The organism is Spirosoma knui, assembly GCF_054780635.1.
In genome coordinates, this window is sequence record NZ_BAAGVY010000001.1 from 519,045 (window position 1) to 576,715 (window position 57,671).

At 52.4% G+C, this 57,671-nt stretch carries 45 protein-coding genes, 1 tRNA gene and 1 pseudogene (2 of these 47 cut by a window edge); 19 read left to right on the forward strand and 28 right to left on the reverse strand.

Annotated elements, in window-relative coordinates; translation table 11 throughout:
• From ACYVIY_RS02110 to ACYVIY_RS02125, 4 genes are all read right to left on the reverse strand, one after another.
• A protein-coding gene (locus tag ACYVIY_RS02110; RefSeq protein ID WP_460974599.1) for a LytR/AlgR family response regulator transcription factor crosses the window boundary here: on the reverse strand, nt 1-178 show its beginning. 614 nt of this gene lie to the left of the window's left edge; only the first 178 of its 792 coding nucleotides appear in the window; its start codon is at nt 176-178; its stop codon lies beyond the left edge, outside the window.
• Nucleotides 175-1,200 carry a sensor histidine kinase gene (locus ACYVIY_RS02115; RefSeq protein ID WP_460974600.1) on the reverse strand — a complete coding sequence of 342 codons (1,026 nt, stop codon included), beginning with the start codon at nt 1,198-1,200 and terminating at the stop codon, nt 175-177. The genes ACYVIY_RS02110 and ACYVIY_RS02115 overlap by 4 nt, the downstream gene beginning before the upstream one ends.
• Before the next feature lie 66 nt (nt 1,201-1,266).
• A complete protein-coding gene (locus ACYVIY_RS02120) occupies nt 1,267-1,389 on the reverse strand; it encodes a hypothetical protein (protein WP_460974602.1) in 123 nt (40 codons plus the stop codon).
• 173 nt (nt 1,390-1,562) lie between these two features.
• A complete protein-coding gene (locus ACYVIY_RS02125) occupies nt 1,563-4,025 on the reverse strand; it encodes a TonB-dependent receptor domain-containing protein (protein ID WP_460974603.1) in 2,463 nt (820 codons plus the stop codon).
• Between the two features lie 178 nt (nt 4,026-4,203).
• Between ACYVIY_RS02125 and ACYVIY_RS02130 the strand changes: the two genes are divergently transcribed.
• Nucleotides 4,204-4,641 carry a MarR family winged helix-turn-helix transcriptional regulator gene (locus ACYVIY_RS02130; RefSeq protein WP_460974604.1) on the forward strand — a complete coding sequence of 146 codons (438 nt, stop codon included), beginning with the start codon at nt 4,204-4,206 and terminating at the stop codon, nt 4,639-4,641.
• Nucleotides 4,642-5,063: 422 nt separating this feature from the next.
• On the opposite strand, the gene ACYVIY_RS02135 is transcribed toward ACYVIY_RS02130, so the two are convergent.
• Nucleotides 5,064-5,210: a hypothetical protein gene (locus tag ACYVIY_RS02135; RefSeq protein ID WP_460974605.1), complete on the reverse strand. Its 147-nt coding sequence runs from the start codon at nt 5,208-5,210 to the stop codon at nt 5,064-5,066.
• Between the two features lie 302 nt (nt 5,211-5,512).
• On the opposite strand from ACYVIY_RS02135, the gene ACYVIY_RS02140 reads away from it, so the two are divergent.
• The 4 genes from ACYVIY_RS02140 to ACYVIY_RS02155 all read left to right on the forward strand — a co-directional run bounded on the left by ACYVIY_RS02140 (nt 5,513) and on the right by ACYVIY_RS02155 (nt 11,248).
• On the forward strand, nt 5,513-5,971 hold the full coding sequence (locus tag ACYVIY_RS02140) for a YybH family protein (RefSeq protein ID WP_460974606.1): 459 nt from the start codon (nt 5,513-5,515) through the stop codon (nt 5,969-5,971).
• 124 nt (nt 5,972-6,095) lie between these two features.
• A complete protein-coding gene (locus ACYVIY_RS02145; protein WP_460974607.1) occupies nt 6,096-7,202 on the forward strand; it encodes a sensor histidine kinase in 1,107 nt (368 codons plus the stop codon).
• 150 nt (nt 7,203-7,352) lie between these two features.
• Complete coding sequence (locus tag ACYVIY_RS02150) at nt 7,353-10,130, forward strand: DUF7133 domain-containing protein (RefSeq protein ID WP_460974608.1); 2,778 nt, start codon at nt 7,353-7,355, stop codon at nt 10,128-10,130.
• A gap of 80 nt (nt 10,131-10,210) precedes the next feature.
• Nucleotides 10,211-11,248 carry a sugar phosphate isomerase/epimerase family protein gene (locus tag ACYVIY_RS02155; protein ID WP_460974609.1) on the forward strand — a complete coding sequence of 346 codons (1,038 nt, stop codon included), beginning with the start codon at nt 10,211-10,213 and terminating at the stop codon, nt 11,246-11,248.
• An 82-nt stretch (nt 11,249-11,330) separates the two neighbouring features.
• On the opposite strand, the gene ACYVIY_RS02160 is transcribed toward ACYVIY_RS02155, so the two are convergent.
• Together ACYVIY_RS02160 and ACYVIY_RS02165 are read right to left on the reverse strand one after the other, a co-directional pair.
• Nucleotides 11,331-11,594, reverse strand: coding sequence for a hypothetical protein (locus tag ACYVIY_RS02160; protein ID WP_460974610.1), 264 nt, complete (start codon nt 11,592-11,594; stop codon nt 11,331-11,333).
• A 147-nt stretch (nt 11,595-11,741) separates the two neighbouring features.
• Nucleotides 11,742-12,116 carry a hypothetical protein gene (locus tag ACYVIY_RS02165; RefSeq protein ID WP_460974611.1) on the reverse strand — a complete coding sequence of 125 codons (375 nt, stop codon included), beginning with the start codon at nt 12,114-12,116 and terminating at the stop codon, nt 11,742-11,744.
• Between the two features lie 222 nt (nt 12,117-12,338).
• Between ACYVIY_RS02165 and ACYVIY_RS02170 the strand changes: the two genes are divergently transcribed.
• From ACYVIY_RS02170 to ACYVIY_RS02185, 4 genes are all read left to right on the forward strand, one after another.
• On the forward strand, nt 12,339-12,887 hold the full coding sequence (locus tag ACYVIY_RS02170) for a hypothetical protein (protein WP_460974612.1): 549 nt from the start codon (nt 12,339-12,341) through the stop codon (nt 12,885-12,887).
• 232 nt (nt 12,888-13,119) lie between these two features.
• The gene (locus tag ACYVIY_RS02175) at nt 13,120-14,439 is read left to right on the forward strand and encodes a Gfo/Idh/MocA family protein (protein WP_460974613.1); all 1,320 of its coding nucleotides are present in this window, start codon (nt 13,120-13,122) and stop codon (nt 14,437-14,439) included.
• Nucleotides 14,440-14,470: 31 nt separating this feature from the next.
• Nucleotides 14,471-15,073: a glutathione-regulated potassium-efflux system oxidoreductase KefF gene (gene kefF / locus ACYVIY_RS02180; RefSeq protein ID WP_460974614.1), complete on the forward strand. Its 603-nt coding sequence runs from the start codon at nt 14,471-14,473 to the stop codon at nt 15,071-15,073.
• Nucleotides 15,070-16,956 (forward strand): monovalent cation:proton antiporter-2 (CPA2) family protein, encoded by a 1,887-nt coding sequence (locus ACYVIY_RS02185; protein WP_460974615.1) that lies wholly within the window; start codon nt 15,070-15,072, stop codon nt 16,954-16,956. Before kefF ends, ACYVIY_RS02185 begins: the two co-directional genes overlap by 4 nt.
• A gap of 195 nt (nt 16,957-17,151) precedes the next feature.
• On the opposite strand, the gene ACYVIY_RS02190 is transcribed toward ACYVIY_RS02185, so the two are convergent.
• The 10 genes from ACYVIY_RS02190 to ACYVIY_RS02235 all read right to left on the reverse strand — a co-directional run bounded on the left by ACYVIY_RS02190 (nt 17,152) and on the right by ACYVIY_RS02235 (nt 38,653).
• A complete protein-coding gene (locus tag ACYVIY_RS02190) occupies nt 17,152-18,069 on the reverse strand; it encodes a T9SS type A sorting domain-containing protein (protein ID WP_460974616.1) in 918 nt (305 codons plus the stop codon).
• A 12-nt stretch (nt 18,070-18,081) separates the two neighbouring features.
• The gene (locus ACYVIY_RS02195) at nt 18,082-20,499 is read right to left on the reverse strand and encodes an Ig-like domain-containing protein (RefSeq protein ID WP_460974617.1); all 2,418 of its coding nucleotides are present in this window, start codon (nt 20,497-20,499) and stop codon (nt 18,082-18,084) included.
• A 72-nt stretch (nt 20,500-20,571) separates the two neighbouring features.
• Nucleotides 20,572-24,165, reverse strand: a complete 3,594-nt coding sequence (locus tag ACYVIY_RS02200; protein ID WP_460974618.1) for an Ig-like domain-containing protein — start codon at nt 24,163-24,165, stop codon at nt 20,572-20,574.
• A 77-nt stretch (nt 24,166-24,242) separates the two neighbouring features.
• Nucleotides 24,243-33,200: an Ig-like domain-containing protein gene (locus ACYVIY_RS02205; RefSeq protein WP_460974619.1), complete on the reverse strand. Its 8,958-nt coding sequence runs from the start codon at nt 33,198-33,200 to the stop codon at nt 24,243-24,245.
• Between the two features lie 18 nt (nt 33,201-33,218).
• A complete protein-coding gene (locus ACYVIY_RS02210) occupies nt 33,219-33,413 on the reverse strand; it encodes a hypothetical protein (RefSeq protein ID WP_460974620.1) in 195 nt (64 codons plus the stop codon).
• A 1,052-nt stretch (nt 33,414-34,465) separates the two neighbouring features.
• Nucleotides 34,466-35,314, reverse strand: a complete 849-nt coding sequence (locus tag ACYVIY_RS02215; protein WP_460974621.1) for a helix-turn-helix domain-containing protein — start codon at nt 35,312-35,314, stop codon at nt 34,466-34,468.
• 98 nt (nt 35,315-35,412) lie between these two features.
• The gene (locus ACYVIY_RS02220) at nt 35,413-36,318 is read right to left on the reverse strand and encodes an alpha/beta fold hydrolase (RefSeq protein WP_460974622.1); all 906 of its coding nucleotides are present in this window, start codon (nt 36,316-36,318) and stop codon (nt 35,413-35,415) included.
• 147 nt (nt 36,319-36,465) lie between these two features.
• Nucleotides 36,466-37,395 (reverse strand): hypothetical protein, encoded by a 930-nt coding sequence (locus ACYVIY_RS02225; protein ID WP_460974623.1) that lies wholly within the window; start codon nt 37,393-37,395, stop codon nt 36,466-36,468.
• Between the two features lie 84 nt (nt 37,396-37,479).
• Entirely contained in the window at nt 37,480-37,803 is a 324-nt protein-coding gene (locus tag ACYVIY_RS02230) for a nuclear transport factor 2 family protein (protein ID WP_460974624.1), read from the reverse strand.
• Nucleotides 37,804-37,864: 61 nt separating this feature from the next.
• Nucleotides 37,865-38,653, reverse strand: coding sequence for an SDR family oxidoreductase (locus tag ACYVIY_RS02235; RefSeq protein ID WP_460974625.1), 789 nt, complete (start codon nt 38,651-38,653; stop codon nt 37,865-37,867).
• Between the two features lie 128 nt (nt 38,654-38,781).
• Between ACYVIY_RS02235 and ACYVIY_RS02240 the strand changes: the two genes are divergently transcribed.
• The 5 genes and pseudogenes from ACYVIY_RS02240 (at nt 38,782) to ACYVIY_RS02260 (ending at nt 42,070) form a co-directional block, all read left to right on the forward strand.
• A complete protein-coding gene (locus ACYVIY_RS02240; RefSeq protein ID WP_460974626.1) occupies nt 38,782-39,141 on the forward strand; it encodes a winged helix-turn-helix transcriptional regulator in 360 nt (119 codons plus the stop codon).
• 142 nt (nt 39,142-39,283) lie between these two features.
• A complete protein-coding gene (locus ACYVIY_RS02245; protein ID WP_460974628.1) occupies nt 39,284-39,559 on the forward strand; it encodes an NAD(P)H-dependent oxidoreductase in 276 nt (91 codons plus the stop codon).
• 254 nt (nt 39,560-39,813) lie between these two features.
• Nucleotides 39,814-40,323, forward strand: coding sequence for a hypothetical protein (locus ACYVIY_RS02250; RefSeq protein ID WP_460974629.1), 510 nt, complete (start codon nt 39,814-39,816; stop codon nt 40,321-40,323).
• A gap of 159 nt (nt 40,324-40,482) precedes the next feature.
• On the forward strand, nt 40,483-41,016 hold the full coding sequence (locus ACYVIY_RS02255; protein ID WP_460974630.1) for an AAA family ATPase: 534 nt from the start codon (nt 40,483-40,485) through the stop codon (nt 41,014-41,016).
• Nucleotides 41,017-41,163: 147 nt separating this feature from the next.
• Nucleotides 41,164-42,070: pseudogene (locus tag ACYVIY_RS02260) on the forward strand (IS481 family transposase).
• A gap of 121 nt (nt 42,071-42,191) precedes the next feature.
• Here ACYVIY_RS02260 and ACYVIY_RS02265 read toward each other — a convergent pair.
• The 3 genes from ACYVIY_RS02265 to ACYVIY_RS02275 all read right to left on the reverse strand — a co-directional run bounded on the left by ACYVIY_RS02265 (nt 42,192) and on the right by ACYVIY_RS02275 (nt 44,145).
• Nucleotides 42,192-43,025 (reverse strand): SPFH domain-containing protein, encoded by an 834-nt coding sequence (locus tag ACYVIY_RS02265; protein ID WP_460974631.1) that lies wholly within the window; start codon nt 43,023-43,025, stop codon nt 42,192-42,194.
• Complete coding sequence (locus tag ACYVIY_RS02270; RefSeq protein ID WP_460974632.1) at nt 43,022-43,210, reverse strand: hypothetical protein; 189 nt, start codon at nt 43,208-43,210, stop codon at nt 43,022-43,024. The genes ACYVIY_RS02265 and ACYVIY_RS02270 overlap by 4 nt, the downstream gene beginning before the upstream one ends.
• Before the next feature lie 862 nt (nt 43,211-44,072).
• Nucleotides 44,073-44,145: transfer RNA gene (locus ACYVIY_RS02275), tRNA-Thr, on the reverse strand.
• 117 nt (nt 44,146-44,262) lie between these two features.
• Between ACYVIY_RS02275 and abc-f the strand changes: the two genes are divergently transcribed.
• Nucleotides 44,263-46,248: a ribosomal protection-like ABC-F family protein gene (gene abc-f / locus ACYVIY_RS02280; protein WP_460974633.1), complete on the forward strand. Its 1,986-nt coding sequence runs from the start codon at nt 44,263-44,265 to the stop codon at nt 46,246-46,248.
• Nucleotides 46,249-46,353: 105 nt separating this feature from the next.
• Here the strand turns inward: abc-f and ACYVIY_RS02285 are convergent, their stop codons facing one another.
• Nucleotides 46,354-47,154, reverse strand: coding sequence for a DUF3667 domain-containing protein (locus tag ACYVIY_RS02285; protein WP_460974634.1), 801 nt, complete (start codon nt 47,152-47,154; stop codon nt 46,354-46,356).
• Between the two features lie 84 nt (nt 47,155-47,238).
• Nucleotides 47,239-48,141, reverse strand: a complete 903-nt coding sequence (locus ACYVIY_RS02290; RefSeq protein WP_460974635.1) for a bestrophin family protein — start codon at nt 48,139-48,141, stop codon at nt 47,239-47,241.
• A 101-nt stretch (nt 48,142-48,242) separates the two neighbouring features.
• Here ACYVIY_RS02290 and ACYVIY_RS02295 point away from each other — a divergent pair, with 101 nt between their 5' ends.
• A complete protein-coding gene (locus ACYVIY_RS02295; protein ID WP_460974636.1) occupies nt 48,243-49,544 on the forward strand; it encodes a type IX secretion system plug protein in 1,302 nt (433 codons plus the stop codon).
• Between the two features lie 161 nt (nt 49,545-49,705).
• Here the strand turns inward: ACYVIY_RS02295 and ychF are convergent, their stop codons facing one another.
• Nucleotides 49,706-50,806: a redox-regulated ATPase YchF gene (ychF, locus tag ACYVIY_RS02300; protein ID WP_460974637.1), complete on the reverse strand. Its 1,101-nt coding sequence runs from the start codon at nt 50,804-50,806 to the stop codon at nt 49,706-49,708.
• 270 nt (nt 50,807-51,076) lie between these two features.
• A complete protein-coding gene (locus ACYVIY_RS02305) occupies nt 51,077-51,397 on the reverse strand; it encodes a DUF3276 family protein (protein WP_460974638.1) in 321 nt (106 codons plus the stop codon).
• 272 nt (nt 51,398-51,669) lie between these two features.
• Between ACYVIY_RS02305 and ACYVIY_RS02310 the strand changes: the two genes are divergently transcribed.
• Entirely contained in the window at nt 51,670-52,110 is a 441-nt protein-coding gene (locus ACYVIY_RS02310; RefSeq protein ID WP_460974639.1) for a septal ring lytic transglycosylase RlpA family protein, read from the forward strand.
• A gap of 141 nt (nt 52,111-52,251) precedes the next feature.
• A complete protein-coding gene (locus ACYVIY_RS02315) occupies nt 52,252-53,163 on the forward strand; it encodes a DUF58 domain-containing protein (RefSeq protein WP_460974640.1) in 912 nt (303 codons plus the stop codon).
• A 14-nt stretch (nt 53,164-53,177) separates the two neighbouring features.
• Here the strand turns inward: ACYVIY_RS02315 and ACYVIY_RS02320 are convergent, their stop codons facing one another.
• Together ACYVIY_RS02320 and ACYVIY_RS02325 are read right to left on the reverse strand one after the other, a co-directional pair.
• Nucleotides 53,178-53,723, reverse strand: a complete 546-nt coding sequence (locus tag ACYVIY_RS02320) for a hypothetical protein (protein ID WP_460974641.1) — start codon at nt 53,721-53,723, stop codon at nt 53,178-53,180.
• Nucleotides 53,724-53,840: 117 nt separating this feature from the next.
• The gene (locus ACYVIY_RS02325) at nt 53,841-55,340 is read right to left on the reverse strand and encodes a DUF4369 domain-containing protein (protein WP_460974642.1); all 1,500 of its coding nucleotides are present in this window, start codon (nt 55,338-55,340) and stop codon (nt 53,841-53,843) included.
• 98 nt (nt 55,341-55,438) lie between these two features.
• On the opposite strand from ACYVIY_RS02325, the gene ACYVIY_RS02330 reads away from it, so the two are divergent.
• Nucleotides 55,439-56,233 (forward strand): YdcF family protein, encoded by a 795-nt coding sequence (locus ACYVIY_RS02330; protein WP_460974643.1) that lies wholly within the window; start codon nt 55,439-55,441, stop codon nt 56,231-56,233.
• 67 nt (nt 56,234-56,300) lie between these two features.
• Here the strand turns inward: ACYVIY_RS02330 and pfkA are convergent, their stop codons facing one another.
• Together pfkA and ACYVIY_RS02340 are read right to left on the reverse strand one after the other, a co-directional pair.
• Entirely contained in the window at nt 56,301-57,275 is a 975-nt protein-coding gene (gene pfkA / locus ACYVIY_RS02335; protein WP_460974644.1) for a 6-phosphofructokinase, read from the reverse strand.
• Between the two features lie 243 nt (nt 57,276-57,518).
• Nucleotides 57,519-57,671: the 3' end of a glycosyltransferase family 2 protein gene (locus ACYVIY_RS02340; RefSeq protein WP_460974645.1), read on the reverse strand. It continues 603 nt past the right edge of the window; the window shows 153 of its 756 coding nt (coding positions 604-756); its start codon lies off the right edge, out of view; its stop codon occupies nt 57,519-57,521.

The following is a 57,671-nucleotide window of genomic DNA, read 5'->3' on the forward strand; positions in this document are numbered from 1 at the left end:
TGTCCATCAGGATCAGGTCCGGCTGATCGGGGCTTGCCGTGGTGTTTCGAAGGAACTGCACGCTGGTTTCGATGCTGTCGGCCCAGCCGACAATGCGGGCGTCGGGCACCGTTTGCTGCACCAGTTCTTTAATCCGGTCGGCGGCAACAATTTCGTCTTCAATGATGAATAGATTCATTCGGCGGAAGGGTGAATTAGTGGAACTTTCACGGTGAAATGCGCGGGGTCGGACAATATCTGCACCTCAGGCTGATTTAAAAGTTTGTATTTCGCGGCAATATTGGTCAGCCCCATCCCGGTTGTGGGGACGCTGACCCGCTTCTGCTGAACGTTGTTGGTGACCGAGAGCCACTGACCGGCCTCTACCGTGATGCACACGTTCAGAGGTTTATTTACCGACACCTGGTTGTGCTTGACCGCATTTTCCAGCAGTATCTGCAACGTCAGGGGCGGAATGAGGTAGTTCTCGAACGGTGCTACGTTGTTGACCGTCATCGAAATGCCCTGCCCGAACCGGGTTTGAAGCAGAAAGAAATACGCCTGGGTGAATTGCAGTTCGCCCGCCAGTGAAATCAGTTTGTGCTCGTTGCTTTGCAGCAGGTACCGGTATACCTTCGAGAGCTCGGCGATAAACTTTACGGCCTGCGCCTGATCTTTCTCGACCAGGGCCGTGAGTGTGTTCAGGCTGTTGAACAGAAAATGCGGCTTTACCTGGTTTTTCAACGAATCGAGCTGGCTGAGCAGGTTAGCCTTTTTAAATTGCTCAGCCTCCTGGTTGGCTTTTTGCCAGGCTTCCATATACATCAACAGTTCATAGAAAGCTGCCGTAAGCGCCCCGTACAGATACGTATAGAACAAGCCGAATACGTGCATGAAAACTGACGTCGGTTCCGTACTGAAGTAAAGTTCGTAGATGATCGCCCGTATACCGTACACAACGCCAATGACTAGCAGCAGCACCAGCGCTTCCCGACCGAACCGCCAGCCTGACAACGCACTGAGCGGGTACCGCCGATGCGTGTAGATGACCACCGCCCGGCTCGACTCCCAGATGAGCAGCGCAGCCACCAGCGTGTTGTCGATCACCAGCACGAGTGGCATGACCCCCTGCCAGATCTCGGCACTCATTAGCCCGAAGCGGAGCGTGGCAATCACGGCCACGCCAACAAGGCGAATGCGAAGGCTGTTTACGAGTTTCATCGGTGAGGTGTGAAAATAGGTTATTAGTCAGGTTGATACGTACTGTGTTGTTTGCTGCTCAGGCAGTTAATCGATGACCTTGTCGATACAAAACAAGCTGACGGCGGCCGCGTCGCCAATAATGGGCTGCTCGACTCGTCGGATGAACAGGCTGACTTGACAACTATATAGACTGAGTCGTTGGGGCACCGATGATGGGTTAAAGTAAGCGGAATTAATCGCTTTGCGAAAAGCAGTTGTAAGTACCCTTGAATACGTTGAGGGGTTTCAGAAAGTGAGTTGTCAGTTAGCAACTCACTTTCTGAAACCCCTCGTAATAAAGCCGTCCGTTCCGGTCTATACGTATCAGGTAAGTTGGGTGCTTAAGCTCCGCCAGCCCGGCGTTTCTCGTCTTCAGCGCCCCCGTTGCGTCGGCGGGTTGGCGCTACTTTATCGTTACCAAACCGGTACGAGAACGATAGGGTGGCTACGCGTGAGTCGCGCCGTTGGTAGAACCGCTCCACGTAATTGTCGTAGGCCGACACGGCCCGCACTGTCTGGGTGTAGAACACGTCTGCTACGTTCAGGCGCAGGGTACCTTTCCGTTCCCAGAGGTTTTTTTGTACGCCCGCCGTTAGCTGGCCATTCGGCTGGACGCGCAGGAAACCGTATTGCTCACCCGACTGGAAGCTGCCGTTCAGTTCGGCCGACCAGCCATTGCCAAGCGTGAATGTATGGTTACTGCTCAAATTGAAGGCCGGGCGCCCTTTATTCAGGGCCGTTCCGGCCAGATTGCCTACAAAATGGCTGTAATAAAACACGGCGTTGTTGTACATCTGCCACCATTTGGCGGGTTGAACGGGGGCCGTAATGGTCAAAGCGAAATAATCCTGCCGGTCGAGGTTTACGCTGGTCGACAGCACGGTCGAATCCGTTTCGGGCTGCACAACCCCAATCATGGGTAAGCTGGTGCGGCTATAACTCAGGCCCGTGCTGAAGGTGCCTTTAAATGTATGCGTTAACTCCAGATTGTAACTCGTTTCCGGGCGAAGGTTGGGATTGCCTGAACCAGACGTAGTTGGGTCGATAATAATGCGGAACGGGTTCAACTGTCCGTAGGAAGGCCGGTTGATTCGGCGGCTGAGGGTAAGGCTGAGGTCATGGTTTTTGCTCAGCGTCCGCTTAATGGCCGCACTCGGGAACAACTGCGCATACTGGCGGGTAAAACTGCTGTCGCCGACCGCCTGTCGTCCTTCGGCCATAGTTTGCTCGGCGCGGAGCCCAAGTTGGAGCGTTGTTTTGGCGAACGACCGGCTCCAGTTTCCATAGGCCGCCAGAATCGTTTCGTTGTAGCGGAACCGATTCGTGCGGGTAGGGTCAATGGTCGTAAGCGAACCTTCCGTTAACCGAAACACGACGTCATTATCCGAAGCGATGTGGCTGGCTTTAACCCCGGCTTCTAACCGGCTTCGGTTGGCGAGCGGACGGGTGTAATCGGCTTTGGCCGACATAATACTCAGGTCACCCTGCTGATCACCATTGAGCAGATTAGTCCGCTCCGACAGGCTGAAGGCCGTGCGAAGCTCCTGCAGGCGGCTGGTACGGTAGCGAGCATAGTCAATGTCGGCCGTTAATTCGGGACTGTTCGTCGAGTCCGCGAAATTGTGTTTGAAGTTCAGATTAACGGAGCCATTCGGAGAAACAAACGTGCGGTTGGTCTGGGCGTTGTATACGTCGGTTATCCGACCACTGGCGTCATACAGGGTCGTTTGATTCTGGCCGATCTGGCTGGGCGAGCGGTTCTCCAGGATGCTGCCAACGGCTCCCAGCACGGTTCGCTTCGAGAGAGTGTAATCAAAACCGGCCCGGGCCGAGTGCGACTGAAAGCTCATGACGCCCCGGTTAACCTGATCGCTGCTGCCGGTCAGCGTTTGTTGCCGATTCGGACCGACCGCGTAGAAGTCCCGGTGAATGTCGAGCAGGGCGAGGCCGTCGCGGTTGGCGTAGTTATACGAGCCGAACAGGTTGAGCCCCTTCTTCCGATTATTCAGCGTAATGCCGGCGGTGTATTTATCATACTGACTACGTCCGTAACTGGCCTGTAGAGTGCCGTTGGTGCCGAGCCGCTGGTCTTTGCGGAGGTTAATGGCGATGATACCGGCAGTGCCCTGGGCGTCATATTTCGCGGGTGGGTTCGTAATTAGCTCAATGCTTTTCAACTGGTCGGCGGGTAAGGCCCGGAGATAATCGGCCAGTTCGCTGCCCGTCATGGGCTGCCGTTTGCCGTCGATCAGGACCAGTACGTTTTGCCGACCCCGCAGCGCCAGGTTGTCGTTGTTGTCGACGGTAACGCCCGGCGAACGGGCCAGTACGTCGAGGGAGGTATTGCCCGCGGCCAGTGCACTGCCTTCTACGTTCACCACCGTGCGATCGGTCATCCGTTCGTACAAGGGTTTCTGAGCCACCACCTTCACTTCGTTGAGGGTTGTGTTCTGGTTCGGGCGGAGTACCAGGGCGGGCAGACGCTGCCCTTCGGTTGTGACCGTAACAGGAGCCGTTTTCGCCCGGGCAAACCCAACCTGCGAAGCGGCCACAAAGTAGCGTCCGGCAGGCGGAAGGGCGAACGAATACGTACCTTCCGCATCGGTAAATTCGGCCTTGACAACAACGGAATCACTCGCCCGGTTGAGCGTAACGGTGGCGAACTCAACGGCCAATCCGGACTCGGTCTGTACGCTGCCTTTTAACTGAGCGGGTGATTGAGCCCGGCTATCGGGGCTGACCGACAGCACATTGAGTGAGATAAAAAATGCCGAAAAGCCGTTCAGATAAAGCGCTGATTTCATAGGTAAATGGATAACTAAGCGGTTGATGAGACAAACGTATGATATATCATTTAACCAAAGACGGGGCTTCTGACTGAATTGCGCAAAAAGGAGGGTGAACGAACTATTTTGGGGATGAACGGTAGGATTCGGGGAGGTTTGGATATACTTGCAATCCTAAATTCGTTCTGTGCGGCCTATGCTGGATACCGTCATCTTTTACGTACTCGAAAAAACGATCAAACGCTACCGCCAGTTTGCCCAAAGCCATCTTGACCAGGCAGCTCTGGGAATCACCGTTGATCAGTGGCTCGTTCTGAACGTAATCCGGGAGTCGCCTGCGCTGGGTCAGACCGAAATCGCCGAGCGGGTATTCAAAGATCAGGCATCGGTGGCCCGTATTATCGATCTGTTGGTCAAAAAAGAATTACTTACGCAACGCGTTAGCCCCCACGACCGTCGGCGGATCGACCGAACCATCACCGATCAGGGACAGGCGTTGCTCGATTCAGCGGCCCCTATTGTCGCCGGGTACCGCAGCGCAGCCCTACAGGGATTATCGGAGCCCGCCATTGAACAACTGCGACAAACATTAGAGACGATCTACGCTAATTGTCAGGTTAGGGGCGACGAATAGGCAAAGGTACACTGCCTTAGTGGTTGAAACAGACTTGCTATCTATATACGTACTATTTTTAACCTCCTGAGGGACATGCATGAACAGTAAAAAATATCCTGATATTCTCATGAATAGTGTTACGTTGTATGCCCGACTCAGGACCATAGTCGTTAAATGGACCGAAGTAGCCATCTGGCTGTTGGCTGTTCAAGGCCTACTCAACCCGGGATTTGTTTCTGGCAATCGGCTCCTGTTTGTTCAACATATAGGCAAGTGGTAAGAGGCCATTAATCAGTAAGGGCCACGTTCCCACTGATCGCCACCGAGCCATCCATTCCGCTGATTCATGACTATTGTATAGCGCTTATTCAGCTTACCCGTAGCACCGTTCTTTTGCCAGATCCGCATTTCGGCCAACCAGCCTTGCGGTTCAATAGCACTTAAGGTAACTGGATGTATGGATTCGGACGTAGCGGAGCCCGATTTGCCAAGTAGCGGACAGCCGAAGTCGGGCGTTTGGACGGCTGCGCTTTACCGGGTAGGGGTACGCTGAAAACAAAGGGCAACAGGAGAACTTTGAAAGACATAGCAGTCAGCCTAGCGCTGCTTAGTTGACAGATAGTGACTACGTAGCGTACGCGCTGAAAAGTGCCCCTTCTATTTCTTTTCTCGGTATGAATGTACTCGGTACGAATATACTCGGTACCTACGGGGGCAGAAATACACTTCGTAGCGGTAAATGCTCGACTCAGCCAATAGAAGTGTGCGTTGAACCTTAAACAGTAGTTTGGTTGACCCGTAATGGGCAGGTTTGACCCTTAAATTCCACCGCTAACCGCAGTTTTTGAGCTTCACGTTAGCGGGTCATTACACACAAAACCTTTTTTATATGAAGACAAACTTACTCGTTGGGGTGCTATTCGGTCTGTTTCTAATGCTTGCCGGGCAAACCAGTGCGCAAAGTCTATCGCAGTCCGATTTAAAACGGCAAGTTGCCGATACCGAGCGGGCGTTTGCGAAAACCATGGCCGACCGGAATCACGCGGCATTCAGTACGTTCCTGTCCGAAGAGGCCGTTTTCTTTTCCGGCCCCAAACCCCTCCACGGAAAAAATGAGGTCGCGCAGTCATGGAAACCGTTTTACGAGTCGGCTGAAGCGCCGTTTTCGTGGGAGCCCGAGCAGGTAGAAGTGCTGGAATCGGGTAAACTCGCTCTGAGCACTGGCCCGGTCCGCGATGCAAAGGGTAAAATCGTCGGCACCTTTTCGTCTATCTGGCGGCTGGAAGCCCCCAATATTTGGCGGATTGTATTTGATAAAGGAAATCCTGTATGCGACCCGGCTAAATAGAACTGCCAATGTTCGTTACGTTTCAGTTTGTTGGGCGGATCGTCTACGAAGGGCAAACGGAAATCAGCTCAGATTCAGCTGGATACACAGGTTTGGCCGTTGCTGGCTATATTTACTGATAGATATGAACCGGCTCACCTTGGCAACGCTGAACGATCGTTGGATACGTATTATTGGTATTGGTGGACTGTGGCTGCTCAGCCTGCTCACCAGCGGTCTGCTGGACCCGCCATGGTCATCTGGCCAACTGATCCGAATGGCTATCCTGCTGGGGTCAATCACCATCACCTGGCACTTCATCCGATTCTTGATTCTGTTTTTTCGGCAGAAGTATTTCAATAGGCAGGATACGGTCAAGCGGTTGCTGCTCACGTTTCTGACGGGTAGTCTGGTCTCTTCGCTGATTATGCAGGGGACGCAGGTGCTTTGGTATTTTCTTCGCTACGGTTCGCTGGCCAATTTTCGGTCCGCCACCGCCAGTATTACCATCAACAACTATACGTTTTCGCTCAATCTGTACGGGTTCGATCTGTTGCAGTCGGCACTGGTCTTTATTTTCTTTCAGAGTATTTACGAAGTGCTGTTCTTTATTCAGCGCACACGGAAGTACCAGAAACGGCTGAAAGAAGCCGAACATGAGCAGGAAAAGCTGCGAACGGTTAGTCTGCAAAGTCAGCTCGATGCCCTTAAGCAGCAGGTTAATCCGCATTTTCTGTTCAACAGCCTGAACGTACTCGACTCGCTGATTGAAGACGACCCGGCGCAGGCCCGCGTATTTCTGGATGAGTTAAGCACCGTATACCGCTATCTGCTACGTTCCAACGATCAGCATCTGACCGATCTGGGTACCGAACTCGATTTTATTCACTCGTATTTTCACCTGCTCAAAACCCGACACGGCGACGGGTTGAGGCTGGCGATTGCGGTAGACGACCGGCTTCAGACGTATCAACTGCCTCCGCTGACGCTGCAACTGCTGGTCGAGAATGCGGTGAAGCACAACATCGTTCTACCTGAGCAGCCCCTGTGCATTGCCATCTCTACTAACGGACAGTCTCAGTTACAGGTCCGCAATAACCTGCAGCGCAAGACCGTACGGGTTGCGTCCAACGGCATTGGCCTGACCAATATTTTTGCTAAATACCGGATGCTGAACCAGCCTGCCCCCATCATTCGGGAAAGCGACGGGCAATTTGTGGTTACGTTGCCGCTCATTGTCGAGCGTCCCTGAGCCGCTGCGTACTGACCCGTTAAACTTTCAAAACGATACGTCCGTGGCCAGCGTCGGAGGCAGCCGGGTCAGAGTAAATATTTATTGTGCTTTACGGCGAATCAATATGATTTAGATCAGTATAAATCGGCTTTTTCAGGTTTTGATAGTATGCTGAAATCTTTACGTACCACCGGTCTGGCAGTCGCTCTTGGCGCAGGAGCGCTGTCGTCGTTTATTGGCTCGAACCCAATCCAACAAATTCGGCTGCAACAGCATTTTTTTGCGGCTGATACTCTTCCTAGGGTTAAACTACCCGAAAATGCCAATCCCGACGATCCCGATTGGAAAGGCATTGATCTGGAGCCTAAAGCGCCTGTGCAGCCCCTGTCGCCAGCGGAGGAAGCCAAGCAATTTCTGCTGCCGCCAGGCTACAAAATCGAGCCCATTCTGACCGAGCCCGCGATCCAGCAGCCAGCCGCTATCTCCTTCGATGGAAACGGCCGGATGTACGTGCTGGAACTGAGGACCTACATGCTGGACGCCGATTCGAAAAACGAGTTGATGCCAACCAGCCGGATTTCACGCTGGGAGGATAAAAACAACGACGGCGTCTACGAAACCGGAACGACCTTTGTCGATAACCTGGTTTTTCCGCGCTTTGTGCTGCCTTACGGTAAAGATTGCATCCTGACGATGGAGTCGGATGCCGACAACGTCTATAAATACACCGACACCAATGGCGACGGTAAGGCCGATAAAAAAGAGTTTTTTACCAATAAATACGGTCGGTCGGGCAATGTAGAGCACCAGCAGGCATTCATGTACTGGGGTATGGACAACTGGCTGTACAGCACCGTCAATGCGTTCCGGGTTCGGGAAACGCCCAATGGGGTCATTCGGGAAAAAACCGGCTTTAACCGGGCGCAGTGGGGCGTTACTCACGACGATAACGGGAAATTATGGTTCCAGGGTGGAGCCAGCGGCTTGCCATCGTATTTCCAGTTTCCGATTCACTACGGCAATTTTGACGTACCGAACGAGTTTGCGCAGGGCTTCGACGTACCGTGGGGTGCTGCCGTCAAACTCGCCGATATGCAAGGCGGGATGGATGAAGTTCGCCAACCCGATGGGTCCCTCAAACGCGTAACCGGTTCCGCTGGGAACGACGTGTACCGGGGAGATCGCTTACCCGCCGAACTGAAAGGTCAGTATTTTTACGGTGAGCCCGTAGCTCGCATTGTTCGTCAGATCAACCCCGTTGTAACCGAAGGACTCACGACACTGCATAACGTCTACCAGGATAAGCAGTCGGAGTTTCTGCGCTCGACCGATCCGCTGTTCCGACCCGTCGACATGACGACGGCTCCTGATGGTACCCTGTACATCACCGATATGTACCACGGCATCATTCAGGAAGGACAGTGGACACAAAAAGGAACGTACCTGCGGACCAAAATCGAACAGTATCAGTTAGATAAGGTCGTGGGGTTGGGCCGCATCTGGCGCATTACCTACGAAGGTAAGGAACGGAATAAAGTTCGGCCAACGATGTACAGCGATAAAGCAGCCGCTTTGGTAAAGCAGCTGGAACATCCCAACGGCTGGTGGCGCGATGCGGCTCAGCAAGTGCTGGTGCAGCGTAAAGATCTATCGGTAGTACCGCAACTGACCGCTATGGCGCTCACCAATCAAAATCCACTAGCCCGCACGCACGCCCTGTGGACGCTCGAAGGGCTGGGCGCTTTGAAAGCGGATGTCGTACAGAAGCTGTTGAAGGATGGCAATCCCCGTATCCGCATACAGGCTCTTCGGGCGGGCGAAACGCTCTACAAAACCGGCGACAAAACGCTGGAGGCAGACTTCAGTCGTGCATTAGCTGATTCGGATACGGACGTACAGATTCAGGCTATGCTTTCGGCTAAATTTTTGAAACTGCCCGATATGGAAACGGGTATCAAATCGGCGATGGCCAGCAACAAGGCTGCGGGCGTTAAGCTGGTTGGCGAACAGATTCTGACCCCTCCTAAGCCCCGTAACATGGGACCATTCGGCGCTCCTGAACTGGCGGCTAATCAGAAAGCGATGATTGAGCGTGGCGCGTTAATTTATAATGAGTTATGCTCACAGTGTCACGGTAATAACGGTATGGGTACGCCGGCGGGCGATGGTCGGCTGCTGGCGCCTGCCCTGGCAGGGTCGCAGCACATCCAGTCGCACCCCGAGTATGCCATTCGTGTCATTCTGCACGGGCTGGAAGGCTCAATCGAAGGAAAGACGTACGCCGGTGGCCTGATGGCCAGCATGAAAGAACAGTCCGATGAGTGGGTAGCCGATGTGCTGTCTTACATCCGGAATGGATTGTCGAACGACGCATCGCTGGTTTCGGCGCAGCAGGTGGCAAAAATCCGCGAGAAAACGGCTAGCCAGAAAGGACCGTATCAATACGCCCAACTGGCTAAGTTAACGCCGTTTGAGTTACAGCCGCAAACCCTGAAGGTAACGGCCAGCCACACCAGCTCCACCCGTATCGGTGGCAACGCGTCTCCGGCGAGCGCCTTTACCTACGAAGGCTGGTCAACCGGTGGCCGACAGGAAAAAGGCATGTGGTACCAGATTGAGTTTCCGCAGGAGGTGAAAGTGGCCGAGCTGCATTTTACCGCTCCGCAAACGATCAGGCCCGGCTGGCGACGTGATCCGAACGCGCCCAATGTACTCCCACCTTATATTCAGGCCTATCCGCGTGCCTACACCATTGAAGTGTCGCCGGATGGACAGCACTGGCAGGAGGTGATGGCCGACGTAAAAGGGAGCGAGGGTGACAACGTCGTCTCGGTCAATGCGCCTAAATCGCGGTTTATGAAGATACGGCTGAACGAAAGCTTAGCCGGCGGCAACGACGCTATACCCTGGTCGATGCGGCAGTTGAAAGTGTTCGCTCAGAATTAATCGCGTCATTGGTACGTAGCTAGTCACTTGAAGGCTAGCTACATACCAACGCCAATACTTACTCCCTAACAACTATAAACATGAAAGACCAACAAACCCGCCGTCAATTTCTGGGCGCATCGGCCGTGATGGCAGCCACTGCGATAGCCGGTACGAACAAGCTGTTTGGCGCCCCCGCCATTATCCGGAACCTGAACAAACCTAACTCGCTGATCAACGGTGTGCAGATTGGCGTTATTACGTATTCGTTCCGCGATATGCCCGACCAGAGTGCCGAAGCGACTTTGCAATACGTCCTGGATAGCGGCATTAGTGCCATTGAGTTGATGGGCGGCCCCGCCGAATCGTTCGCGGGGGCACCGAAAAACACCGTCGATATGCGGTCGCTGTTCCCGCTGATGCGGAAGCGACGCGAGAACCAGACGCTTACTGAAGACGAACAGAAAACGCTGGCCGAAGCCGATGCACAGATGAAAGCCTACCGGGCTGAGGTGGCCAAATGGCGGCTCTCGGCACCCATGGCCAAGTTTGAGCAGGTGCGCAAGATGTATAACCAGGCGGGCGTAACGATCTACGGATTTAAGCCCGATGCGTTTGGTATGCAGAACACCGACGCTGATATTGATTACGGAATGCGGGCTGCCAAAATCTTAGGAGCCAATCAAGTTACGCTCGAACACCCCGCCAACGATGCACATACGCTCAAGCTCGGGCAAATGGCACAGAAACATGGGTTGCGTGTGGGCTATCACGGCCATGAGCAGCAGACACCTACCTTCTGGGATACGGCGCTGGCACAGTCACCGGGTAACGCGATGAATTTCGATTTAGGACACTATGTAGCCGCTGGCCAGCCCGATCCGCTGGGCTTGATTCGGCAAAAACACACGCGCATTGCCAGTATGCACATCAAAGACCGCCAGACACCGGCTCACGGCAAGGGTAACCTCCCATGGGGGCAGGGCGATACGCCGTTAACCGACGTCCTTAATCTGATGCGGGAGCAGAAATATACCTTCCCGGCCACGGTTGAACTGGAGTATCAGATTCCGCAGGGTTCAAACGCCGTTGCCGAAGTCAAGAAGTGCGTAGACATGTGCCGTAAGGTATTGGCCTAGCGTCAGCAAAAGTCAGTAAAAAGAGCCCGGATGGACACATACATTCCATCCGGGCTCTTTTTTGCGTTGTATCGACTTTCGATCAGGCCAGGTTCCGTTTCTGCAGTTGGCTGTTGATCGCTTTACGCTTTTTGCTATACTCTTCCAGAGCCGGAATCATGGCCCAGCTGGTAATGGCTACTAAATAGGATTCAAGCACAAAAGCCATACTCACAACCAGCACCAGCAGTGATAGCATAAAGACTCCTAGTTGCCGGTTTTTGGTCCGCTTAACCAGGAGTTGATCATCGGACAGTTGTTCTAAAGTAAGTTGATCGTAGGAGCAGGAAGCGAGTAGTGACGTCATAGCTTAGTTGGTTTATCATCAAAGCTAGCGATCCCCCGAACATCTCAGGGAATAAACGGATAAAAGGGGTATACAGCGGTTAACTGGCGAGGTTCTGCGCCTGAGTTCTATTGCCTGAATTGAAACTATTTTGCAAATCGAACTCGTCTACTGGGGAGCAGAAACAAATTTAACATCAAATTTTCCAGAAGCACGACGACCTTTTAGAGAGACGGCGTACTCCGTTCCTTTCTGATTCAGTAAATGGGTAGAGCCAGCCTTAGCGGTTTTAATGGGTTTATCGAACAATAGCTCAGAAGAAGATTTTAGCGTCGCTTCTAAGTGGCCACTGGGTTCGCTAAATTGATAGGCCAGGTAGATGTTGTTACTCGGTACGTGGAGCGTAAATACCTGTTTACCCGTCAGCTCGTTAAAATCCGCTTGCGTACGTTGCGGTGTAGAAGTGCCCTGCCAATTTTTGGTATAAGAACACGAGCTAAAAAGAACGGTAATAAGTAGGTAAGGAATAAACCGGTTCATCATAGTGGCATTTAGCGTTGATCAAACAGTACGTCTGTTTTTAGACAGTAGATGAATATCTGCTTGTAATGGTTGCATGGTGATCAGATGAACTACTTTTTGGTGCCGCTTCATGGGCGGCTTTTCCCGTTTCAACGAATCCGTTATTGAGCAGGGGCAGGTGACCCGACAACTTTGTGCCGTAAACAACAAAAACGCGACGACGTATCGTCCTTGTTTAGACGCATGAAAAAGTTCTGGTTGGGCACGCCTGTATTCGCGCTGCTGTTTGTTGCTACGTTCAGTGTAAGCTGCAAAAAAGAAGCAGACGTAGTGCCTGGTGGCTATATCATATCCGAAGCAGTAGGAAAATGGATGTATGGCTCCTTTGCCATGGCCGACTTCTGGTCGTATAATGGTACGTATCAGGGAAAACCGTTCGAGTTGGCCGTTGTCTTTAATTTTAAGGCGAACGGTACGTATGAAAAGTACTTCGTAGCCTCTACCCGCGATTATTCGAACTGTAAAACAGAGACCTTCTCCTACGAAAAAGGTCGGGTAGATTTCAACGAAGCCGAAGGTTCGTTCACCACCACACCCACCGAAGGAAGCTACCGGGGCTTCTATTCGTGCTTTCCGCGCAATAATATCGATCGGAAGATGAACCGGTCGGAGCTTACCGCGCAGACGTATTACTACGAAGTCACGACCGGCAGCAATGGCAAGCCGAACCTGATTGTGCGGTTCCAGAAGGGCGATACCAATGTTAGTACGTTCCTGCCAACGGCCTGGTAAGCGTAACATCAACAGTTCACAAACGCGAAAGATTTCGAACTCTGTCCTGGTTAAACCGACCAGGCTAGCGAACGAAGTTTTTCGCGTTTAGCTCTAGTATGAGACTGACTGCATGAGGGGTGTTTTTCTGAGCGAAACATGTTGGGGTAGTAACTGCATACGCGTAACTTACTGCCTACTAGGGAGATACGTACTGAATTGTCACCCGAGCCAACTTCCTAAGCGCTGAACTATGTCTACCTCAAGACGCCAATTCCTGACCCAATCGACCCGCCTGGCTGCGGGCGTTGGCCTGACCCACGCCGTTCCGGTGGTGCGGGCGGAAACCTCTACAAGCGCGGCCGATACCGTCAATGTCGCGTTGATTGGCTGCAACAGCATGGGCTGGGCCGACTTAACCTCCATGCTCAAAACCCCCGGCGTTCGCTGCCTGGCCTTATGCGACGTAGATAGCAACGTTTTGAACCGACGAGCCGCTGAACTGGAGAAGTCGACCGGACAAAAGCCGCTGCTGTACGCCGACTTCCGCAAACTGCTCGAAAACAAAGATATCAACGCGGTGATCGTCGGTACGCCCGACCACTGGCATTGCCTGCCCGCGGTGATGGCGTGTCAGGCTGGTAAAGACGTGTACGTCGAAAAGCCCCTGGCCAACAGCATCGAAGAGTGTAACCTGATCGTAGAGGCCGCCCGGAGATACAAGCGGGTGGTGCAGGTCGGGCAGTGGCAACGGAGCGGCAAACACTGGACCGAAGCGCTTGACTACGTCCGGTCAGGAAAGTTGGGGACTATTCGGTCGGCGAAAGCGTGGGCGTTTATGCCCTACGGCAAAACGTTTCCCGTGGTGGCCGATGAGCCGGTACCCGCCGGTGTCGACTACGAGATGTGGCTGGGACCGGCACCCCACCGGCCGTTTAACCGCAATCGCTTCCACGGCAGTTTTCGGTACTTCTGGGACTATGCCGGTGGACTGATGACCGACTGGGGGGCTCACATGATCGACATGGTGCTGGCGGGTATGCAGGTCAATGCCCCTAAATCCGTTCTGGTGATGGGCGGTAAATTTGGCTTCCCCGATCATGCCAGCGAAACTCCGGATACCATGCAGGCGGTGTATGATTTCGGTAATTTTAGCTTACTTTGGGAGCAATCGCTGGGAACATGCCGTGGACCTTACGACCGTGAACATGGTGTGGCGTTCATCGGGAACCTGGGTACGATGGTTATTGACCGGAGCAAGTGGGAGGTGCTGCCCGAAGTAGAAGGAGGGAAGTACATGACACCCGCTATGCCCGTTCAACGTAACGACGGCCGTGATCTGGATAACCACACGCGCAACTTTATCGAGTGTATACGCAGTCGCCAGCAACCCAATTGCCCGACCGAAATTGGTCGCGACGTGGCCGTTTGTGCCCAGTTGGGGAACATGGCCTATCGGCTGGGCCGTAAGCTGCACTGGAATACGGCAACCAGCACCGTAACCGATGATGCGCAGGCCAACGCGCTGGTTAAGGCGCATTACCACAACCCCTGGCGTTTACCGACCGTCTAGCCAGGTTTACACAAATTGCCGAATCTATAATATGGCCAAGGTATTGATACAATTTGCCCATCCGGCACTAGAAAAATCACGCGTTAACCGACTATTGCTCGAAGCTGTCAGTGATCTGCCGTTCGTTACAGTCAATGACCTCTACGAACAGTATCCCGATTTTGACATTGACATTGATCGGGAACAGGCGCTGCTGCTTGAGCACGAATACGTTCTGCTACACCATCCGTTTTACTGGTATAGCGCCCCCGCTATCATTAAGCAGTGGGAAGACTTAACGCTGGAACACGGCTGGGCCTATGGGCGACAGGGTAATGCGTTGGCGGGTAAGAAATTGATGAATGTTATTTCGGCGGGCGGACGGCAGGAGGCTTACACGAAATCGGGCTACAATGGCTTGACGATTCGGCAGTTTCTGGTCCCGTTTGAGCAGACGGCTACTCTGTGCAAGATGACATACCTGCCGCCTTTTGCTGTGCATGGTACACACCGAATTACCGAAGAAGGTATCAAAACGGCTACTCGGCAGTATCGGACGTTGCTCCAACGCCTGACGGCCAGCGAGATTGACCCTGAATACGCCCGTCAGTTTGATTACATCAATGATCTGTTAACCGAAACGCCAACGTTATGAGTGAATCTGTATTGATACAAGCCCTGGTATATCTGGCCGCTGGTGTCGTTTTTGTGCCTATTGCCAAACGATTAGGCTTAGGCTCCGTACTGGGTTATCTGATTGCGGGTATGGTGATTGGGCCAGCCGCCCTGGGGTTAGTCGGTGAAGAAGGGCAGGATGTGATGCACGTAGCGGAGTTTGGCGTTGTGATCATGCTCTTCCTGATCGGACTTGAACTGGAGCCCGATCTGCTCTGGAAACTGCGGGTGCCCATCGTCGGTCTGGGTGGTTTACAGGTGCTGCTGACCATGCTGGTACTGGGTGGCCTGGCCATGCTGGCCGGTTTACCGTGGCAGGCCGCTTTAGCCGTTGGGATGATCCTCACCATGTCGTCGACGGCCATTGTGCTGCAAACCATGGAGGAGAAGGGGTTGATGCAAACCGCTTCCGGGCAGAGTACATTTTCGGTGCTATTATTTCAGGATGTTGCTGTCATTCCCATCCTGGCCGTTTTGCCCCTGCTGGCTACGTATCCGGTAGCTGCCACGGGGGAAGCCAGTGGACATCAGACCTGGCTGGCCGATTTGCCGGGCTGGCTGCATACGCTGGCTGTGCTGGGAGCGGTGGAGGTAGTTGTCCTGCTGGGTCGATTCATCATGCGGCCGGTATTCCATGCTATTGCCCGTACGGGTATGCGGGAGGTGTTTATCGCGTCGGCGCTGCTGTTGGTTGGCGGGGTCGCGCTGCTGATGGAATCCGTAGGGCTCAGCCCGGCCCTGGGGGCTTTCGTGGCGGGCGTCGTGCTGGCGAACAGCGAATACAAGCATGAACTGGAAAGCGATATTGATCCGTTCCGTGGGCTGTTGCTGGGTTTGTTTTTTATCTCCGTCGGCGCGTCGATCGATTTTGCCCTCATTGCCGATTATCCGTTGCTGGTAATAGGCCTCGTTGTGGGCGTAATGGCGTTGAAGGCGCTGGTACTGGCGGGGTTAGGCAAGCGGTTTAAACTCAGCACGGATCAGAACGTAACGTTTGCCCTGGCGCTTTCGCAGATTGGCGAATTTGCATTTGTACTGCTGTCGTTTACCTTACAAAACGGCGTACTCGATGCGCGGACGGCAGGCTTATTAACCGCCGTTGTGGCTATCAGCATGGCTCTGACTCCTTTTGTCTTCTTGCTGAACGAGCGTCTCCTGCTGCCCCGAATTGGTACCCGTCCTGAGTCGGCGAAAGCGTCGGATCCCATCGAAGAGAAAAATCCGGTAATCATTGCGGGCTTCGACCGGTTCGGCAATATCGTCGGGCGATTTCTGCGGGCGAGCGGCATTCACACGACGGTACTCGACTTCGATTCCGACCGGGTGGATGTGCTGCGGAAAATTGGTATAAAAGTGTATTACGGCGATGCCTCCCGGTACGATCTGCTCAAATCGGCGGGGGCCGAAGAGGCAAAGCTGATCGTTATTGCGCTGGACTCGCCCGAAAAATCGCTGGCGCTGGTCGAAACGATCAAGAAACATTTTCCGCATCTGAAAATATTGGCTCGGGCGCAGGACCGCGACGATGCGTATGAGTTCATGGATGCAGGAATTGACCATATCTACCGGGAAACGTTAGATGCTTCCTTACGGACTGGGGTGGATGCGATGCGGCTCCTCGGTTTTCGGGCGTACCATGCCGAACGGTCAGCCCGGCTTTTCCGCCGACACGATGAGGAAGCGCTCGTTGAACTCAGTGCCGTGCGCCACAACCAGAAACAGTACTTCAGCACCGCCCGCCGACGGATTCATGAGTTAGAGCAGCTCATCAGCTCCGACGAAACGGACCGCTGGCTGCGTGAAGTAGAAGAAGGTTGGGATGCCGATTCACTTCGCAAAGAAGCGAACCAGCCCGCTGAGTAGGAGGAATGAGCTTCGGCTGGCCATGATTACCCTATGATTCACCGAATATACCTAGTGAGTAATACATTGTCTTAACCGGTTTAGGAGCTGAAGCAGCCGATCTCATCGAGAAAAACAAAAGAAGTCCTCAACGATCGCTGAAGACTTCTTTTTTCATACACGCGGCTAAGCGTGGTGACTGACTCTGTTTGTCGTTTACTGCTTGATAATCTTCTTGGTGACTCGCTGGCCCTGCACCATGCCGCGGACAAAGTAGACCCCGCCCGGTAAATTAGAGACCACGAACCGGGTCGAGTTGAAGCCGGGTTTGGCATTCAGGGCGCTATTCTGTTTTACGTTCCCCTGGTTGTCGAGCAGTTCGAGTTGCAGGCCAGCCTGTTCGGTCGCACTAAAATACTTGACCTCGATCAGATCGGTTGCCGGGTTTGGATACGCCTGCACCGACAGGGTGGCAATGTCCTCATTAACACCCGTTGGAGCCAGTCCTAATTGAGATTGCTTCTGTTTCAGAACTTCATCCAGTTTGATTACTCCGCTCAACTGCTCCAGCGGGTGGGCCGATGTGGATGCCCGCTGGCCGGAACGGGTGTAAAAACTGCTCCGGATGTTCAGGGCCATTTTCGACTCGGCGAACTGCACAAACTCGTCGTCGATGTTTAATACCTGAACTTGTTCGGGACTACCGCCCTTGCCTTTGAACGTAAACAACGCAACCGGCTCTCCACTGACAAACGAACCATAATTCGTTTCCTGTGGGGTTTTGCCAATGATGTAATACGCCCAGTTCGACGCATCTGCCGACGCGAAACTTTCGGGAGCCGCCAGCTTGTACGGAACTTTGTCCCAGCTTCCCCGAACATCGCCCACGCTCGTCAGGACGAAGTCTTTGGGTACTTTCAGGGAAAACTGGGCGGTGGCTCCCAGGTCTTCCGATTCCGGATTGTTCGCGTTTGGCGTGTTGTAGTTCGGAATTACCCAGGCAGTATACAATTGGGTCGTCGGCTCATAGGAAACCATGTACCGAACGTCGCTGGAGGAGATCATGACCTGGCTTTGCGACCAGACTGGAGCAAGACTAATCCAGATGAGCAGAAGTAAGCTGATACGTTTCATAACTATTCTTGATCAAAGACGTGATTTAGTTTTTTTGATGACAAATGGAACGCATTTGTCAGGTGCACAGCAGTTGCCTTCTTCGACAATGATCGGGCAGCAGCCGGTCAGTGGGCAGCTTCCATCGGTTGATGTTACCGAGTACGTACCGACCTGTGTAATCAGGATCGAATTTCCCGTTGCGTACGCACTGCCGTTACGAAACCACTGTACGCCCTGGTAACGATCGGGAACGGTAACAATGAATTCGTCGCCCGTACACAGCTGTATGGGTACCGTCGCGCAGGAGGATGCTTCGTTGTTGGATGCGATAGGATCCTGACTACCGGTAGCCGTTACACTAGCAGTATTGATCAGAACACCCTGCGCCTGTATCTGTACAGTCAGGACCAACGTAACGATTTCACTCGCCGACAAACTACCGACCGTCCACACGCCCGTTGTTGTATTGTAGCTGCCTTTAGACGGAGTAGGGGTTCCCTGCAACAGGGCCGACCCGTTGCGGGCGAGCGTATCCAGCACGGTTACGCCGATCGCGCTGCCGGGTCCCAGGTTCTGTACCGTAATGGTAAAGCTTACGCTGGTTCCGACTGTCGCTATGGACTGGCTTACCTGTTTGGTAATGAGCAGGTCGGCGGGTTGGTTGGCAGCTGGTTGCACCGTCAGGCTGATGGGAGCCGACGAACAGGACGTTGGTTGCAGGTTATCGCATACCGTATACGTGAACGAAATCGGCCCAGTAAAACCCGCTGCCGGAGTATACGTTACAGTACCATCCGGATTGACGGTGGCTGTACCGGCGTTAGGAGCACTGACCGTTACCGTTACGCTGGTGTTGCTAACGGGCTGACCGTTGCGGGTGTCGTTGGCCAGTACCGGAATCGTTGTGGGTATACCCGCCGTCAGGATTTGATTATCCGGACTAGCTTGTAGCGACGCGTTAACCGTCAGGCTGACAACGGCTGATGCGCACTGAGCGGGTTGGGCGATATCACAAATTGTATAGGTAAAACTAACGGGTCCTGAAAAGCCCGGTGCGGGGGTATAATTGATGCTGCCATTGGCAACAACGGTAGCCGTACCACTGGCGGGCGCTGAACTCACACTGACCGTTACGTTGGTGGTGCTGGCGGGGAGTCCATTGCGGGTGTCGTTGTCCAGCACCGAGACGTTCACTAAAGTACCGGCATTGGTGGTTACCTGATCGGCTGTAGCAACCAACACCACGGCTGCTGCATTCACCGTCAGACTAACGGGTGCCGACGCGCACTGAGCGGGTTGGGCAATATCGCAGATGGTATATGTAAAGCTAACAGGACCCGAAAACCCGGTGGCTGGCGTGAAGCTGATGCTGCCATCGCCATTCACCGTCGCTGTGCCGCTGGCTGGCGGAGTACTCACGCTCACCGTAACGTTGGCACTACTGGCGGGCTGACCGTTGCGGGTATCGTTGGATAGTACCAAAAGAGTCAGGGGCGTGTTCGCGTTGGTGGTTGCCTGGTCGGCCGTGGCGACCAGGGTCACCGCGATTGGATTGATCGTCAGGTTGATGGATGACGATGAACACAGGCTGGGCTGAGCCACGTCGCAGATGGTATACGTAAAGCTAACAGGACCCGAAAAACCCGCGGCTGGTACGTAGCTGATCGTTCCATCCGGATTGACTGTTGCCGTGCCGGAATTGGGCGTGCTGACGGTAACCGTTACACTGGTTGTGCTGACGGGCTGACCATTGCGGGTATCGTTGGCCAGTGCCGGAATCGTTGTGGATACACCCGCCGTGAGGGTCAGGTTGTCCGGGTTAGCCTGTAAGGCTGAGCATTGCGCGGCAGGTCCGGTAACTGTGCGGAACTGCTCCAGCGGATTCTGGTTACCACCCGTCGGCTGCCCGGAAACCGAGTAAAAACTGTTCGCTACGTTTAGCGAAAACCGCAGATCGGCCTGCGAAATGAAACTGTTTCCCGGCTCCAGCGGACTAATAGGGCCAAAGCAGCCGTTGCCCCGAAAGGTAAACAGAGCCACCGGAGTGCCGCTGACAAAAGGACCATAGTTCGTTTCAGAAGGCGACTTCCCGATTACGTAGTAATTTAACGTTGGGTCCAGTCCTGAACCGGTCCAGTCTTGCCCTGGGTTGCCAGGTCCCAGGCGAAGGGGCGCTTTTTCCCACGTTCCCCGCACATCGGCGATTTCGGTGATCGAAAAGGAAGCTGGCACTTTCAGGGTGAACTGAGCCGTGCCGCCCCGTTCATTAGGACCCGTATTGTTTGTATTGGGGGTATTATACTGCGGCACAACCCAGGCTGTATACTGGTCCGTGGCCTGATCATACGTGACCTGGTAATCCACTACGTTGGTTGACTGCTGTGCGTAACCTATCCTGATGGTCAGGAACAGGAGGCTCCAAATGAGTACGCTTACATATCGGTTCATAATATTACTTGTTTTCAACGTTCATCGGTACGAAGGGGAGGAGCCGACGAAAGGCCGACTCCTCTGGATGGATTAAGGCAGTTGCTCGCGAATCGTGAAGAACGGTAGCCGGAAGCTGTTGCCAGGGTGATTCTTGACGACGTTCTGATAGATGTACTCAACATCATTGCCCGTACCCTGGAAGATGACTTGCCCATCCAGGTTCACATCTTCGGTAGAGTAGCCCCGCAGCTTGTAAAAAGGCGTCTTCAGCGTGTTGCCTGATGCGTTGATGATCCGTAGGTACGCCTGGTTGACATCGTTGTTCGAGCCTTGGTAGATGATCAGGTTGCGGGGTGTCGTGACGTTGTTGTCTGGCAGGACATTGCCCGCCCACATAGCTACACCCTGCTGCACGATGACCTGCGCCTGGTTAGGGACAACTTCCGTATAACTGGTTGTGCCCGAGTAGGTGAAGGTAGGCGTATTGCTGCTGCGGAAGTCAATCGTAGCCGCGATAGGTGACAAGGGGACGGGTGTCTGGCTCATCACACCCAGGTGATTGCGGTGGCGAACCGCTACGTAATAGTTGCCCGTCAGTGCCTGCGCAAACGTTAGGGACGATACACCGTCGACCTCAACAATGTCGCCATCGCGCTGGAGCAGAGCCGCCCGGCTGTCGACAATGATGGCGGGGTTAGCCGCTGAACGTAGTTCCACAAAGACCCAGTCCACAATAGCGTCAGTACCCGTGACGGCCGTCATCGTAGAGGCCATGCTCGCGACGGGGGTAATCGGATTGAGCAGCGCGTAGGGCTGACTGGCCGGTATCAGACCCAATTCTCGGAGGTTATCACGCATTAGATTTCCGCTGGTTACGCCAAACAGTGCTCCTTGTAAATACACTTTCGGCGACAGCCTGACAATCGGAGCCGGGTTCACATTGATCGTGGTCACCGTTGTCTGGTTGTTGGCGGGTGTAAGGTCACCTACTGGTACAACCGTAGCTACGGTAAATGTCTGGGGCTGACCCACCGTTGGTAAACCGGCAATAATCGGAACGGCTAGGGTTTCGCTGCTGACGGGAGTCAGCGATACCGATTTAACGCAGGTAACCTGCTGTCCGCTTACGGTACAGGTAAATCCGTTGGAGGTGATGAAGCCCGGCGCTACCGTTACGTTCGCCGGAAGCGTTAACGTAACCGATACAGGACCCGCGAAAATACCCGTACCCACATTACTTACCGAGATCGGCAGGCTGCTGACCAGGGTAGCCGTCAGGCTTTGTACGGGCTGGCTGATGCCAACCGCCAGATCGACGGCCCCGTTGGGTGGGAATGTGGTGATGTACGCAGTAGCTACAGCGCAGGCCGTTGGCGTACCGTTGTCACAGACCTGATACACGAAGAAATCAGTTCCGGTGAAACCGGCTTCGGGCGTATACGTAAAGACTCCATTCGGGGTCAGCGTTACGTTACCATTGGTGGGAGCAACCGTCAGTGATAGGCTAACCGTCTGGGTGTTGCCTTCCAGGTCCTGGTCGTTGGTCAGGACGTTGCCACTCACCGGTACATTCGTGAATGTGCTGAACGCGTCGTCGAAGGCATACGTCTGGTTCACGGTCGGATTGGGTCGTACGGTTACGGTCACGGTTGCCTGATCGCAAAGAATTGGGTTGCCGTTATCACAGACCTGATACACGAATGAATCGACGCCGGTAAAGCTATTCACGGGTGTATACGTAATGGTACCATCGGGGTTGACGGAAATATTGCCATTCACGGGTGGAGTAACCAGAATCGGCTGCCCCAGTGGCTGGCCATCCGGATCGCTGTCGTTAGCTTTTACGGCAATCGTTACCGCGGTGTTGGGCGTTGTAACGGCTCTGTCGTTCTGAGCGATCGGTGCATCGTTGGTATTGGGTGCATTGTCGCGTACTTCAATCGTAACCAGCGCCGTGGTGCATTCAGTGGCTGTGTTGCATACCAGGTATACAAAACTGTCGCTGCCGGTGAAGTTTGCGTTCGGCGTATAGGTATAGCTGCCCGTGGCGGTGATCAATACCGTACCATTGGCAGGGCCAACCACTGGCGTGGTGTTTGCACCGAGCTGAAGCCCGGCTGATTCCTGATCGTTGGTCAGGACATTGCCGGTGATGCCCGCGTTTCTGAACGTTTGGGCAAAGTCATTCTGCGGTAAGGGCCGACTGGGTAAAACATTAACAGTAACCGTATTGGTCGAACACTGACCCGGCTGATCAACGTCGCAGGTGGTATAGCTAAACGAGGTGACGCCGAAGAACGCATATACAGGTGTGACGGTAATGGTACCGTTCGGGTTTACTACGGCGGTACCATTCGCGGGCTGGCTGGCCAAACTGACCGTTACGTTGGTGATGCTGGCAGGGAGTCCGTTGCGGGTGTCGTTGGCCAGTACCGAAACACTGATGGGGGTACCCGACGGAGTCGTTACCAGATCGGGGCTGGTCGCAATCACGGCGCTAACGGTCAGGCTCACCGGAATTGAGGAGCACCGGCCCGGCTGGGCAATGTCGCAGATCGTATACGTAAAGCTAACGGGGCCTGAATAACCCGCGGCCGGATTAAAGGTGATTGTACCATCCGCATTTGCGGTGGCAGTACCATTGGCGGGCGGTGAACTGACGCTGACCGTTACGTTGGTGGCGCTGGCGGGGAGTCCGTTGCGCGTATCATTAGCCAGTACCGAAAGGTTCAGGGACGTATTGGCATTGGTTGTTGCCAGATCCGTTGTGGCAACAATCACGGCATTAACCGTCAGACTAACCGTTGCCGATGAGCAGATTGTGGTCTGGCTGGGGGCGCAGATTCTGTAAGTGAACGTAACCGGTCCCGAATAGCCTGCTTCCGGCGTGTAGGTAATGGTTCCATCCGCATTGGTTGCGACCGCCCCGATGGTGGGGGCCGTCTCAATATTGACGGTTACACTGGTATTGCTTACCGGTATCCCGTTGCGGGTATCGTTGGCCAGCACCGATAGACTAACGGGTATTCCCGCCGTTAGGGTCTGGCTGTCGGGGTTGGCCTGAAGCACCGCACACTGAGCGGCCGGACCAAACACGGTACGGAACTGTTCGAGTGGTGCCTGGTTACCACCTGCGGGCTGACCCGAGCGGGAATAGAAGCTGTTGGCTACGTTAAACGATAAAACGTCGTCGGCAATGTCAATAAATGGGTCCTCGGGGTAAAGCGGAGTAATCTCGCCAAAGCAGCCATTGCCCGTAAAAGCAAAGAGCGGTACGCGGACGCCGGGCGTAAACCGGCCGTAGTTCACCTCATTGGGAGCTTTCCCGATGACATAATAGTTGACATTAGTGGGCAGGTTTGTGTTACTCCAGTCCTGCCCTGGATTGCCGGGGCCCAGCCGAATGGGGTTTTTCTCCCAACTGCCGGTCAGGTCCTGTACACTGGTGATGGAGAATGAAGCAGGAACCCTGATCGTGAATTGGGCGGTGCCCCCGAGTTCATCGAGGCCGGGGTTATTGGCATTTGGTGTTGCGTAGTTCGGAACGACCCAGGCAATGTATCGCCCGGTGGGAACATCGTACGTGAGTTGATAGTCGACTGTGTTTGATGACTGCTGAGCCAGTAGGAGACGGCCTCCGAGCAGAAGGCACCCCCAAAGCAAACACGTAAAGAACTGCTTCATAACTATAACGTTTTAGATTAGCATTGGATTTAGTGCCTGAGTAAGCCCGTAGCACAGGCTCACTCAGGCGGTTTTAGTTAAGGTAATTGTTCGCGAATGGTGAAGAACGAGACCCGTAGGCTGTTGCCGGGGTGGTTCTTGACGACGTTCTGATAGATATATTCAACATCATTGCCTGTGCCCTGTAAGACGGCCTGCCCATCCAGATTCACATCCACGACCGTATAGCCCCGCAGCTTATAGAACGGTGTCTTTAAACCGTTGCCCGGTGCGTTGATGACCTGCTGATAGATCTGGTTCGCATCGTTGTTGGAACCCTGGTAGATGATCAGGTTCCGTGGACTCGTGGCGTTGTTATCGGCGAAGGCATTGCCCGCCCACATGGCCACGCCCTGTTCCACAATCACCTGCGCCTGATCAACCGTCACCTGCGTGTAACTGCTGGTGTTGGTGGTGGTGTAGGTCGGCGTGTTGAGGTTGGTAAAGTCTATCGTGATCGGCGTTGGCGACAACGGTAAGGCGGTCTGGCTCATCACGCCCAAGTGGTTGCGGTGGCGGACCGCTACGTAGTAGTTACCCGTCAGCGATTGGCTGAAGATCACGGGCGATACGCCGTCAACGTCAACAACATCGCCATCGCGCTGGAGCAGAGCCGCCCGGCTGTCGACAATGATCGAGGGGTTACCCGCTGCGCGTAGTTCTACGAAGACCCAGTCGACAATGGCGTTGTCGCCCGTAACGTTCATCACGCCGGGTGCCATAGTCGCAACGGGGGTGATCGGGTTGAGCAGCGCGTACGGCTGACTGGCCGGTATCAGACCCAATTCTCGGAGGTCGTCCCGCATCAGGTTCGAACCAGTTACTCCAAACAACGCACCCTGTAAATATACCCTGGGCGATACCGCCACCAGTTGAGGCAGGGGCTGCACTAGTACGGATACCGAAGCGGTGGTACATTCGCCCCCGGTGTTGCATACCGAATACGTAAAGCTGGCTGGTCCTATAAAGCCGGCTGCGGGCGTGTACGTATAACTGCCGGTAGGCGACATTACGACCGTACCATCAGCAGGTTGCCCCGTTGAGAACGTTAACGGAAGGCCTTGTGGATCGGTATCGTTGGCGCTGACGGTGCCTACGCCCGGCGTGTTGATACGGGTCAGCAGAACATCGTCAATGGCATTCGGGGCCAGCGTTGTGCCGGCGGGCGGGGTTGCCAGCACGTTGATGCTGACGGTCGCCGTAGCGCACAGCGCAGGTGATGCCCGATCGCAGACCTGATACCCGAAACTGACCACGCCCGTGAAGCCAGTCGGTGGCGTAAAGGTGATGGTACCGTTTGCATTCACCACGGCCGTTCCCTGGGCTGGCTGACCGATGATCGTTGGGTTCGCCAACTGCCCACTCAGGCCGGTAGCCGAATCGGGGTCGGTATCGTTGGCCAGCACCGCAATCGTTACGGGCGTATCCCGGATCGTCTTCGCATTGTCATTATTGGCTACAGGAGCCGCATCACCCAGTGCCGGGTCCGGAATCACATTGATACTGATGCAGGATGTAGCGCTGAGCCCGGCCGAGTTACTGACTACGTAGCAGAAGCCCGCAGTTCCCGTGAAGCCCGTTGGCGGGGTATATGTATAGCTGCCGTCGGGAGCAAGTGTTACCGTGCCGATGGCGGGTGGCGACGCGAGCGAAGCGGTTAGCGGTAAGCCCTGCGGATCGATGTCGTTGGTCAGTACATTGCCCGTTACCGGCGTGTTTGGCCGTGTGTTGGCAATGTCGGGCGTAGCGACAGGCACTAACCCTACGACCGTAATAACGGCAACCGCATTGGTACAGGTCGCGGGCGTGAGTTGGTCACAAAGCTGATACGCGATCGTATAGGAGCCGGGTACCGTGTTCGGAGCTACGCTGACTGTGCCCGTTGCGGGGTCGAGCGTAATGCCGGGTGGATAAGTGCCGATTTGAGAAATCGTCGCGTTCCCACCAGGACCTAGCGTCGCGGACAGGCCGTTGACCTGATCGTTTGCTGCTACGTTCGGTATTGCTACGCCACCGGTGGCTAGTGCGCTACCCGCGTCGGTACCCGCAGTGCTGAGGGCGGTGACCGTCAGCGAAACGACTGCAGACGTACACGTAGCCGGCGTAAGCCGATCGCAGAGCTGATACGCTACTGTATATGAACCTGGTGCGGTACCCTGGGCTACACTGATGCTGCCCGTGGTGGGGTCCAGGGTAATGCCGATGGGATACGTACCAATTTCCGCTACAATCGCATTACCATTTGGTCCTAGGGTAGCGGGCAGGCCATTGACGATGTCGTTGGCAGTTACGTTGGCGACAGCTGTGCCGCCCGTACCCGCGCTGACCAGACCCTCATCCGGGCTGGCTGCGCTGCTGGCCGTTACTTCAATACTTACTGAAGCAGTCGCACAGGTTACGGGCGTAAGCCGATCGCAGAGCTGGTAAACGACCGTATAGCTTCCCGGCGTGGTACCCTGCGCCACATTGATGCTACCTGTGGCGGGGTCGAGGGTAATGCCCGGCGGATATGTGCCAACCTGTGCCAGGGTCGCATTGCCATTCGGTCCCAGCGTAGCAGGCTGCCCATTAACGATATCATCGGCGGCTACGTTGACGACGGCCGTACCACCCATGCTCGCTCCACTCGCACCTGCATCGATATTCGCTACCACAGAGGGGGTGACCGTAACGGTGACCAGCCCGGTAGCGCAGGTAGTAGTGCCCAAGGTGGAACATAGCGAGTAAACCAGGGAATAAGAACCCGGTGTTGTCCCTTGCGCGACGCTCACACTGCCGGTTGTCGTATTGAGCGTGATACCCGGCGAGCCGCTGCTGACCAGACTCAGGCTAGAGTTGACCGCATCGGCGAATAAACCATTAACGATATCGTTAACGCGTACGTTGGTAACCGCTATCCCACCCGTACCGGCCGAGACGCTACCACCATCAGGTATAACCGAGATGGTCGGCGTAACGGTGATAGCGACCGTTGCGTTGGCGCAGGTTGCCGGTGTAAGCTGATCACAGACCTGATACGTGACCGTATAGTTGCCTGGTGTGGTGCCTACGGCTACGTCAATACTACCGGTTGTCGTATTGAGTGTGATGCCAGTTGGATAGAAACCTATGGCGGCTACGGTCGCATTACCACCAGTACCCAAGGTGGCCGGTACGCCATTGACTATATCATTGGCTACTACGTTGGCGACGGCCGTACCGCCGGTGCCCGCACTTGCTGTACCCGCATCAGGGTTCGCTTGTATAGACGCCGTTACGGTTACGGTGGCTAAGCCGGTTGTACAGGTGACCGGGGTGAGCTGATCGCAAAGCTGATAGGCGACGGTGTACGAACCTGGCGTGGTTCCCTGCGCCACGCTGATGCTACCCGTGGCGGGGTCGAGGGTAATACCCGGTGGATACGTACCAACCTGGGCCAGAGTCGCGTTGCTGCCTAACGTAGCCGGTACGCCATTCACTACATCATTGGTCACTATGTTGCCTATCGCCGTACCACCGGTACCGGCACTCGCCGTACCTGCATCGGCATTCGCTACTACAGAGGGGGTGACCGTAACGGTGACTACGCCGGTCGTACAGGTGGTAGTGCCCAGGGTAGAGCATAGCGAATAAACCAGCGAGTACGAGCCGGGTGCGGTACCCTGCGCTACACTCACACTACCCGTGGTGGTGTTGAGCGTAATACTTGGTGAGTCACTACTGACCAGGCTCAGGCTGGAGTTAGCCGAAGTAGCCGGTAAACCATTGACGATGTCGTTGGTCCGCACGTTGGCCACGGCTGTTCCGCCCGTACCTGCACTTGCCGTACCGGCGTCTGGGGCTGCGGTGATGGTTGGGGTAACAGTAATGGTTACGGTCGCCGTAGCGCAGGTTGCGGGCGTAAGCCGATCACAGAGTTGATAGCCTACTGTGTAACTGCCGGGCGTAGTGCCCACTGCTACGTTGACTATGCCCGTAGCAGGGTCTAGCGTAATCCCAGTGGGGTAGGTGCCGATCTGAGAAATCGTTGCATTGCCGGGTCCATCTAATGTAGGAGCTACTCCATTGACTAGATCATTAGCCACTACGTTGGCGACGGCCGTACCACCCGTTCCTGCCGAGACCGTACCCGCGTCCGGCGCGGCTGTTACGCTGGCGGTGACGGTAATGGTAACCAAGCCGGTCGTACAAGTGGTAGTGCCCAGGGTAGAGCATAGCGAATAAACCAGTGAGTACGAGCCCGGCGCGGTGCCTTGCGCAACACTGACGCTGCCCGTAGTGGGATCGAGGGTGATACTGGGTGAGCCACTGCTAACCAAACTCAGGCTCGAGTTAGCCGAGGTGGCGGGTTGACCGTTGACTACATCGTTAGCTCGCACGTTGGCCACCGCCGTACCACCTGTGCCAGCGCTTATCGTACCCGCATCGGGACTGGCCGTAACACTGGCTGTGACGGTGACAGTGACCAGGCCGGTGGTACAGGTGGTGGTGCCTAGTGTGGAACACAGCGAATAAACTAGTGAGTACGAACCCGGCGTAGTGCCCACTGCTACGCTGACACTACCCGTAGTGGGGTCAAGGGTGATGCCCGGTGAGCCACTGCTAACCAGGCTCAAGCTGGAGTTAGCTGAAGTGGCGGGTAAGCCATTAACTACATCGTTGGCTCGCACGTTGGCAACTGTGGTGCCACCCGTACCAGCCGAGACTGTACCGGCATCCGGTGCTGCGGTTACAGAGGGGGTGACCGTAATAGTAACCAAACCAGTGGTACAGGTGGTGCTACCTAGCGTAGAGCATAAGGAGTAGACTAGTGAGTAAGAGCCTGGCGTAGTGCCTTGCGCTACGCTCACGCTACCCGTAATAGTGTTGAGGGTGATACCCGGTGAGCCGCTGCTAACTAGGCTCAGGCTCGAGTTAGCCGACGTAGCGGGCTGACCATTGACGATGTCGTTAGCCCGCACGTTGGCGACGGCCGTACCGCCGGTGCCCGCACTTACCGTACCCGCATCGGGGCTGGCCGTAACGCTAGCTGTAACCGTAATGGTGACTACGCCGGTCGTACAGGTAGTGGTGCCCAGCGTAGAGCACAGGGAATAAACCAGTGAGTACGAACCGGGGGTGGTGCCCACCGCTACACTCACACTGCCCGTGGTGGTGTTGAGCGTAATACCTGGAGAACCACTGCTAACCAAGCTCAGACTTGAATTGGCAGAAGTGGCAGGTTGACCATTCACTACATCGTTAGCTCGCACGTTGGCCACCGCCGTACCACCTGTGCCAGCGCTTACCGTACCGGCATCCGGCGCAGCTGTTACGCTGGCGGTGACCGTGATGGTAACCAGTCCGGTAGTGCAGGTGGTAGTGCCTAGTGTAGAACACAGCGAGTAAACCAGCGAATAGGAGCCCGGCGTAGTACCCACCGCTACACTCACACTACCCGTGGCGGGGTCGAGGGTGATGCCGGGTGATCCACTGCTGACCAGGCTCAGGCTCGAGTTAGCCGAGGTGGCGGGTTGACCGTTGACTACATCGTTAGCCCGCACGTTGGCAACTGCGGTACCACCCGTTCCTGCTGAAGCCGTACCCGCATCGGGACTGGCTGTCACGCTAGCTGTAACCGTAATGGTGACTAAACCGGTGGTGCAGGTGGTAGTGCCCAGGGTAGAACACAGGGAATAAACCAGTGAGTACGAACCGGGTGTGGTACCCTGTGCGACGCTGACACTACCCGTAGTGGGGTCAAGGGTGATGCCGGGTGATCCACTGCTAACCAGGCTTAGACTTGAATTGGTCGAAGTGGCGGGTAATCCATTGACCACATCATTAGCCCGTACATTGGCGACGGCCGTACCGCCGGTACCTGCACTTGCCGTACCGGCGTCTGGGGCTGCGGTGATGGTTGGTGTAACAGTAATGGTCACTGTCGCCGTGGCGCAGGTTGCGGGCGTGAGTCGATCACAGAGTTGATAGCCTACCGTATAACTGCCCGGTGTGGTTCCCACTGCTACGCTCACACTACCCGTGGTGGGGTTGAGGGTAATGCCGGTGGGGTAGGTGCCGATCTGAGCGATGGTCGCGTTACCCGGCCCGGTTAACGTAGCCGGTAATGTATTGACTACATCGTTAGCCACTACGTTGGCTACCGCCGTGCCACCCGTGCCTGCTGACACTGTACCGGCGTCTGGAGCCGCCGTTACTGTAGAGCCGACTGGGACGGTGAGTGTAGTTACGTTATTGGTTACGCTGATTTCGGATGTAATGGATACAATATGCGTAAACGTCAATGACGTTCCAGCTGTAGCGGCTCCGGGCGTAACCGGCACAGCATAGGTCGTGCTGGACCCAGCGGTAAGTGTCGCTGAACTGGTACACGTAACGTTCGACCCTGCGGTGACGCAGGCAAACCCATTACTCGTAAATGTGGCCGGGGCCGCTACATTATCCGGTATAATTAGTGTGGTTGTGATGGGGCCGGTTGAGGTGGCTGTGCCCACGTTACTGACGCTAATGGGTAACGTACTGGTTCGGCCCGGCAGAAGCGAAGGAGCAGGCTGCCCAATTGAGGCTGTCAGGTCGGCCAAACCGATCACCGTGACTGGCGATGAACACGACCCTGTTCCCTGCGGAGAGCTAACCGTCAATGACCGGGTTCCAAGCGGGCCCGAGCCATCGTAGGCAATCGGAATCGACAGGGCCGTCTGACTGGTAATCAGTGTCGTGGTAACCGACACGGGTATTGACGTGAACCCCGGACCGGTGACCGAAGCGACCACAATCTGACCCTCGCGGGTTGTCGTGATCGGAATGGTCAGCACGCCGGTCGACGGGGTGCCAATGACAAACGTACCGGCAATGGTGGCGTTGGCACAAATACCGTACGTAAAGGCACCTTCTTTAATGCGCCAGAGCACTTGTGAGCCATTAGCCGGGTAAGCCGTCAGCGGATTTGTTATGCCCGCGTTTGCAGGGCCAAACGCTCCTGTATTTGTGTCTGTCTTCGGATTATCGTTCAGACCATCTCCATCAACGTCAGTGCCTGTATTAGTTCCTGTAAAACTTCCGACCAGGGTTATGTTTGCTTCGTTGGTATCTGTTTTTGTATCGTTATCGCTGTCTAGATCAAGATAATCAGGATTGTCGGCGGCATCAGTATTTACCGGCGTCAGCCCATTGGTGGCCGAATAGGATGTAGGAAGCCCGGAGGCCGTAACCGTCGTACTCGGTACGATGTATCCGGCCGTGGTTTGGGCTTCAATGTTATCAGGAATACCGTCGCCGTCTGAATCTAGGTCGAGTGCGTTCGCAATGCCATCGCCGTCTGCATCGGCCAGCACACCCTCCGTATCATCCAGGATGCCATCGTTGTCATCGTCTATATCATTGGCATTGGCCACGCCATCACCGTCGGTATCCAGTACCGGTACGCAGTCTGGGTTTGGATCGAAGGCAAGAGCCGCGTTCCCATCGAAATTGAAGCCTGCGCCCTGAGCTACTGCTTCATTCCCGGTTTTTGTGTAGGTAATATCAAAATAAGACAACCCCACAAAGTTGATCGATACCGCGAATGTGGGTGAAAACCCGCTTGTATTCTGGTTTTGATTCTGGGTTCCCTCGAACCGGCGGAAGGTTCCTCCATTGATTGTGTTGACTGTGGTAGGGTTGTTCAGTTTGTAAGAGTACAGGGTAGAGTTAGGCACCTCAATACCTTCGAGTCGGTTAAGTGTGCTGCCGTCGGTTATTCTGTCAAGATCGCCGACGATGAATGAACCTTGGAACGGCACCGGTGCGCTTGTCGTTGAGTTTACGACTGTCCAGCGGACGGTTGCTCTGGCATTAGCACCATATAAGAGAACAAGAGCTTCGGTTCCGGTTGTGGAAAAATTTACAGGACTGGTTGTTGTTACAGGGTTTGCAGTACCGACGGTATTAGTACTAGTTAAAGAGAGTACGGTAGCAACAATGTCAACCGATTGACCGCTTATGGTGGCGACATTACGGTACCTGGCCACTTTAGACGTTCCTGAACCTGACTGGGTTAAATTGGCCTGATTAAATGTGAACACTGTAAAGCCGCTTTGTCCGGGTACAGGACAGGCCGCTACCCGAACGCCGACCGTCGCTGAAGCGGTGGTCGTACAGCCATTGAAATCCGTTACCGTTACGCTGTAGGTTCCCGTCGTTACGCCGGTTAGGTTCTGCGTAGTGGCTCCGTTACTCCAGCGATACGTATAGGGTGACCGCCCGCCCGACACGCTAAGGGTCACGGCACCATCGGCCGCTGCTGAACTACTGGCGTTTGTGGGGTTGGCTGTGGCCGTTAAGTCGCTATACTGAACAAAGGGGAAATACACCGCCGTGCTCGATACCAGACTAACGACGCTGGCAATGCGAATCTGTACTTCGTCGAAGTTTTGAGTCGTTACGAATCCTACGGCGAGCTGTCCTGTGCCCGATAACGGTAGGTTCAGCAGAGACGATGAGGTCGATGCTTCTTGAAGTGTACCGTTCAGGAACGTCCGGATGGTAATCGAGGCTAACAGATTTGTACCCAGAGCGCTGTTATTAGCTATAATAAAACCAGCAATGGATCCTCCTGTAAAGACGGTGGAGCCCCCGTTCTGATTGGCATTAACCGAAATCTGCCCACCACTACCCACACCTAATACGGAGCTGATCGTCGCCGTATTGGTTAGGTTCGCATCCACGACGGCTGTGGTGGATGATACGTTACCCGCGCCGACACCCAGGAAACCGCCAATTCCGCCGGTGCGGCTGCTAACGCCAGCATTCGGAAAGTTGTTAACGGTCAGCGTTCGGAAGTTACAGGGGGTGGTTTGCGCCAGTGCCGTACGGTCGGTACCAACGAAAAACAGGGCCAGTGCGCCAAGCATCATAGCAAGTCGACCGGTCCACGCCCATTGCGTTTCGGCTAGAGGTGTTCCCGACTTCCAGAAAACGCTTCGCCGAAGGAAGCGTAGTAGGTCGGGACTAATGATAGAGTAAACGGTTAACTTCATATAAAGATCGTATGAGTATTACTTCGTTCTACGTAGTGTAAGTTGCTGGTTCATCTCCTGCTTAGGAATGTCGAAGGAGACACCTGGCTGGCTCATCAACTGAAGCCAATGAGCGGCAATGCCAATAGCTGATCGGTAGCGAACAGGGTTGGCTGTGCGACCATCAGCCAGGACGGCTCTCGGTTTTTCTGATGAAATTTTTGGGAGGCCCACGTAGCTGAATTGCTTTCTGCGTTGTGTCGGCGAAGAGCTACGAAGAGCGGGGCCTTAATCCAGCCTCTCAACCCGACTTTTGGTGGGGCAACGCTGGTTATTCGGTATGACGTTTCTGATTGAGTGTATGGGGATACGTATCTCAATAAAAAGTTTCCTAAAGCTATAAATAAGGTAACAATGATCATGGCGAGATGAAGTCTATTCCTTCAATTCATCCGCCTTACAAAAACGCTGCTAACCTTGTCGGAGATGGTAAAAAAAGCTGCAAATGGATAAAAAATAGGCTGATCTCAACGAAAGGACAGCAGTTGAGGGTGCTCTACAAATGAAAAGTTGCCGTTAACAATTTGTATACCAAATTTGCCAGAATATCGTAGAATTATAATTCCTCTATTGAGGAAATTGACTAATGTGCATACTTAGCTTATGGATAACGTGATCGCTTTGTAAAGGAATTTAATTAATATATGGCAATAATTAACTATAATCGCTAGGAAGTATCAATTTTACCAGAGTGTGTTGACAATCAGTTGAACAAAATATAAGCCGATGCTAACCAGATAAAGTTGGCAAAGCTCAGGGCGGTTTTCTCATAGCGAGTGGCTACCTGCCAGTACTGCTTGAGCTTATTGAAATGGCGTTCTACTTTGTTACCATCCTTGTATAAGTTTTTGTCAAGTTGCCGCTCAACTAATCGATTCTTTTCGGATAGGATGACGACTTCTGTATTCGTCTGCTCCAGTCAGTCGATCAACTTATTGGCATTATAGCCCCGATCCGCCAGTATCGCATCTGTCTCATAGCCAACCAATAAACCCTGGGCTTGGGTGATATCGGCCCGCTGTCCCACAACCCATTACGGAGTATTGAGCTCTATAGGTAAATAACCCGGTAGAGGAATAGGGTATCTCTTGGAAAGAGCGTTTTTTGAGAAATTGCCAAAAGTCGATTTTCACTAACCTAGGTTATACCTTCTTTTGGAGGATCGAACTGTCTTAAAAAATGGCTTACAAATGTTCACCCTCTTCTCAGCAGAGCAAAAACGGTTCTCAACGGAAAAAGTTGGCTCTGAAACTGGAGGGTGATTCGCCTGTTTTGGCCATAAACAGCCTACTGAAATACGCCGGGTCGTCATAGCCCAGTTCGTAAGCAATTTCCTTGGCCGTCAGGCCGGTATGGACCAGCAGTCGTTTGGCTTCCAGGATAATCCGATTCTTGATTACCTCGTTGGGCTGGGGCAGCCCCAGACGGTTGAATTTGTGCGTGATGGTTTTGGGTGCCATGCAGAGAAAATCGGCGTAGTCGGCCACCGTGTGCTTGGCTTTATAATGCTCGTCTACCAGGCGGGTAAACTTGCGAAAAAATTCCAGATCACTTTGCTGGTCGGTTACGGCCTTGTCCAGATGCTGCTTTTTCCAAGCGCGCGTCGCCCGGATCAGCAGTTGTTTAAGATACGTTCGGACCATTTCCTCCAGCGAGCTGTCATTGAGCCGGAATTCCTGGATCATTTCCCGGAACAGGTATCCTAAAAAAGCGACGTCATCTTCCGAAGCTTCCACTTTGGGCATGTTCCGGATATTGTTGAACAGCAGTCCATCGCAGGCCACTTCCTGATCATGGATCTGAATGCAGTAAAAATCGCGATTGTAGAAAATGAAATAGCCGCTTTCATCGCCCGCTACTTCCAGCTTCAGGTATTGATTGGGACTAACGAAGAAAAGGGTCGGCTGCTGCGTGACGTAACTCGTAAAGTCTACCCGAAGTGTATAGCCAGCAGGCAGATAGAGGATTTTGATATAGGGTTTATAGTCAGGCCCGTTTATGGCGACGGTTTGTTGTTGATCAACAGGCAGCAATCCCAACGTCCTTACATTCTGGCTGAATACAGTTGATCCCATGACTATATACGCTTGTAAATGAGTAGTCCCTTTCTTAACAAAAAAACGAAATACCTGGAAAGCCCGTCGTGGCTTTCCAGGTACGATCGTGCAGTTAACTAACTTCTGGCGAATTTTTCCAGTTCGGCGTTGAACTTATCCCGTTCTTCCAAAAACAGCCCATGCCCGCTTTTCTCAAATTTTACCAGGTAGGAACCCTTTATGCCTTTCTGCAATTGTTCTGACAGGGCGAAATCACATAATTTGTCGTTTACACCGTGAAATAACGCGACGGGAATCTTGATTTTAGACAACTCAGGACGCAGGTCCAGGTCACGCAGGGCGGTGATAGCCTGGGTAGTCGCATAGGGCGATGCATCCAGGTTGATACTTTCCAGCCACTTGATCGATTCTGGCGAAAGTCCACCTTCCTGCCCTTCAAAGGCTTTGCCGAAACCGGCTACCAGTTGCTCCCGGTTGGTTTTGGTTTGCTGGATTAGATCCGCTGCGCCCTGATCAGAGATGCCGTATGGATAGCCATCCCGTTGTTTCCACGATGGGCCGGTGGCACCGAATAACGCTAGTTTGCTGATATGTGCAGCGTTATACTTCGTTACGTAGTGCAGCGTTACGGCACTTCCCATCGAAAAACCACCAAGCACGGCATTTTCAATTTTCAGTTTTTCCAGCACCACTTTAATATCGTCGGAGAACGTATCGAAATCATATTTTCCATAGGGTCGGTCGGATTTGCCGAATCCCCGGAGCGAAATACCGATGACTCGGAACCCCTTTTCAACCAGATACTGATATTGGTATTCATACATCGCATTGTTGAGCGGCCATCCGTGAATAAGCACTACGGGCTGTCCCTGCCCCAGGTCGACTACGTGGAGTTTCACGTTTTTTTCTACTTCGATGTATTCCTCCCGTCCGGCGGATGCGGGCTTGCGCGTTTGGGCAATCAGTACTTGCGTTTGGATAAAAGTCAAAATAAGTCCGATAGTCAGTGCAATGGTTTTCATATCAACAGTGTATTTTTAGTTGAAAGCTAACCCGCTAACTGTTAGCAGGTTGTCGTTGAATTCGACAATGCAAAGTTGGCAGGAGAAACGGCGCGGGAGAATGGATAAAAAGCCAAGCGCCTTGTACATTTTTCCCGACAAGCTAATTTACCTGGCGTAGAAGGTTGCTAGCTGGTCTACTCGCCGTCTGACCAGTACGTTTTTCATCGGCTCGAACCGGGCCAGCTCGACATTGTCTTTCGTAACCACTACGTAAAATGGCTGCTTCAACTTGGCCGTAAGGTGATAGATCGTCGCCAGTTCGGCAATGTCTTCAGACCAGGCTGCCATACCATACAAAGACGCAAAGGGCGTCTTCGCCAGTTTTTGATACACATTCGGCGCCCGGCTGATCGACAGGGGGCGACCGCTTCGGAAACGGGTTTGTTCCAACAACGAATCCAGGTAGCGATTGTCGGGCTTGTTCATCGTACGCCAGATACCATTCGTAAACCGGGTGGGTTCAACGACTGCCTGAGGTGCGGAGGGGTGTGGCGTAAGTTCGGTCACTACGTCGACGATGTGGGTAGCCTCGTGCATCAGTACGTAGATAATGGCATCCAGGTTGCCCCCTTCTACACGTACGGAATAGGAAGTTGTATCCGAAGGCTCAAAACACGTAGCTTCTTTCCAGGTCGCCCATTCTGAAATCGTCTGATCCAGTAAGCCCGCCCGAAACGTAATATTGAACCTCTTTGACAAACCCCCTGAATCAACGGGTGACGTTAAGGCCGTGTTGGGCATATTATCCATAAAGCTGATGCTGTGCAGATGCTGCTTCAAGATGCGCTGATGCAAAGGGGGCAACAGCGCAAACGCATGGCTCACCTTTTCTTTTTGAACTCGTGTCAACGGGTGGTTAACGGGCTGCATTCCGGCTTCGCGGAATAGGCTAAAGACATTCTCGGGCGCGATTTGAATGCGTTGAAACAAGGCGGTTGTATCCATGCGGCCCTGCTTCTGTGCCCACCCAGCCGACGAGAAAAGCAGGATTAACAAACTAGAAATCGGGAAAGAAAGTCGGTACGTTACGATCATGTTGACTAGTTTAGGTTTGATGGTTCATGGATTGGCAGGAATACCCATAAACGTGTATTCCTGCCAATCGCACGCGGTGGTCGTTTACGCGGTGAAGCGTAATGAGCGGATCAATGAATCGTCCAGCTCAAGGTGGTAGTGCATCACCGCTGGGCTTCCCGGAAAGGTTCCAGTTACATCCACGGTCAGAATAGCCGATGAACCCGTTTGCTGATAATCAATCGGTTTGGTCTGCATTTGATACGTTTCAGTTGCCTGCTGAATCCATTGCTTTATTTCGGCTTTGCCCGAATAGGTATGCCCTTCATCGGCAACGGTAGCGTTGTCTGTAAAATAGTCCGTAAATCTAGCGAAGTCCTGTTCGTTTTGTGCCTGCACAAATCCTTCGATCATGGCGGGTAGTTTCATGGTTGTGTCTTTTCGGTTTGATTAGTGATGATTGTTTCCAAAAATGGGTGGCTATCCATATTTAAATCGTTGGAATTGTTCCTCCGTCAATCACGAATTCTGTTCCACTCAGGTAGTTCGCTCGCGGTGAGGCCAGGAACCCGACAAGTTCCGCGACCTCTTCGGGCTCTGCCGGTCGACCGGCCGGTATGCCCCCCAAAGCATCCATAACACTTTGGCGTGCCTGGTCAATGGAACTGTTTGAACTCTGAGCGATTCGTTCCAAAAATTTTTTGGTATTCTCCGTATTGATCCATCCTGGAGAAACGGTCAGTACCCGCACACCTTTGGCCGTAACCTCTTTCGATAACCCCTTGCTGTAATTGATCAGTCCAGCTTTAGCAGCCGCATAGGGAAGCGTTGCCTCATATAAGGGATGCCGACCCTGGATGGACGCAATGTGAATAATCACACCTGCACCGCGTTGGACCATGCCGGGTAAAAAACCACGATCCAGCCGCACGGGGGCTAACAGATTCGTTTGAATCGTTGATTCCCAATCGTTGTCGGACAGCACGGCAAACCCGCCACCTGGCGTTTCTGAACTCCCCAGGTTATTGATCAGGATATCCAGCTGGCCAAACTCACACAGTAGTTGATCGACTACCTGCTGAGTTCCTTCCGGTTTGCTCAGATCGGCCGCTATAAAATGAAGACGATCGGTTTGCTCTTCCGGCTTATTTCTGGCGGTGACGATCACGGTGGCTCCTGCTTTCAACAGGCGATCAGCGATTGCTTTGCCTGCGCCTTTCGTGCCACCCGTTACCAGCGCGATCTTACCGGCCAGTTCATTTTCAAGATTGAAGTCCATACTGTTGCGCTTTTGGTTAGGACAAAATTCGGCAGTATGGTAGGGGCTGACAAGTACGGACTTACGATTCAGATAGGGATAAATTTGTCCCTATTGAACCGCCAACGGTATAAGGTTATCTTTGTCGGATGTACGAACGAAAGACATTACCCGAATTGAACTGTGGTCTCGACCTAATCGGTGAGGTGCTTTACGGGAAGTGGAAAATACGCCTGTTATGGTTTATCCACCAGGGCTTTCAACGCCCCAGTGAGCTGCAACGGAAAATTCCGGGAGCTTCCCGGCGGGTGCTGAATGTGCAGTTGAAGGAGCTGGAAAGTCACGAGTTAGTGGGAAAAGTAATTTATCCGGTTGTCCCGCCCAAAGTGGAATATTACCTGACCGATTTTGGCAAATCACTCATACCCGTCATTGGCACCATCGGGCAGTGGGGCGACCAGCATGAGGAACGTTTACGAGCACTTATTTTAAAGAACATACAGCCTTAGCCTTTATACTATAAATTCAAGGGTGGGAGGACGTGAACTGTCCGCAACACCACTTTTAAGCGTTGCTTACCAAATTCTAGCCATGTGTATCAAATCTAACTAGACTGATTCTTATCGTACTATCTCACGAATCAAGGCCTCATTGTCAATAGTATACAACCTTATTGTTTTTCAAACCCCGGCGGTTTGGTTTGCCTTACCGTCGAACTTTAAGCAATATATCGATGAGGTGTATACGTATGGCGTATTTTTCGGCCGCACCGGCGCATATGGCTGTGGTGGCTTGCTGGCCGGCAAGCAGTATATGCTCTCGATGACCCGGAATGCAATAGCGACCTATTTCGGTTGTGTTTCGGGCTTTTTAGAGGAACACTCCCTCGACGATGTATTGATTGCCTTCCATCTAACCCAACAGTAGGTGGAGCTCCTACCCCTTGCCAGTTTCTCAGAACATAATGTGGTCTAAAATCCCGCCCCCATCCGCTCAGTATACCATTTGTGACGCTATCTTGATCGGTACGTAACAAAAACTAATCCTTGGGAAACAGAGAATAATGGGCAATCTGTTAAAACAGGACGGATAGCTTACTCAAGCTCTTCACTTTCTGTGGCAATCAACCAAAAACTACCCGGGTAGTTTGAGGATTAACCAATCTTACAACTGTCAAACGAATGTCTACTCCAACTTTACTTGAAACGAACTTACCCGCGGAAACATCTTCCGTTGCTGATTTTGACTTTTTACTGGGGAAGTGGATAATCCATAATCGGAAGCTGAAAACACGACTAGCCAACAGCGATGAATGGTTCGAGTTTAGCGCTATCGGAGAAATGCGTAAAATTCTCAACGGATTGGGTAATATTGATTCCTTTATCACTACGGCAGGCCATCCTCCTTTTGAGGGCATGGCACTACGGATCTTCAATCCGCAAACCCGCTTGTGGAGTATTCACTGGGCGGACAGTATTCGCGCTTCGTTAGATGCCCCCATCTTGGGTTCATTCCAAGGCGACATGGGCCTGTTTCAGGGGGATGATACCTATGAGGGGCAGTCAATCCGTATTCGATTCGAGTGGGATAAAACCGATCCTACCAAGCCTGTATGGCGACAGGCTTTTTCAGCAGATGAGGGGCAAACCTGGGAATGGAACTGGTATATGTACTTTCAGCGATTCGACTAAAGTTGTTTACTTTCCGCCCCATCGGTTCGGAGAGGAACATGTTGCCGAGTTGAAGCGGTCGTCGGCGCGGATAAACCCTTATTCGGGTACTAGGTTACAAGGACTTGACGACGAGCAGGCTGTCAGGACCGATTTTATTTAAACACGCGATTGGGTACTATGGGCCTGAAAAACTATTTGATCGAAGGCGTTTCCGGTACCGGTAAAACCACCGTGGCCCAGGAACTGCGACGGCGCAATTTCCACGTTATCGATGGTGATCTGGAATTAGCCTATCGAGGCTATCCCCAGACGGGTAAACCCCTGAGTGAGCCCGACCACCAGCGGGCCCTGGATCATCCTGAATGGGGACAAAAGCACTGGCTTTGGGATGTTAACAAGGTTAAATCGGTGATCAGCGATCACCGTGTGCCCATTTCCTTCCTATGCGGTGGTTCAAGAAATTTTAGTCAGTTTATTGATTTATTAGACGGCGTTTTTATCCTGGATGTCCCTGACCTGGACACGTTGCTTAGGCGAATCGATGAGCGCGTGGCCCGGGACCCAACGGATTGGGGAGCCAAACCCGAGGAAAAGGCGCTCATTGCCCGCCTGCATGCCACCAAAGAAGATACCCCGACCCGCGGTGTGTTTATCGATGCGACTGCGCCGATCGCTCAGGTAGTGGATGAAATTTTGTCCAACTGCACCTAATGACTTGCTTTCTGACTTAGGTTACTCCTACAAAACTTGTATAGTCCCAGAGTGTAATGATGTACTTTCACCTCACAAACTTCGTAATAGTTTACGGGACGACTACTTCACGGCAGCACCCGCGCTACGGCGCTAGTACGAGCAGCTATCCAACGTAGCTAGGAAATTCTATCGACCTCAGCCAGACGGATAATATCAACCGCATCGGCGGACCGCTCAAAACGGTAATCAAATGGCGCAAACGTACTATACTGACTGATGTCTCCATGGGACCGAGGCCCGCTTCTGCGATGCTTACTCCTCAGCAAGAAGCCATCGCCGTAGCCTTCTGTCAGCAACCCTGCTAGCTCTCGATGACTGCCTGTATGCGCTGCAAGCAACCATACCGCAGCTTTCACGCTCAGCGCTGCATCAGTGTTTTCAAAGACACGGTATTAGCCGTTTACCACTTACGGCCAAGAAACAAGTTCAGAAAAAGAAATTTGAAGACTACCCCATTGGCTATTTGCACATTGATTTTGCTGAAGTCTATACCCAGCAAGGCAAGTCCTACCTGTTTGTAGCCGCTGATCGCACCAGCAAACTAGCCTTTACTCAACTCTATCCACGGGCTATTAAACTCATAGCCGCCGATTTTCTGCGACGGGTGCTGGCTTACTTTTCCTACAAAATCCATAAAGTACTGACTGACAATGGTATTCAATTTGGCAACATGGCCCATCAAGCTAAAACCATTCGCCATATTTTTGACCGTGTTCGCCAGGAGCATGGGATTGACCATCGCTTTACCAAGCCTGCCCATCCTTGGACTAACGGTCAAGTTGAGCGGATGAACCGTACGATCAAAGAAGCCATTGTGTACCGCTACTACTATCAAACGAGCGAGGGGTTAACCCGACATCTACAAGCTTTTCTCTTGGCTTATAACCATGCTATACGATTGAAGACCTTAAAGGGATTAACCCCACACGAGTTTGTCTGTGCTCAGTGGCAAGCAAAACCAACTATTTTCACTCGTGATCCAACCCATCACACTTTGGGACTATACATCTAGTATCAAACAGCTAGGACTGTCTTCATCAGACGAATCATTTATTGGTCAGACTCATAGTACGCCAAATACGAAACAGCCCGACGTGAGTAGCGTCGGGCTGTTTTGCATTGGGTCAACTTACTTATTTCGGTAGCTGGACCAGGGTATTCGTACCAGTGCCTAACTGCGTAGTGGGCAGTTGTCCGTTCCACTTTTTAATCCATTCCTGCTGAACCAGCAGGGGCGTTAAGGTCTTCTGCTTTAGTTCGTTGGCTCTCGCTTCGGCTTCGGCTTCAATAATTCGGGCTCTGGCAATACCCGTAGCTTTTGTGACGGCTATTTCGGCACTTGCCTTTTCGGCCGCAACCTGATTGTTGAGTCGAAGGGCGTTCTGCACGGCCGTATTCTTGGCGTCGATCATCGCCTGCAAGGATTCGGGCGGGGTCAGGTTAGACGTAATGTTCTCAAACACAAATCCGTCGCTGGATAGGGCTTTCTGCAACTTAGCTTCTACCTGATCTTCAAAGGCAACGCGGTTGTTTACCAGCGAATCCGGAGTAAAGGTATTCGCTACGTCGCGGTACGAATTATAGACAATAGTACGTAAGATGTTGTTCTCGATGTCGGGCAATTCTTTCCGATATTTGCGGTAGACGTTTGCCGCCTGCCCACGCTGCAAATGATAGTTCAGCGTCGGGTCGATCTTGAACAGCGTGCCTCCTTTGGCACTAACCGTAAACGGGTCGTAATCTTTCGTTTGGGTGAAGGTCGGGTACTGTTCAATGAACGACGTCAGGGGGTTGTAAAATTGCCAACCCGTTACGTTCTCGATATCGTTAGCGCCCCGGTCGGAGCCGATTTTACTAACTTTTATACCTTCGTGACTGGCATCGATAGTCGTGCAGCCAATGACAGTTTGGGACAGAATAAACATAAAGACCAGGGCAACGCCTGACCAGATAAGAATTGACTTCATTGTTTAAAGGGGTTTTTGGTAAAGGCTTTGGTTTTAACGGCAATCCAGACATAGACAACAGCTAACAGCCCTGCCACAACGAGCAGATAGTCACTGGGCTGATTCAAAAGCCAGAACATGGCCTCAAGGCAAATTACAGTAAAAACGACAAAGGCGAATACAAGTAAGATTCCTTCGATGCGCATAGTTTACATTGGGTTCACACATCGTCCTAGTTGACGACGTGCAACAGTACTAGTTTTCTCGGTAATGCCGAATGGCTGCTCCTTGCACGCAAGGCATTGGGCGAGACTCAGAGACGCTAACGGCAGGCAAATTGAATAAGGAGAACGCTTTTTTCGCAAAACATCTATATGGAAGGTCGTTTTCGAAGGCCGAGTTGCGTACCGGACTGACCAAATCGTTTCTGTTTTTTCAATTTTCACTACGTTCTTACTGGTACAGGCCGCCCGCTCCTGTCTTTACCCCTTGCACTGCAACGACAGCGTAACTGAGCGGGCGCACAGTACGTAACAACAGGGTAGGCCATGGGCGCATCGAAAGGAAACAGAATTACAGTGATTTTATGACTGACGGACGTGTACTGTTCGAAACCCGACTTAGCTATTGTGCCGGTTACATTCACGTGTTTACGGGTGGTGTTAAACAAATGGTCTTTCAGCACCCAAGCAAAAGCGGCCGATAACTACATTTCAGTGGCATATGCATAATTACGGTGTCTACGTAATGTAAATTTTGTTTCATAAGCTTTGCTCTGCTAAGAGTTTAGTCGAACCTGGCGATGAGTATGAATTACATCTGTACAAGTGGAGAAATGGAGGACAGACTTATCGGATAAAATCGTCTTCTTAATTAGGTACTATAAAGAAAAAGAGGCTGATCAGTTATCGAAGCGACTTTCACGCTAAAACTGATTAGCCTCAATTTAAATAGAACTCCTACGGGATTCGAACGGCAGCGGCCGACCGTCTGCGACCTACGTATTACGAAGGCGTCGCTCAACCCGCTAATATGCAAAAACCCCAAACTTATCAGTTTGGGGTTTTGAGCCTCCTACGGGATTCGAACCTGCGACCTACGCATTACGAATGCGTCGCTCTACCAGCTGAGCTAAGGAGGCTTTACGTTGTCGGCAGACGGCCATTTGTCTGTTGGTGTCCCCGAAACTGGGTGCAAATATAATTGGTCCGAATTTAATAACGCAAGTATATGTTATCAATTTGGTAAATTTGCGTCCATGATTTCCATTACAAACCTCTCGTACTATCTCGGTAGCCGGGCTCTCTATGAAAATGCCTCGCTCCATATCAAGCCTAACCAAAAAATCGGTCTGATTGGTCTGAATGGCACCGGTAAGTCGACACTGCTGCGCATTATCAACGGTGAATACCAGATCGATGGCGGTACTATCTCGAAAGCGGGTGACGTAACAATTGGCTTCCTCAACCAGGACCTGCTGTCGTACCAGACCGATGATTCGATCCTGTCTGTGGCGATGCAGGCGTTTGCCCGGCAGAATGAACTGCAAAAGCAGATTGACGAGCTGCTCCACGAAATGGAGACCAACTACCGCGACGAACTGGTCGATAAACTCGGTAAAGTACAGGAAGAGTTTGATGCCCTCGACGGCTATACGGTCCAGTCGAAAGCAGAGGAAATCCTGGAAGGTCTTGGCTTTTCAACCGAAGATCTACATCATCCCTTAAAGCAGTTTTCGGGCGGCTGGCGGATGCGCGTTATGCTGGCTAAACTGCTGTTGCAGAAGCCGTCGCTGCTGATGCTCGATGAGCCCACTAACCACTTGGACTTACCGTCGATCCAGTGGGTTGAAAAATATATACAGACGTACGAAGGGGCTGTGATTGTCGTATCGCATGATCGCGAGTTCCTGGATAACGTCATTGATATAACGGTGGAGGTGGCTGGGGCAAAGCTCAATTATTACCCCGGTAATTATTCGTTCTATCTGGAAGAGAAGGCGCTACGTAACGAAATTCAGAAAGGTGCGTACGAAAATCAGCAGGCTAAGATTCGGCAGACGGAGCGCTTCATTGAGCGGTTTAAAGCCAAAGCCACCAAGGCCAAGCAAGCCCAGAGCCGCGTAAAGCAACTGGCTCGTATGGAATTGGTTGATGCCGTCATCGACGAAACGGCGCGGGTGAACTTCAAGTTTCAGTTCTCTACCCAGCCGGGTCGGCACATCCTGCACCTCGACGACATCACGAAGCATTACGGGCCCAAGCGCATCCTGACTCATGCGGATATCCGGCTCGAACGGGGTGATAAGGTGGCCCTGATTGGGGCTAACGGCCGGGGTAAGTCTACGTTGCTACGGATCATTTCGGGGTCGGAACCGCTCAACGAAGGGCGCCGGCAACTGGGTCATAACGTATCGTTCAGCTTTTATGCGCAGCACCAATTGGAGTCGCTAAACGTAGATGACAGCCTGCTGGAAGAGCTTAAACACGCGAACCCGACCAAAACGGAAGGCGAATTGCGCGGGGTGCTGGGCTGTTTTCTGTTCTCGAACGACGAAGTATTCAAAAAGATCAAGGTTCTGTCCGGCGGTGAAAAATCGCGAGTGGCGCTGGCCAAGGTCTTGCTCTCCCAGGCGAACTTCCTGCTCCTTGATGAGCCGACGAACCACTTAGACATGCAGTCGGTGAATATTCTGATTCAGGCGCTCGAACAGTACGAAGGTACCTACGTAGTCGTTTCGCACGACCGGTACTTTGTGTCGCAGATCGCCAACAAAATCTGGTACATCGAGGACGAACAGATTAAGGAGTATCCGGGCACCTACGATGAATACGAATGGTGGATGGAAGAACGGAAAGAGCAGGGACTGGATAAGAAACCCGCTGAGAGTTCGAAGCTTCAGTCGGTATTGCCGCCGACCGTTACCAATGGCCATTCGGTGAACGGAAACGGGCAGAAACTGACCAACGGACGTGCTACAGATGAAGAACGGAAGGAGTGGCAGAAAACGCTGAAAAAACTAACGCAGCAGGCCGAAGAAGCCGAAACGCAGATCAGTCAGTTGGAGAGCCGCAAGAAGAAGTTGGAAGCCGAGCTTGCCGATCCAACTACGTATGGTGATAGTCGTAAGATGCAGGCCAAAAATGAAGAGTATAATCAGGTGTCGAAACAACTCGACCAGCTTCAGTCACAGTGGGAAACGGCCATGCTGGAAGCTGAAGAGTGGGAAAAGAAGTTAGCATAGGGTAACCCTACAATCAAAAGCGCCTAGGACCTTAAACGTCTTGGGCGCTTTTTTGTAAAGTAAATTAAGATTGCTGACGTCAGGCTCCGTTACGTATTGAGCGCTTTAGCCAAACAGAATATACAGGTAAACCCCTCCGCCCGATACCACAACCCAGCTAACGAGGGCGAGCAAGGTAGCTGCGCTGGTTTTGAGGTACTGAATGGGCCGGTGGTACTGGAGAAACTGGTAGTAGGCAACGCTTAAGTAAAGCAACTGAAAAAACAGCAGCATCCGGTTCAGGTAGGGCAGATACGCACTCAGCAAGAGACCTAAGGCCAGCGTTAACAGAACACTGACCAGTGAGAAAAAGCTGGAGAAAAACACATTCGCGACCAGATGTTCAGCGTAATTGATGCCTGAACGCCGGAAACACAGCCAGAATACAAAAGCGAACACCGGAATGGCTACCAAGCCGACGATGTTAATATGCTTTTCGATAAACGTAGTGGCGGCTCGCCGACGCTCGAAATACGGTTGTGAGGCTTTGGGAATCGTTGGCGACACCTGCTGCCGGGTCGACGTAGCGGATTGGGTAGAACGGCCGGTATAGGGTTTGATAAAACTGTTGACGGTGATGTTCAGGCCAAGCACCAGCAGCAGGAACGTGAAGGGGTTGAAGTACTTTTTGCGCTTGCCTTCCAAAGCGTACTCTCGTGCGGCAACACCCGGCCGTGTAACCAAGTCTTTGGTCAGTTTCAGTACCCCCTTGTCGGCATGGGTAAATGCGTGAAAAACTTCGTGAAATATATGCGGTAGATTGAAGCGGTGGATATGCGTATCCTGGCCACAGCCGGGGCAGTAGCTGAACGTAGTCTCTAGATTAGCCGTACAGTTCGGGCAGGTCTTCACAGATGTCAGGGTCATAGCCGGAGCGCGAGGAAGTTCTGTACGCAAAATACAAATTATGCCCGTACTGCCTAAAAATCTGTTCGTTATCGTTACGTTGCCTTAACGGGTTGCCGTCAGTACCGTCGGTTTGATAGCCTGTGAAACGGTTTGCTGAATGCCTTTGCAGATCGTGTCAATTGGCAAGTCGTTGGCATCGTTACCGAATGGATTCTCGATTTCTTCCGCAATAATCTCAAGGCTGGCCAGGACGTAAAATACAAACATGACAAACGGGATGACCAGATAATGCAGGTTCGATACGTAGCCGATGGGTAACGTACTGCAATAGATAAAGATGAACTTCTTGATGAACGACGTGTAGGAGTAAGGGATTGGGGTGTTTCGAATGCGTTCGCAGGCCCCGCAAATGTCCATCAGCGACTGAATCTCCGCGTTGACCAGCAGTAAGTGCTCGGGTAGTAAGATACCCCGTCGTTGCAGTTCATTTACTTTGCCGAAGATGGCATTGGCGATTTGCTGAGGAATGTGTTCATTCAACTGCAAGTCGGCGTAGGTAAATGTATCGGTTTCGACAAATTCCTGTTGCAATGGCTGGTGCCGCAAATGTTGCTTAAGGGCAAAGGCGAAGTTTGGAATCATTACCCGGAAAAAATGAAGCTCGCTAGCCTGCTCCGGACCGAGTAACTGCTGAAGCTTTAAGGCTAAATTCCGGCTGTTATTAACCAGCGATCCCCATAGTTTCCGGCCTTCCCACCAGCGGTCATACGCAGTATTCGTGCGGAACACCAGCAGCATGGAAATCACAAAACTTAGTAAAGTATGCAGCAGCGAAAGATTCTTCAGATAAGGGTTTTCCGAGTAGCCAAGCTGTTCGATAACGTGAACGATGATGAATGAATAGACCGCAATGGCGAATATAACCGGCGACAATTTACGTACTGTATCGGCCCGGTTGAAGGCAATCAGAACCCGAAACCACTCTTTAGGATTGTAGTCTACCATAGTAATTTTAAATTCGCTGAAAACGCAATCTTACGGATTTTGCGCAACTATACCGATGCATTTACGTTTACTAACCGTTTTCCAGACGAAAAATCTCCTGAATGATTAACTACCGCCAACTGCTTCTTTTTGTTAGTGTAAGCCTATTGACCGGACGGGTATACGCCCAGCAGCAACCGCAGCCGATTGACCAGATTTATGATCCGCAGGTGCAAACAGTATTACTATTTCCGCAGGTTGGCCAAAACCCGAACGATCCGTCGCTAACCCTTAATCCGCCCGTTGTTTCACTCGATGAGCAGGTGCCGCTACAACTCGAATTTGACGATCTGACGGCGAATTACCGGTCATTTCGGGCCCGACTACTTCACTGTAACGCGGATTGGCAACGGTCGGTACTTAACGACATCGAGTTTACCTACGAGTACAACGATAACCCAATTACGGACTACCAGGTATCGATCAATACAAAAATTCCCTATTACCATTACCGGTTCACACTCCCGCGGGTGAAGCTGCCGGGGAACTACCTGCTCATTGTATATGACGAGCGTAACCGCAATAATATTATCCTGACCCGTCGGTTTATGACGTATCAGAACCGCGTAACGGTGGGCGCAGCGGTGCGTTTTTCCACGGACCCATCGCGGCAGTTCAGCGATCAGCAGATTGACATGACCCTTGACTACCGCGGGTATCAGGTGATTTCGCCCCAGGATGATTTTCGGGTCGTTATTCGGCAGAATTACCGTGACGACCGCGAGATACGGGGCCTGCGGCCTACGAACGTGCGGGCGTTCGACCAGGTGCTGGAATATCGACTTGTGGATTTGAGTAATACGATGCCCGGTGGCAATGAGTTTCGGTTCTTCGATACGCGGACGGTCTTATCACGCGCGAACTACATCGAACGTATTGAGCGGCCTGCCGACCGAAACATTGCCTATGTGCAGGTGGATCAGCCACGCAGCCGGGGGGCCTACATCCAAAGCGACGATTTCAACGGGCAATACGTAATCGATCACCGCGAAACCGGCAACGGGGCAACGAACGGCGACTATATCGAAACCATTTTTACACTCCGAACCGCCGAAGTGCCAGGCGCTACTGTATACGTGAACGGCGCGTTCAATCTCTGGCGATTAGACGACCGGAACCGCATGACGTTCGATCCGGCACTGGGGGCGTATCAGGCTTCCATTCTGCTGAAGCAGGGTATCTACAATTACGATTACATTCTTCAATCCACCAGCCAGCCCCAGAAAGTGGACGAGAATTACGTAGAAGGCAGTTACTCGTCGACCGAGAACGACTACGAAGTGTTTGTGTACCACCGCCCCCCAGCCGCCCGCGCCGATCAGTTGGTTGCCTACAGACGGGTAGGGGTGAACAAGCGGAAGTGATTGGTTTTTACGTATGAGTCGCTTTTTTGTCATCCCGGCGGCCCGGTCCTGTCGTCGGGATGACAAATTTCCGTTATAAGTTAACCTTTAATGGAGCATATATAGTGCTTAGAGCGGGCCCTTCGGCTAACTACTGCACCCACTTCATTACGTTCACCAAACTAGGCGCTGTGCAGAAACTCCATAATATCACCGTCCTGCACGATGTATTCTTTGCCTTCCACGGCGAGTTTACCCGCTTCGCGCACACCGGCTTCGGTTTTGAACTGCACGAAGTCGGGTAGTTTCATCACCTGCGCCCGAATGAACTTCTTCTCAAAGTCGGAGTGAATAACGCCCGCAGCCTGGGGGGCTTTCCAGCCCTGGTGGATCGTCCAGGCGCGAACTTCCTTAACCCCGGCCGTAAAGTACGTAATGAGCCCCAGCAGACGGTACGACGCTTTGATGAGCTTGCTAAGCCCTGATTCCGTCAGGCCGTATTCGCCGAGGAACATTTCCCGTTCTTCGGGGTCTTCGATCTCGGCGATCTGTGACTCGATACCCGCGCTGATCACAATGACCTCAGCGCCTTCGTCTTTAACGGCCTCACGTAACGTATCGGAATAGGCATTACCGTTCGGCAGTGACCCTTCGTCCACATTGGCTACATAAATGACGGGCTTGATAGTCAGCAGCGATATATCGCCGATGGCGGCCTCGCGATCTTCGGGTGAGATTTGCACCGTACGGGCGCTTTTACCGGCCTCCAGCGCGGCTTTGTACTGCTTCAGGATTTCCAGCTCGGCTTTTGCTTTAGCATCGCCCACCTGAGCCGCTTTCGCAATCCGCTGAATCTTTTTGTCGACCGACTCCAAATCCTTTAGTTGTAGTTCAGCGTCGATAATTTCTTTGTCGAAGACCGGATTTACTTTGCCTTCAACGTGAACGATGTTTTCGTCTTCGAAGCAGCGAATGACGTGCACAATGGCGTCGACTTCGCGGATATTCGCCAGGAATTTGTTACCCAATCCCGCTCCCTGGCTAGCGCCTTTCACCAGCCCCGCAATGTCAACGAACTCGATGATCGTCGGCACAACGCGCTGCGGCTTCACCAGCGTTTCGAGCGTATCCAGCCGCTCATCAGGTACGGTTACCACACCGACGTTCGGTTCTATGGTGCAGAATGGATAATTGGCCGCTTCAGCCTTTCCACTCGAAATTGCATTAAATAAGGTCGATTTACCGACGTTCGGCAACCCTACGATTCCACATTGTAAGCCCATATATCAATGAGCGAAAGAGTGAATGAGTGAATGAGCGAAAGACCGGATCATCCCGGATGGTGAATTGCCACTACATGCCTATTCACCGGTTCACTCATTCACTCGTTCGGTCTTTCACTCTTTTAAGTTTTCACAAATTTACAACCCCGACGGCGGACCACAAAAAAAGCCTTCGGCAAGGGGCCGGAGGCTGAGGGTTTCGGCAATAAGGTTCTTGTTTTAGAGCCGGTAAGAAATGAATAAGGTAAAGTCAGTTCATACGTATATCGATTACTCCCATTTCAACTCATTCGCAAAATCGTCCTGTTCGTCGCGCTGAACAAACTGGGAAAAATCAACTTCGGGCATTAACTCAGATTTGACGTGATCGACGGTTTCCTGCAAGGCTTCAATGAACTTGTCGAAGTCTTCTTTGTAAAGAAACATCTTATGTTTTTCGTACACAAACCCGTCGCCCTGCGGGTGGCGTCGGCTTTCGGTAATGGTGAGATAATAGTCGTTGGCACGAGTGGATTTAACGTCAAAAAAGTACGTTCGTTTACCAGCCCTAACCCGCCTAGAATAGATTTTCTCTCGTTCTCTTTCTTCCACAATCAGTGAGGTTTAGTACGTTCACAACTGCTAAAGTACGGGCTAAGGATTAAGAACAAAAAGAATGAGCATAAATATATTAGGGGGTAAAATAACCCCATTTTCAGGTAGAGTTGTGGAGGCCGTTCCACAGTTTTTTCGATAATTGCTTGGTTCTTAAGGCCATTCATTATATATTTGCTATACAGGAATTGCACTTTTTGGGGACGGGCGGTATGTGTGTGTTAACGGGCATACCCTCCGTCTATTTTTTTCACGTAACCAAAAGCTGTATGAGTTTAATCATGTCCCTTATGCTATTTTTTGGTGGCATAAAACCGGCGGAGGCCCTTCCAGGCCTCATACAGAAAGGCAAAGCGTCTTTTTATTCCAAGAAGTTCAATGGTCGTAAGACCGCTTATGGTGAACGAGTCAGCGCCGAAGCGCTCGCAGGAGCCCACCGCTCCCTACCGCTAAACACACTGGTAGAAGTCACAAATCTCGATAACCAACGATCCGTAATTGTACGAATCAATGATCGGGGACCTTTTTCGAAGGGCCGCGTTATCGATCTCACCCACGCAGCTGCCCAAACTCTCGGTATGGTTTCGAGAGGAGTTGCCAATGTTTCTCTGCGGGTTGTTGGCAAAGGACGCGAATTAGCGTTTGCCCCCGCTGCTTCGGTTTTCACTACCCCTGCCGACTATCAACCGCTGATGGAGCCGGTATTGTAGCCTAACCGCGTAAATTCAACCGAACCGTTCGACACCCCCTTTCTGCAATTCCTGGCTGGGGTATCGAACGGTTCACTTTTTTAGGGCAAAAGTCTTAACTTTGAGTAAGCCCATACAGACTGGTTTACTAACGTTGATCGCATGAAACAATCCTTGAATTTAGGTCAGGTACGTTCCTTTGGAAACGTCGAATTCCTGGCCCGCCAACTGGTCGAAGGCTTCATCACGGGCTTACATAAATCACCCTTCCACGGCTTTTCGGTTGAGTTCGCCGAGCACCGTCTGTACAATACCGGCGAAACGACGCGCCACATCGATTGGAAAGTGTATGGCAAAACCGAAAAGCTGTTTGTCAAACGCTATGAAGAAGAAACCAATCTGCGCTGCCATATCATGATCGATACGTCCTCGTCGATGTATTATCCAGAAGCGAATTATGGCAAAATGACCTTCAGCGTGATGGCGGCTGCTTGCCTGGCTTATATGCTCCAGCGTCAGAAAGATGCGGTAAGCTTAACCACTTTCGCCGATACCGTCGATTTGCAGACACCGACGAAATCGACGCCCTCGCACGTACATAAGCTATTTACGCACCTGGATCAAATGATGCAGCAGCCAAAGCCCTTACGGAAGACGTCGGCCGCCGATGTAATTCACGAAGTGGCAGAGAAGATCAACAAGCGGTCGCTGGTGATCATTTTCAGCGATATGTTCGATAATTCCGAGAAATCCGACGCGTTGTTTTCGGCCTTACAGCACCTGCGCCACAATTTGCACGAAGTGTTACTTTTCCACGTAACGGATAAGAAAACCGAGGAAGATTTTGCGTTCGATGAGCGTCCGTATGAGTTTATCGATCTGGAGACGGGCGAGAAGGTGAAGCTTCAGCCGGGGCAGGTGCGCGATACGTATCAGCAGGCGGTAAAGTCGTATTTTCAGGAATTGAAAATGCGCTGCGGTCAGTACAAGATCGACTTTATCGAAGCGGACATCGCTCAGGGATTCGACCAGATCCTGACGGCTTACCTGGTGAAGCGTACCAAGATGAAGTAGCCGGTTTGAGCGATTTATTCAGGCTCGATGATGTCTCTCGAATCATACCCATCGCTTGTCTGTAGCCAAACTTCCTTGCCGTTCTCTACCTCAAAGGTCCACGTTAACGATCCATGAACGAGGAGATGCTTCTCAACAATATACTTACCTACTCGCTTCGGAGCAGAGAATTGGTTGGGTAGTACGGGACGTAGACAAACCAGTAAGTTATGGAAGCTTGTCGGGTCTTTGATGTTAATTACACGCTCAAGTCCGGCATTTGCCTGAAATACCAGAACTCGGTTTTGCCATTGCCCCCAATTATCAGTAGGATGAGCCGTTAGGAACTCGAAGGTAAGCAGCTCGCTCAGTTGGTACACGTACGCATTGGTACGTCTGTCCACACGAACGGAAATAACTTTATTCGGTACGTAATGAACGTAACTGGTCAGGTTTCTTTCCAGCACTTTATCCAATATCGTGATCTGTTGTAACGGAACAGACATCCGTTGGCCGTAAGCCGAAGCGGTCACATAAACCAGGAAGAGGAATATCTGTAAGCAGGCAGTTTTATCCTTCATAAAGCAGTGATTTTACATAAGGGGGCGTCCCATTGAAAAATCCACACGAAGGTTGTCATAAACAGCAAAGGGCGTTTACTCAACGCCCTTTGCTGTTTATGAACTACGAAATTACGCCTACTTTTTCACGCTTGCTTTTACGTTGGCTGGCGCAACGGCGGGCTTTTTAACGGCTGCATTACCGGCCTGCTGGCGCTTGTGGAACAGCATAAAGTCTTCGAGTTGTTCAACCGGAAGCTTGCGGGCAATGATCTTTTTATCTTTATCCAGCATGTAGATGGTTGGCGTGGTCCAGACATCGTACTGCTTCCGGTAATTTGTTCGTAAGTTATAATCGTAGCCGTTGATGGCCTTTCCTAACTTAAACTCCCGGATAAACTTCTTCCATTCTTCGGGACTCTGCTCAACGGCAATGGCGACCACTTCGGCACCTTTGCCTTTATAATCGTCAACAAACTTTTTGAGTTTGGGCGCACTTTCCCGGCAGTGACCGCAGTGCGGGTCATAAAAATACACGACGGTGTAATCGGCCTTGATGTTGGAAAAGGCGATCGGCCGACGTAACGTATCACTAACGCTCGGCGCGGCCAGCACTTTACCAACCAGCGTTGGCTTGAGCGTTGCTACCCGCTCGCCAATTTTCTGGATGGTCGAAGAGTCCGTAATGGGCATGACCCCGGTAGCGTAGTATTTTTCGAACATGTGCACAAACAATCCATCGGTACCCATCACCTTCGGCTGCTCATACTGGCTGGTGATATAATAAATGGAGTACGACAGAACTTCCTGGTTCTTACCCGCCTTGGCCTTACCCACAATAAAATCAGCCTCTTTAATGAGCGAATCAGGATTCTGTACGGTAAGCTCTTTCAGGTACCGGTCGAGTTTTTGCTGCAAGAAAGGCGTCCGTACGAATCGCTCGTCGGCAAAGTCGAAGTCGTCCCAGAAATGGCTTTTGTAATAGTTGAATACCCAGATCGAGTCGGGCCGACCGTTAGCGGCTTTCGGTGCGGTGGGTACCTCCGGCTCGGCTGCCGTTTTCAGCAGTTTAACCGCAAAAGAACCCGCGTTCTGGTTCAGAAACTGATTTCGTTGGTCCTGAGCGAGTTTCTGCAGATCGCCCATCTTTTTATCGACCAGGGCCATCGAGGCCGCATCGTTGCGCACCTTTTTCTCCAGGTTTAGCGCGCGGGCTTCGCCGTTCAATTTTTCGAGCTGTTGCTGGTACGCGTAAAACAGCTCGTTGTCTTTAGAGCCCGTCACTTTCATGTGCTTAACAATACCAGACGTATCGGTCTGAAACGAGAACTGCTGATTGGCGTCAGGAATCAGAAACTGGAGGTAGCCATTCTTGGGCGTTACCACAAGGTACAGTCCCGTCGGTAACGTCTTTGAGCCTTCAAACACCATGTTCCCCTCGTGGTCAAGGCGGGCAGTATCTTTTGGGATGTACTGGGTAGCACCGAAATAATGGGCCAGCACACAGGTCGTATCTTTTAAGCCTTTGATACGGCCGGTGATCTTGAAACCGTTGGCTGGGGCTGGCGTAGCTGACTGTGTCCAGGCAGTTGACACCATAAGCAGGCTAGACAGAACAGCTAAAAAGAGATTCTTCATACAAGTAGAGACGTATCTTCGCGGCAGAATAGTTACAAATTTACGGGATTCACGGGTAAGTTCTTGTCTACAAAACGCTTGCCAGCCCGACATAGTCTATGTTTTATTTCTTTTCTAAAACACTCAACTACCTAATTACCCCAGCGGGCTGGTTAGTCGTTACGTTACTGGTAGCGTTTTTTACGAAAAAAGCGGTTCGGCGACGTCGATTGATTGGCGTCGCATTCGGTGTTTTCTGGATCTGCGGCAACGGGTTCCTGACCAATGAACTGGCCTTGTGGTGGGAGTATCCGCCAGCCGTTAAACCCACGGATTCTACGGCGACCGTGGCTGTTTTGTTAACCGGGGGCATGATCAACGTAATGAAAGACGTACCTGCACAGGGGCCGTCGGATACGCGGTACGTGCTGGACCGGGAAGCCGACCGGGCGGGGCAGGCGCTTTACCTGTATAAAACCGGGGCCGTGCGAAAAATTCTGATCAGCGGAGGCAATGGTAACCTTCCGATGCAAAGCAAAAGCGTGAGCGACGAAGGGCAGATGACGGCTAAATTTCTCTTAACAGCCGGAGTTCCACCCGCTGATATCGTCTTTGAAAACAGATCCCGCAATACGCACGAAAACGCGGCCTTCACCGCCCCCATCCTACGTACTAAATTCGGCACAACGAAGTGCGTACTGGTTACGTCGGCCTGGCACATGCGTCGGGCCGTAGCTTGCTTCGAAAAAGCTGGCGTTACCGTGGTTCCGTTTCCGGGCGGTTATCTCAGCGGTAAACGGTCGTTTGTGCCCGGAGAATGGCTGCTGCCGAACGAACAGGCGTTTGCCGACGCATATTTTCTGCTGAAAGAACTCGTTGGGTACGTAGTGTATAAGGTGGTCGGGTATGCCTGAGAACCGGGACGAAGGGAAACCCGATGTTCCCCCTTCGTCCCGGTTCTTATACTACGTCTTGTTTTCGTTAGACCGAGAGGATTTTCACCATGCGCAGCAAATCTTCGTTGATGGGCTTGGGCAGGCGAATGGTATCTTTAAAAGGCGTGTAGACGAGCTCATTATTAACAACACCCGCCATTACGTTTTTCTCGCCGTTCATAAGGCCTTCTAAAGCGCCTAATCCTAGGCGGCTGGCCAGAATCCGGTCGTAGGCCGTTGGGATACCGCCCCGCTGAATGTGTCCTAACGTAGTGACGCGCATATCAATCTCCGATTCAACCTGCTGGCGAATCTTCTCAGAAATCTCGGTGGCGTTACCTTCTTCTTCTCCTTCCGCGACAACGATGATGGACGACGATTTCTGACGACTCCAGCCCGATTTCAGCGTTTCTACAACTTCTGAAATCGGAGTTAATACTTCCGGCACCATCACCAGTTCGGCTCCTCCGGCAATACCCGACTGAATGGCAATGTATCCTGAATCGCGGCCCATCACTTCAATAAAAAAGATACGGTCGTGTGAATCGGCCGTGTCCCGAATTTTGTCGATGGCTTCCAACGCGGTGTTTACGGCCGTATCGAAGCCAATCGTATAATCTGTACCGTACAGGTCATTATCAATCGTACCGGGAGCGCCTACGGTTGGGATGCCATATTCATCGTAGAACAGTGTAGCACCAGTGAACGTACCGTTACCACCAATAGCGATCAGCCCTTCGATACCAAACTTTTGAAGCTGTTCGTGCGCCTTGGCACGGCCTTCGGATGTCATAAACTCTTTACTGCGGGCCGACTTTAAAATTGTACCTCCGCGCTGAACGATGTTGCTCACCGAATGCGAAGACATCTGAAAAATATCGCCGTTTATCATGCCGCTGTACCCTCGGCGGATACCGAAAACTTCAAGACCGTGATAGACCGCCCCCCGGACCACAGCCCGGATGCAGGCGTTCATACCCGGCGCGTCACCACCCGAGGTAAAAACAGCTATTCGTTTCATAGGTTACGTCAATTTTTTAAGGAAATTTCACAAAAAGGGGCCGGGTTCGGCGGAATAAACCCTGCAAATTTATCCCATTTCCCAATCTAAAGGCATCAATCATTTAATTATCCCGTTCGTTTCATGCAAAATTCATAAATCGACAAAATCCAGAGAAGCTGTTCACCGACAGAAGTCAGTGTGAATGTCTGCCTTAAAAGGGGTACTTACGCGAACGGGTGCGGTTATTCGTATTAAATTAGGTTAGCTAACTCCACTGCCGTTTTTAAATTGCCACGCTCGCCAGATGATTTGCACGTGGTTAACTAAGGTTGGCAGTAAGCCAAAATGGGTCGTTAATACCTTGAATCGGTCCGCCAGCGACTGGCGATGCTGCTGAACGGAGAGCCCACCAAC

What these genes read in the sequence shown, in the direction of transcription:
- ACYVIY_RS02115 (WP_460974600.1), bottom strand. Translation starts at nt 1,200, where the DNA reads ATGAAACTCGTAAACAGCCTTCGCATTCGCCTTGTTGGCGTGGCCGTG.
- ACYVIY_RS02125 (WP_460974603.1), bottom strand. Translation starts at nt 4,025, where the DNA reads ATGAAATCAGCGCTTTATCTGAACGGCTTTTCGGCATTTTTTATCTCA.
- ACYVIY_RS02130 (WP_460974604.1), top strand. Translation starts at nt 4,204, where the DNA reads ATGCTGGATACCGTCATCTTTTACGTACTCGAAAAAACGATCAAACGC.
- ACYVIY_RS02135 (WP_460974605.1), bottom strand. Translation starts at nt 5,210, where the DNA reads ATGTCTTTCAAAGTTCTCCTGTTGCCCTTTGTTTTCAGCGTACCCCTA.
- ACYVIY_RS02140 (WP_460974606.1), top strand. Translation starts at nt 5,513, where the DNA reads ATGAAGACAAACTTACTCGTTGGGGTGCTATTCGGTCTGTTTCTAATG.
- ACYVIY_RS02145 (WP_460974607.1), top strand. Translation starts at nt 6,096, where the DNA reads ATGAACCGGCTCACCTTGGCAACGCTGAACGATCGTTGGATACGTATT.
- ACYVIY_RS02150 (WP_460974608.1), top strand. Translation starts at nt 7,353, where the DNA reads ATGCTGAAATCTTTACGTACCACCGGTCTGGCAGTCGCTCTTGGCGCA.
- ACYVIY_RS02155 (WP_460974609.1), top strand. Translation starts at nt 10,211, where the DNA reads ATGAAAGACCAACAAACCCGCCGTCAATTTCTGGGCGCATCGGCCGTG.
- ACYVIY_RS02160 (WP_460974610.1), bottom strand. Translation starts at nt 11,594, where the DNA reads ATGACGTCACTACTCGCTTCCTGCTCCTACGATCAACTTACTTTAGAA.
- ACYVIY_RS02165 (WP_460974611.1), bottom strand. Translation starts at nt 12,116, where the DNA reads ATGATGAACCGGTTTATTCCTTACCTACTTATTACCGTTCTTTTTAGC.
- ACYVIY_RS02170 (WP_460974612.1), top strand. Translation starts at nt 12,339, where the DNA reads ATGAAAAAGTTCTGGTTGGGCACGCCTGTATTCGCGCTGCTGTTTGTT.
- ACYVIY_RS02175 (WP_460974613.1), top strand. Translation starts at nt 13,120, where the DNA reads ATGTCTACCTCAAGACGCCAATTCCTGACCCAATCGACCCGCCTGGCT.
- kefF (WP_460974614.1), top strand. Translation starts at nt 14,471, where the DNA reads ATGGCCAAGGTATTGATACAATTTGCCCATCCGGCACTAGAAAAATCA.
- ACYVIY_RS02185 (WP_460974615.1), top strand. Translation starts at nt 15,070, where the DNA reads ATGAGTGAATCTGTATTGATACAAGCCCTGGTATATCTGGCCGCTGGT.
- ACYVIY_RS02190 (WP_460974616.1), bottom strand. Translation starts at nt 18,069, where the DNA reads ATGAAACGTATCAGCTTACTTCTGCTCATCTGGATTAGTCTTGCTCCA.
- ACYVIY_RS02195 (WP_460974617.1), bottom strand. Translation starts at nt 20,499, where the DNA reads ATGAACCGATATGTAAGCGTACTCATTTGGAGCCTCCTGTTCCTGACC.
- ACYVIY_RS02200 (WP_460974618.1), bottom strand. Translation starts at nt 24,165, where the DNA reads ATGAAGCAGTTCTTTACGTGTTTGCTTTGGGGGTGCCTTCTGCTCGGA.
- ACYVIY_RS02205 (WP_460974619.1), bottom strand. Translation starts at nt 33,200, where the DNA reads ATGAAGTTAACCGTTTACTCTATCATTAGTCCCGACCTACTACGCTTC.
- ACYVIY_RS02215 (WP_460974621.1), bottom strand. Translation starts at nt 35,314, where the DNA reads ATGGGATCAACTGTATTCAGCCAGAATGTAAGGACGTTGGGATTGCTG.
- ACYVIY_RS02220 (WP_460974622.1), bottom strand. Translation starts at nt 36,318, where the DNA reads ATGAAAACCATTGCACTGACTATCGGACTTATTTTGACTTTTATCCAA.
- ACYVIY_RS02225 (WP_460974623.1), bottom strand. Translation starts at nt 37,395, where the DNA reads ATGATCGTAACGTACCGACTTTCTTTCCCGATTTCTAGTTTGTTAATC.
- ACYVIY_RS02230 (WP_460974624.1), bottom strand. Translation starts at nt 37,803, where the DNA reads ATGAAACTACCCGCCATGATCGAAGGATTTGTGCAGGCACAAAACGAA.
- ACYVIY_RS02235 (WP_460974625.1), bottom strand. Translation starts at nt 38,653, where the DNA reads ATGGACTTCAATCTTGAAAATGAACTGGCCGGTAAGATCGCGCTGGTA.
- ACYVIY_RS02240 (WP_460974626.1), top strand. Translation starts at nt 38,782, where the DNA reads ATGTACGAACGAAAGACATTACCCGAATTGAACTGTGGTCTCGACCTA.
- ACYVIY_RS02250 (WP_460974629.1), top strand. Translation starts at nt 39,814, where the DNA reads ATGTCTACTCCAACTTTACTTGAAACGAACTTACCCGCGGAAACATCT.
- ACYVIY_RS02255 (WP_460974630.1), top strand. Translation starts at nt 40,483, where the DNA reads ATGGGCCTGAAAAACTATTTGATCGAAGGCGTTTCCGGTACCGGTAAA.
- ACYVIY_RS02265 (WP_460974631.1), bottom strand. Translation starts at nt 43,025, where the DNA reads ATGAAGTCAATTCTTATCTGGTCAGGCGTTGCCCTGGTCTTTATGTTT.
- ACYVIY_RS02270 (WP_460974632.1), bottom strand. Translation starts at nt 43,210, where the DNA reads ATGCGCATCGAAGGAATCTTACTTGTATTCGCCTTTGTCGTTTTTACT.
- abc-f (WP_460974633.1), top strand. Translation starts at nt 44,263, where the DNA reads ATGATTTCCATTACAAACCTCTCGTACTATCTCGGTAGCCGGGCTCTC.
- ACYVIY_RS02285 (WP_460974634.1), bottom strand. Translation starts at nt 47,154, where the DNA reads ATGACCCTGACATCTGTGAAGACCTGCCCGAACTGTACGGCTAATCTA.
- ACYVIY_RS02290 (WP_460974635.1), bottom strand. Translation starts at nt 48,141, where the DNA reads ATGGTAGACTACAATCCTAAAGAGTGGTTTCGGGTTCTGATTGCCTTC.
- ACYVIY_RS02295 (WP_460974636.1), top strand. Translation starts at nt 48,243, where the DNA reads ATGATTAACTACCGCCAACTGCTTCTTTTTGTTAGTGTAAGCCTATTG.
- ychF (WP_460974637.1), bottom strand. Translation starts at nt 50,806, where the DNA reads ATGGGCTTACAATGTGGAATCGTAGGGTTGCCGAACGTCGGTAAATCG.
- ACYVIY_RS02310 (WP_460974639.1), top strand. Translation starts at nt 51,670, where the DNA reads ATGAGTTTAATCATGTCCCTTATGCTATTTTTTGGTGGCATAAAACCG.
- ACYVIY_RS02315 (WP_460974640.1), top strand. Translation starts at nt 52,252, where the DNA reads ATGAAACAATCCTTGAATTTAGGTCAGGTACGTTCCTTTGGAAACGTC.
- ACYVIY_RS02320 (WP_460974641.1), bottom strand. Translation starts at nt 53,723, where the DNA reads ATGAAGGATAAAACTGCCTGCTTACAGATATTCCTCTTCCTGGTTTAT.
- ACYVIY_RS02325 (WP_460974642.1), bottom strand. Translation starts at nt 55,340, where the DNA reads ATGAAGAATCTCTTTTTAGCTGTTCTGTCTAGCCTGCTTATGGTGTCA.
- ACYVIY_RS02330 (WP_460974643.1), top strand. Translation starts at nt 55,439, where the DNA reads ATGTTTTATTTCTTTTCTAAAACACTCAACTACCTAATTACCCCAGCG.
- pfkA (WP_460974644.1), bottom strand. Translation starts at nt 57,275, where the DNA reads ATGAAACGAATAGCTGTTTTTACCTCGGGTGGTGACGCGCCGGGTATG.